This window comes from Gordonia aichiensis NBRC 108223 (assembly GCF_000332975.1).
GTDB classification, from domain to species: Bacteria; Actinomycetota; Actinomycetes; order Mycobacteriales; family Mycobacteriaceae; genus Gordonia; species Gordonia aichiensis.
In genome coordinates this window covers 114,620-172,290 of record NZ_BANR01000011.1, presented here as the reverse complement: position 1 = coordinate 172,290, position 57,671 = coordinate 114,620, and the positions used below count along the sequence as shown (strand labels likewise).

General features: G+C 63.1%; 36 protein-coding genes and 2 pseudogenes (2 of these 38 running past the window's edge). 20 read left to right on the top strand and 18 right to left on the bottom strand.

Annotation, left to right across the window (positions count from 1 at the left end; genetic code table 11):
• The 5 genes in view from GOACH_RS13285 to GOACH_RS13265 are tightly spaced (at most 4 nt apart) and all read left to right on the top strand, a layout consistent with a single transcriptional unit that may run on beyond the window.
• Positions 1–2,814, top strand: partial view of a DEAD/DEAH box helicase gene (locus GOACH_RS13285; RefSeq protein ID WP_005175412.1) — the 3' portion only. Its footprint begins 3 nt before the window's first position; 2,814 of the gene's 2,817 nt are visible here — the last part of the coding sequence; the start codon falls outside the window, past its left edge; its stop codon occupies positions 2,812–2,814.
• 4 nt (positions 2,815–2,818) lie between these two features.
• Entirely contained in the window at positions 2,819–7,543 is a 4,725-nt protein-coding gene (locus GOACH_RS13280) for an Eco57I restriction-modification methylase domain-containing protein (RefSeq protein WP_005175410.1), read from the top strand.
• Positions 7,540–13,788 carry a DEAD/DEAH box helicase gene (locus tag GOACH_RS13275; RefSeq protein ID WP_005175408.1) on the top strand — a complete coding sequence of 2,083 codons (6,249 nt, stop codon included), beginning with the start codon at positions 7,540–7,542 and terminating at the stop codon, positions 13,786–13,788. The genes GOACH_RS13280 and GOACH_RS13275 overlap by 4 nt, the downstream gene beginning before the upstream one ends.
• Positions 13,788–15,935 carry a UvrD-helicase domain-containing protein gene (locus GOACH_RS13270; protein ID WP_005175406.1) on the top strand — a complete coding sequence of 716 codons (2,148 nt, stop codon included), beginning with the start codon at positions 13,788–13,790 and terminating at the stop codon, positions 15,933–15,935. Before GOACH_RS13275 ends, GOACH_RS13270 begins: the two co-directional genes overlap by 1 nt.
• Positions 15,932–17,740: a UvrD-helicase domain-containing protein gene (locus GOACH_RS13265; protein ID WP_005175401.1), complete on the top strand. Its 1,809-nt coding sequence runs from the start codon at positions 15,932–15,934 to the stop codon at positions 17,738–17,740. Before GOACH_RS13270 ends, GOACH_RS13265 begins: the two co-directional genes overlap by 4 nt.
• A 74-nt stretch (positions 17,741–17,814) precedes the next feature.
• Here GOACH_RS13265 and GOACH_RS13260 read toward each other — a convergent pair whose 3' ends face one another.
• On the bottom strand, positions 17,815–18,870 hold the full coding sequence (locus GOACH_RS13260) for a DUF4238 domain-containing protein (protein ID WP_005175399.1): 1,056 nt from the start codon (positions 18,868–18,870) through the stop codon (positions 17,815–17,817).
• Between the two features lie 73 nt (positions 18,871–18,943).
• A complete protein-coding gene (locus GOACH_RS13255; protein ID WP_005175397.1) occupies positions 18,944–21,280 on the bottom strand; it encodes a GmrSD restriction endonuclease domain-containing protein in 2,337 nt (778 codons plus the stop codon).
• Between the two features lie 83 nt (positions 21,281–21,363).
• Between GOACH_RS13255 and GOACH_RS13250 the strand changes: the two genes are divergently transcribed.
• Positions 21,364–24,255 carry a DEAD/DEAH box helicase gene (locus tag GOACH_RS13250; protein ID WP_005175396.1) on the top strand — a complete coding sequence of 964 codons (2,892 nt, stop codon included), beginning with the start codon at positions 21,364–21,366 and terminating at the stop codon, positions 24,253–24,255.
• A gap of 49 nt (positions 24,256–24,304) precedes the next feature.
• Entirely contained in the window at positions 24,305–25,231 is a 927-nt protein-coding gene (locus tag GOACH_RS13245; RefSeq protein ID WP_169330869.1) for a hypothetical protein, read from the top strand.
• 39 nt (positions 25,232–25,270) lie between these two features.
• Here GOACH_RS13245 and GOACH_RS13240 read toward each other — a convergent pair whose 3' ends face one another.
• From GOACH_RS13240 to GOACH_RS13210, 7 genes and pseudogenes are all read right to left on the bottom strand, one after another.
• Positions 25,271–30,076, bottom strand: a complete 4,806-nt coding sequence (locus GOACH_RS13240) for a DEAD/DEAH box helicase (RefSeq protein ID WP_040518622.1) — start codon at positions 30,074–30,076, stop codon at positions 25,271–25,273.
• A gap of 74 nt (positions 30,077–30,150) precedes the next feature.
• A complete protein-coding gene (locus GOACH_RS13235) occupies positions 30,151–31,284 on the bottom strand; it encodes a DNA cytosine methyltransferase (RefSeq protein ID WP_005175390.1) in 1,134 nt (377 codons plus the stop codon).
• Positions 31,285–31,499: 215 nt separating this feature from the next.
• A complete protein-coding gene (locus GOACH_RS13230) occupies positions 31,500–32,768 on the bottom strand; it encodes a RelA/SpoT-related domain-containing protein (protein ID WP_281168902.1) in 1,269 nt (422 codons plus the stop codon).
• Between the two features lie 497 nt (positions 32,769–33,265).
• Positions 33,266–33,866 (bottom strand): annotated as a pseudogene (locus GOACH_RS13225) (ATP-binding protein); the annotation flags it as partial.
• Positions 33,844–34,451 (bottom strand): annotated as a pseudogene (locus GOACH_RS24705) (IS1634 family transposase); the annotation flags it as partial. The pseudogenes GOACH_RS13225 and GOACH_RS24705, both read right to left, overlap by 23 nt.
• Before the next feature lie 115 nt (positions 34,452–34,566).
• Positions 34,567–35,583, bottom strand: coding sequence for an ADP-ribosylglycohydrolase family protein (locus GOACH_RS13215; RefSeq protein ID WP_005175384.1), 1,017 nt, complete (start codon positions 35,581–35,583; stop codon positions 34,567–34,569).
• A 167-nt stretch (positions 35,584–35,750) separates the two neighbouring features.
• Positions 35,751–37,016 carry a vWA domain-containing protein gene (locus GOACH_RS13210; protein ID WP_005175383.1) on the bottom strand — a complete coding sequence of 422 codons (1,266 nt, stop codon included), beginning with the start codon at positions 37,014–37,016 and terminating at the stop codon, positions 35,751–35,753.
• A gap of 95 nt (positions 37,017–37,111) precedes the next feature.
• Here GOACH_RS13210 and GOACH_RS13205 point away from each other — a divergent pair, with 95 nt between their 5' ends.
• Together GOACH_RS13205 and GOACH_RS13200 are read left to right on the top strand one after the other, a co-directional pair.
• The gene (locus tag GOACH_RS13205) at positions 37,112–37,822 is read left to right on the top strand and encodes an NUDIX hydrolase (RefSeq protein WP_005175382.1); all 711 of its coding nucleotides are present in this window, start codon (positions 37,112–37,114) and stop codon (positions 37,820–37,822) included.
• A gap of 123 nt (positions 37,823–37,945) precedes the next feature.
• Positions 37,946–38,707: a hypothetical protein gene (locus tag GOACH_RS13200; RefSeq protein WP_005175381.1), complete on the top strand. Its 762-nt coding sequence runs from the start codon at positions 37,946–37,948 to the stop codon at positions 38,705–38,707.
• Between the two features lie 94 nt (positions 38,708–38,801).
• Here GOACH_RS13200 and GOACH_RS13195 read toward each other — a convergent pair whose 3' ends face one another.
• A complete protein-coding gene (locus GOACH_RS13195; protein ID WP_005175380.1) occupies positions 38,802–39,356 on the bottom strand; it encodes a hypothetical protein in 555 nt (184 codons plus the stop codon).
• A 61-nt stretch (positions 39,357–39,417) separates the two neighbouring features.
• Here GOACH_RS13195 and GOACH_RS13190 point away from each other — a divergent pair, with 61 nt between their 5' ends.
• Positions 39,418–41,376, top strand: coding sequence for a gamma-glutamyltransferase family protein (locus GOACH_RS13190; RefSeq protein WP_005175379.1), 1,959 nt, complete (start codon positions 39,418–39,420; stop codon positions 41,374–41,376).
• 99 nt (positions 41,377–41,475) lie between these two features.
• Positions 41,476–42,039: a hypothetical protein gene (locus GOACH_RS13185; RefSeq protein ID WP_005175378.1), complete on the top strand. Its 564-nt coding sequence runs from the start codon at positions 41,476–41,478 to the stop codon at positions 42,037–42,039.
• A gap of 66 nt (positions 42,040–42,105) precedes the next feature.
• Here GOACH_RS13185 and GOACH_RS13180 read toward each other — a convergent pair whose 3' ends face one another.
• A complete protein-coding gene (locus GOACH_RS13180) occupies positions 42,106–42,567 on the bottom strand; it encodes an SRPBCC family protein (protein ID WP_005175377.1) in 462 nt (153 codons plus the stop codon).
• Positions 42,568–42,705: 138 nt separating this feature from the next.
• Positions 42,706–43,488 carry a hypothetical protein gene (locus tag GOACH_RS13175; protein ID WP_040518618.1) on the bottom strand — a complete coding sequence of 261 codons (783 nt, stop codon included), beginning with the start codon at positions 43,486–43,488 and terminating at the stop codon, positions 42,706–42,708.
• Between the two features lie 374 nt (positions 43,489–43,862).
• Here GOACH_RS13175 and GOACH_RS13170 point away from each other — a divergent pair, with 374 nt between their 5' ends.
• The 3 genes from GOACH_RS13170 to GOACH_RS13160 all read left to right on the top strand — a co-directional run bounded on the left by GOACH_RS13170 (position 43,863) and on the right by GOACH_RS13160 (position 46,689).
• Positions 43,863–44,864: an amino acid ABC transporter permease gene (locus GOACH_RS13170; protein ID WP_005175375.1), complete on the top strand. Its 1,002-nt coding sequence runs from the start codon at positions 43,863–43,865 to the stop codon at positions 44,862–44,864.
• A 71-nt stretch (positions 44,865–44,935) separates the two neighbouring features.
• A complete protein-coding gene (locus GOACH_RS13165) occupies positions 44,936–45,691 on the top strand; it encodes an amino acid ABC transporter ATP-binding protein (protein ID WP_040518665.1) in 756 nt (251 codons plus the stop codon).
• 62 nt (positions 45,692–45,753) lie between these two features.
• On the top strand, positions 45,754–46,689 hold the full coding sequence (locus GOACH_RS13160; protein WP_005175371.1) for a transporter substrate-binding domain-containing protein: 936 nt from the start codon (positions 45,754–45,756) through the stop codon (positions 46,687–46,689).
• A 14-nt stretch (positions 46,690–46,703) separates the two neighbouring features.
• On the opposite strand, the gene GOACH_RS13155 is transcribed toward GOACH_RS13160, so the two are convergent.
• Positions 46,704–47,153 carry a DUF5994 family protein gene (locus GOACH_RS13155; RefSeq protein WP_005175369.1) on the bottom strand — a complete coding sequence of 150 codons (450 nt, stop codon included), beginning with the start codon at positions 47,151–47,153 and terminating at the stop codon, positions 46,704–46,706.
• 148 nt (positions 47,154–47,301) lie between these two features.
• Here GOACH_RS13155 and GOACH_RS13150 point away from each other — a divergent pair, with 148 nt between their 5' ends.
• From GOACH_RS13150 to GOACH_RS13135, 4 genes are all read left to right on the top strand, one after another.
• Positions 47,302–47,898: a sulfite oxidase-like oxidoreductase gene (locus GOACH_RS13150; protein ID WP_040518617.1), complete on the top strand. Its 597-nt coding sequence runs from the start codon at positions 47,302–47,304 to the stop codon at positions 47,896–47,898.
• A 53-nt stretch (positions 47,899–47,951) separates the two neighbouring features.
• On the top strand, positions 47,952–48,626 hold the full coding sequence (locus GOACH_RS13145) for an FAD-binding oxidoreductase (RefSeq protein WP_052004002.1): 675 nt from the start codon (positions 47,952–47,954) through the stop codon (positions 48,624–48,626).
• Positions 48,627–48,833: 207 nt separating this feature from the next.
• Entirely contained in the window at positions 48,834–49,787 is a 954-nt protein-coding gene (locus GOACH_RS13140; protein WP_005175364.1) for a sulfite exporter TauE/SafE family protein, read from the top strand.
• A 4-nt stretch (positions 49,788–49,791) separates the two neighbouring features.
• Positions 49,792–50,478: a FadR/GntR family transcriptional regulator gene (locus GOACH_RS13135; protein WP_005175362.1), complete on the top strand. Its 687-nt coding sequence runs from the start codon at positions 49,792–49,794 to the stop codon at positions 50,476–50,478.
• A 283-nt stretch (positions 50,479–50,761) separates the two neighbouring features.
• Here the strand turns inward: GOACH_RS13135 and GOACH_RS13130 are convergent, their stop codons facing one another.
• The 5 genes from GOACH_RS13130 to GOACH_RS13110 all read right to left on the bottom strand — a co-directional run bounded on the left by GOACH_RS13130 (position 50,762) and on the right by GOACH_RS13110 (position 56,279).
• Positions 50,762–52,135, bottom strand: a complete 1,374-nt coding sequence (locus tag GOACH_RS13130) for an ABC transporter permease (RefSeq protein ID WP_005175360.1) — start codon at positions 52,133–52,135, stop codon at positions 50,762–50,764.
• On the bottom strand, positions 52,132–52,884 hold the full coding sequence (locus GOACH_RS13125; protein ID WP_005175358.1) for an ABC transporter ATP-binding protein: 753 nt from the start codon (positions 52,882–52,884) through the stop codon (positions 52,132–52,134). Before GOACH_RS13125 ends, GOACH_RS13130 begins: the two co-directional genes overlap by 4 nt.
• Before the next feature lie 107 nt (positions 52,885–52,991).
• Positions 52,992–53,633, bottom strand: a complete 642-nt coding sequence (locus GOACH_RS13120; RefSeq protein WP_005175356.1) for a response regulator transcription factor — start codon at positions 53,631–53,633, stop codon at positions 52,992–52,994.
• Complete coding sequence (locus GOACH_RS13115) at positions 53,630–54,811, bottom strand: sensor histidine kinase (protein WP_005175354.1); 1,182 nt, start codon at positions 54,809–54,811, stop codon at positions 53,630–53,632. Before GOACH_RS13115 ends, GOACH_RS13120 begins: the two co-directional genes overlap by 4 nt.
• A 37-nt stretch (positions 54,812–54,848) precedes the next feature.
• On the bottom strand, positions 54,849–56,279 hold the full coding sequence (locus GOACH_RS13110) for a serine hydrolase domain-containing protein (protein ID WP_005175352.1): 1,431 nt from the start codon (positions 56,277–56,279) through the stop codon (positions 54,849–54,851).
• A gap of 441 nt (positions 56,280–56,720) precedes the next feature.
• On the opposite strand from GOACH_RS13110, the gene GOACH_RS13105 reads away from it, so the two are divergent.
• Positions 56,721–57,218 carry an HNH endonuclease gene (locus GOACH_RS13105; RefSeq protein WP_005175350.1) on the top strand — a complete coding sequence of 166 codons (498 nt, stop codon included), beginning with the start codon at positions 56,721–56,723 and terminating at the stop codon, positions 57,216–57,218.
• A 126-nt stretch (positions 57,219–57,344) separates the two neighbouring features.
• On the top strand, positions 57,345–57,671 hold the 5' end (the start) of the coding sequence (locus tag GOACH_RS13100) for a ferredoxin reductase (protein ID WP_005175348.1). 786 nt of this gene lie beyond the right edge of the window; 327 of the gene's 1,113 nt are visible here — the first part of the coding sequence; its start codon is at positions 57,345–57,347; the stop codon falls past the right edge of the window.

Genomic DNA, 57,671 nt, shown 5'->3' with positions numbered 1-57,671 from the left:
GCAGATATCGCTGCAGGTGAGCGCGTCATCGTCCGAGATGAGGAGTGGCTCGTCCGCTCGGTGCGAGCCACCGAGTTGGACGGCACCCGCGTCGAGGTCACCGGTGTCAGCGAACTGGTCCGTGACCAGGACGCGGTGTTCTTCGATCACCCGGACCTCGACACAATTGACCGGCTCGACCCGCGCCAGGGCCAACTGGTCGCCGACGTGTCGCCCGGATTCCGACGGACCCGCCTCTGGTTGGAGTCGGTGCGACGCAGCAGCCCGGTGCCCGCTGCCGACACGCGGATCGCCGTCGGGCACCAGGCGCTGCTCGACCGGATGGACTACCAGCTCCGTCCGGCAGCGCAGGCATTGGAGAATCTGCGCCCACGCATCCTCATCGGTGACGCCGTCGGACTGGGTAAGACTCTGGAGATCGGTATCCTGCTCTCCGAGCTGATCCGACGCGGACGGGGCGAGCGCATCCTTGTGGTCACTCCCCGCGCGGTGCTCGAGCAATTCCAGCAGGAGCTGTGGACGCGTTTCGCCATCCCGCTGATCCGACTGGACTCCGCCGGTATCCAGAAGGTCAAGCAAACCCTCCCCAGTTCACGCAACCCGTTCAGCTATTACAAGCGGGTCATCGTGTCCATCGACACCCTCAAGAACCCGGCCCGGTACAAGCACCACCTCAAGAGTCAACACTGGGACGCCGTCGTGATCGACGAGTGCCACAACCTGATCAATCGCGGCACTCAGAACAACGAACTCGCCAGACTGCTTGCGGCGCAATCGGATGCCCTCATCTTGGCCAGCGCCACCCCGCACAACGGCAAACAGGAGTCGTTTGCCGAGCTGATCTCGATGCTCGACCCAACAGCCATCGTCGATCCGAACGAGTACGACGCTAAGGACATCGAGCACCTCTACGTACGCCGCCATCGCAACTCGCCCGATGTGAAACTTGACGTCGCCCACAAGTGGAAGGCCCGCCGCAAACCTGACGTCCTCGGCGTCGAACCCAATCCCGCAGAGCTGCAGGTTCTTCGCGAACTGGAGGATATCTGGCTGCACCCGACCGGGCGTCCCGTCATCGAAGGCAAAGGCCGACAACTCTTTCCGTGGACCCTGTACAAGGCCTTCCTCTCGTCGCCGCGCGCCCTGCGGGCCAGCATCGGACGCCGCCTGAAGACTATCGACAACGACCGCGACCGTGAAGCGATGGCACTGCTTCGACTCGACGATTTCGCGGCCAAGGCCGAAAAGACCTCCCCGGCCAAGCTCGACGCACTCGTCTCCTACCTCGACTCGATCGGTGTGGGCAAGGATTCAGACACCCGGGTGGTCATCTTCTCCGAGCGCATCGACACGCTGGATTGGCTCCAAACTCATCTGCAGAAGAAGCTGAAGTTTTCGGCCAAGGCCGTCAATGGGCTCCTTCCCGTGGAGGTCCTGCATGCAGGCCTCTCGGACGAGAAGATCCAATCTGTGGTGGAGGGCTTCGGGCAGAAGGCGTCCGCGATCCGTATTCTCGTCGCCTCCGACATGGCATCGGAAGGCCTCAACCTCCACAAAGAGTGCCACCACCTGGTGCACTACGACCTGCCCTGGTCGTTTATCCGCATTCAGCAACGCAACGGTCGCATCGACCGGTACGGCCAAGTGCATGCACCTCAGATCACGGCGTTGGCCCTGACCACCGACGACGACGTGACCGACGACCTCAACGTCGTCACCAAACTGCTCCTGAAAGAAGACGAGGCCAACCGTGCCCTCGGTGACGCCGAGGTGCTCCTCGACCTCCATGACGCCAAGATCGAAGAAGAAACCGTTATGGAAGCCATCCGCACCCAGCAAGACCTTGACACCGTCATCCCCGAACCCACCCCTGAGAAGCTCAATCCCTTTGCCCGGCTGATGATCAAGGGCGGCGAGCACGAGAACGAGCCGGCCCCGGACACCTCCGTCAGGCTGTCGTTCTTCGACGATGACGACAACTACCTCACCGAAGAACTGGCCGACATCGCCACCGATAAGGGGGCGACGAAGCTCGACGTGTACCGCGAGGCCGACAAGGACCTCATCGCGTTCACCCCACCCGACGACCTGATCACCCGATTCCGTGACCTCCCACCGGACTACCGGGCCGAGCAGGGAATCGAAGAACGCCTCCGCCTGACCGGCAGCCCCGACGTCGCCAAGGAGCGTCTCGCCCGAGCACAGAAGGCGCAGGACACTTCCTGGCCCGACGTGCACTTCCTCACCCCGATCCACCCCGTCCTCGATTGGGCGGGTGACCGTGCCGTGGGACGATTCGGCCGCAACGAGATTCCCCTCGTCACCGGCTCCGTCGACCGCGTCTACTTCCTCACTCAAGCCGTGTGGTCTAACGACGACGGACGACCGGCCATCGCCCACTGGGGTGCGGTCACCGGGCTGCCGCAGTCACCCGAGGTCGACGACTTCGAGACCATCGTCGAGATCTCGGGACTGAGCGAAGACGCCACCAACCCCGGCATCGACCATGACCGGCTCGCGGAATTGCAGGACCTCGTGCCCACCGCAGTCGACGCTGCCCTCGCCCACATCCGCGATCGTCGCGAGGACTTCGAACAAGACCTCCTCGAACGCGTCGACCGATACCGCGCCGGCCTGACCCAGTGGCAACAGTCGGCACTGAAGATCGCTACCGAACCAGGCAAACGCAAGGACAGCAGATTCGAGATCGAGAACACCGCGGGCAACTGGTCCGCCATCATCGACTCCCTCGCCGCATCCGGGGACCCGTTTGTGCGCGTGGTCGGTGTCATCATTCCGAAGCCCAAGGGGTGACGCAATGTTCGATTCCATTCACAACGTCAACGACTTTCTCTCCGAGCACTGGCTCGCCGAGGTCTTTCCGTCATCCCTGAAAACGCTGACACGCCAATGGAAGGAATGGTCCGAGCAGGGCAAGTCCACACCGGTCAAAGGGCTCACGGCGATCGCGGCCGGCTACATCAAAGACCTCGGCGATCTCCCAGAGGCGGACGAGACGCTCGCTGGGAGGGTCACAAAGTTACATGCGGTGCTGCTCGATGCCGTAGGCCTCAAGGCAGATCCGGTCATCCTCGAGACCCGACAGGCCGAGACGCCTATCGATCTTCCGCTGCTCGCGCGATATCCGAGTGCCACCACCACCGACTCCCTCCACATCCTGCAGGCATACCCCGTCGACAACGCCGACGCACTGTTCGGTGGCGACGCCGAACTGGTGGAACCCCTGACCATCCACCAGAGCAGCGAGAAACTCCAACCCCTGCGCGGGGTCAGCGAAGCGATCACCCAGGTCTTTGTCAGCGACGACGCGCCCCGATACCTGATGGTCGTCGCGGGAAGCGTGGTGCTCCTCACCGATGTCGCCCGATGGTCGGAGGGCCGTTACCTGGCCTTCGATGTTGCCACCGCCCTGGACCGGCGTGACGACAAGGCCAATGGCGAGTTGTCCTGGCATGCCGGCCTGTGGTCGGCCAATGCTCTTCTACCCGATGAAGATGACGGCAAGGCTGAACTCGACCGCTATACCGAGAGCTCCGAAAGGCACGCCGTCGGCGTCAGCGAAGACCTCCGCGAAGGCCTCAGGATCTCGATCGAGAAGATCGCCAACGAAGTGCTCACGCGGCGCCGCGAAAAGGGCCTCGCTGTCGAAGGTATCCCGGAACTACCGCGAGATCTCACGACGCAGTCGCTGCGGTTCCTCTACCGAATCCTGTTCCTCCTCTTCGCCGAGGCACGACCCGAACTCGGAGTGCTCCCGGTCGGAACACCTGAATACGAATCCGGCTACGGACTGGATCGGCTGCGTGAACTCGTCCAGGTCCCGCTCACCGGACGCTCCGCCGACGGACACCATCTCCATGACTCCCTCGACCTGCTGTTCAGGCTCGTCAACACCGGCCACAACCGTGGTGGACGCGACACTGACGGCCTCGTCTTCGAGCCCCTACGCTCCGACCTGTTCGACCCTGCGAAGACACCGCTCGTCGACGGCGAGGGCATGCGGATCAGTAACCGTGTGCTGCAGGAGGTCTTGAACCTTCTGCTGCTCTCGAAGCCGTCGAAGCGGAAGGGTTCTCAGCGCGGCTACATCTCCTACGCGCAGCTTGGCATCAACCAGCTAGGTGCCGTGTATGAGGGCCTGATGTCCTACAGCGGACTCATCGCCTCCGACGACATGGTGGAGGTGGCCAAAGACGGCAACGCCGACAAGGGATCATGGCTGGTTCGCTCCAGCAAGTCCGGCGACTACGACGAGAAGGACATCGTCTGGCGCGAGGACCGGCTCACCGGACGCAAGGACATCGTCCGACACCCCAAGGGCAGTTTCGTTTTTCGTCTCTCGGGACGCGACCGCCAGCGAAGTGCCTCGTACTACACCCCCGAGGTGTTGACCAAGTGCGTCGTCAAACATGCTCTAGCCGAACTGATCACGGACGACACCCGAGCGCAGGATATTCTCGAGTACCGCATCTGTGAGCCCGCGCTGGGCAGTGGCGCGTTCCTCAACGAGGCCATCAACCAGTTGGCCGCCGAGTACCTGAAGCGCCGGCAGGACGAACTCGAAGAACCGATCAAGCCGGAGAAGTACACCGAGGAGCTCCAGAAGGTCAAGGCATACCTTGCGTTGCACCGTGCTTACGGTGTCGACCTCAACTCCACTGCCGTCGAGCTCGCCGAGGTCTCGTTGTGGCTCAACGTGATGCACAAGGGGCTACAGGCACCCTGGTTCGGTCTGCACCTTCGACGCGGCAATTCCCTCATCGGGGCGCGCCGCGCCACATACGATCTGACCGCCCTCGGTCGCGCCAAGAAGAGCTGGCTCAAAACACCGCCCGTCGACCGGCCGCTGTCAGAGGGCGCGATCGGCGACGGCGAGATCCACCACTTCCTACTTCCCGCTGAGGGGTGGGCCGCAGTCGCGGATGCCAAGCAGGCCAAGGAATTGGCACCGGAAGCTGCAGCGGCGCTTCGTGAATGGCGCAAGAGCGTCACCAAGAAGCCGAGCCAGAAGCAAGCAGATCGTCTCCGCGCGTTGGCGACGCGTGTGGAACGATTGTGGACGTTGGTGCTACGCCGTATGGAGATCAGCGAGGAGCAGATTTCCCGGCACATCGATGTCTGGGGAGCTGAGATTGTGACGATCAAAGACGCGGTCCCTCGCGAGAAGGTAGAGGAAGATCTACACAACCCAGACGGTCCATACGAACGGCTGCGCCTCGCCATGGATGCATGGTGTGCAATGTGGTTCTGGCCGCTTACTGGATCGGTGAACGACGACGAGCAGGGCCATCCCGGCCCGCCGGATCTCGATGAGTGGATCGTGACGCTCGAAGAGCTGGTGGGCGCCGCCGGAATCAAAAAGTTCGACAAGGACCAGGGCTCATTCCAAGATCTCGCCGAGGGGTACGAGCAACTGGCAGAGATCGACCAGCAGGATCGGGAGTTTTCCGGCATGCGGTCCATCCCCGATTTGCTATTGCGCCATCAATGGTTGGGTACGGCTCGTGGGATCGCGCAAGATCAGGGATTCTTCCACTGGGAGTTGGACTTTGCGCAGGTCTTCGATCGGGGAGGGTTCGACTTGCAGGTGGGTAATCCGCCCTGGGTACGCCCTGTATGGAAAGACGATGCCACGCTGGCAGAGTACGACCCGTACTTCCTGCTTGAGGAGAAGATCCCGGATCGCGTATTCAGCGAGCGGCGCTCGCGGGTGCTGGAGTTGCGGGACGCGGAGCATGGATACTTGTCCGACCTGACAAGTTGGGCAGGAACGTCCGCCTCTTTAGGTTCGGCCATTGAGCATCCGACGCTGGCCGGAATTCAGACCAATCTATACACAAACTTCATGGAGCGCGTGTGGCGGAGTTCGGGGCTACGGGGGATCACCGGACTGCTACATCCAGAGGGCCATTTCTCTGATCCAAAGGCGGCGGCGCTCCGCTCGGCCACGTACGTTCGCTTGAGGCGCCATTGGCAGTTCGTGAATGAGCTCATGCTGTTCGAAGATATCGGTCATCCGGTCATTTACGGGATTCATATCTACGGACCCGAATCCCGAGTGCGCTTCTTGCAGATGTCATCCTTGCTAACACCTGAAACGATTGAAGGATCGCTGGATCGGATCGGATCAGAACACGACGAAGTTCCCGGCATTCAGTTTCCTTGGGGTGGATGGGATTTACGCCCTCACCACGATCGTGTGACCAGCGTCGACGACCACGTGCTTGCGGAATGGGCTTCATTGTTTGACACTCCGGGAACTCCCGCTCTGGAAGCGCGTCTTTTGCGTCCCTACACGTTTCAACACGTGGCTGTTCTTGCGAAATTCGCGGAGCAACCGGTCCGGCTGACCGATGTGGGTTACCGGTGGACGAGTCTATGGCATGAGAAGGGCGCTAAAGCGGACGGCTACATCGAATGGCGAACCGAGTATCCGCCTTCTTGGGATGAAGTGGTATTGCAAGGGCCTCACTTCACCGTCGCCACGCCCTTTGCAAAAGAACCCAACGAGAATTGTAAGAGTAAGGGCGACTACACCACCTGGGACCTCGAATCCCTCCCAGAATCGGTGATCCCACGAACCAACTACCAGCGCGCCTGCGACCGCGACACCTACGACGCCGGCATCCCGAAGTGGGGGGATCGACCCGCGACGGACTTCTGGCGGGTGGCGTGGAGGCGGATGACCCAACCGGGGTTGGAAAGATCACTGCACGCAGCCCTTGTCAGACCGGGGGTAGCACATGTAAACACAGTCAATACATTGACTGTGTGTACATGTGCTACCACCTGTAAACAGTTGTCGAGCCCTGACGGGCTCTCCGACGTACGCAAGACGGCGCTCGTCGCGGGACTATGGGCGTCGCTCCCCTTCGACTATTTGGTCAAGGTCAGTGGCAAGTCAGACGTTCAGGCCGAACTCGTCGACCGGTTCCCTGCCCCAGTTGATCACCCGGCAGCCCAACAACTCCTCCTGCGGACATTGCGCCTGAATTGCCTGACGCGCGACTACGCAGAGCTCTGGGATGCTCTGTACGAGAAGGAATTCGCCAACGATTCATGGGCCACACCATTCGGCCCACTACTGGACCCACTCGGAGTGACCGCCCACAAGTGGACGATGCAGACCCCACTCCGCACCGACTTCGAACGTCGCGCAGCGCTCGTTGAGATCGACGCCCTGTCGGCGCTCATGCTCGGTCTGACCGCCGAACACCTCGCGCTGATGTTCCGCGCGCAGTTCCCGGTGCTCCGCAAGTACGAATACGAAATGTACTTCGACAGGAACGGGCGCAAGATCGCGAAAGACCACCACGCACAAGGAGGTCACCAACAGAAGGACGACTACAAGCTGCTCCAGGCATGGATGAACGGCGAGGACTGCGGCGACCTGCTCGAGCGATACACGCCGTTCGCGCCGGATGACGACCACGATGAACCGTGGTTCTACAAACCAGACCGTGAGGCCGAGATGCGCGCAGCGTATGCCGACTTCGAACAGCGATTGGCCATCAGCGAATGACCGCACCGAATCCGAGCCTCCCATCGCTGCTTGCGTTGGAGACCCAGGACTCGATCGTTGAATACCTATCGACGACGTTCGCGCTCTCGGATCCCGAAGCGCAACAGGCGCTTCGTACTTTTCTGGCCGATCCGCAGACCGGGATCTTCCGCGGCCCCTACCTCAAGATCCGCACGCCCTACCAGCCCGTCGGAACAGGGTGGGTCTCACCGCTGGAGTGGATACCACGAGGCTTTCGACCCTTCCGGCATCAGGCGGAAGCCTTCCGGCGGCTGTCGACGAATGGCGCTGCGGCGCAACCGACGATCGTCACCACCGGCACCGGCTCGGGAAAAACCGAGTCCTTCCTCGTCCCGCTGCTGGACCACTGCCGCCGCGCTGCGGCACGCGGCGACAAGGGTATCAAGGCCATCATCCTGTACCCGATGAACGCCCTCGTCACCGACCAAGCCCGCCGTCTGGCACAGTACATCCACGACGATGACCGCCTGGCGGACGTGACGGCGGGTGTCTACATCGGTGGTAGCGGCAAACGCAAACAGCCGAGCCGCCACGCCCTCGTCGACCACCGCGAAACCCTGCGTGAGAACCCGCCGGACATCCTGCTCACCAACTACCGCATGCTGGATCTGCTTCTGTTGCGCCGGGCAGATTCGAGTCTGTGGGCCAACGCGGCTCTCAGCCTGCAGTACCTCGTCCTCGACGAATTCCACACCTACGACGGTGCTCAGGGCACCGACGTCGCCATGCTCATCCGCCGTCTCGGGGCCAAGGTGGGCGTGGCCGGCGCAGGTGGCCCACTCGGTCGGATCACACCCGTCGCGACATCCGCGACCCTGGGAGGCGGCACCCAGAGTGTCGCTCTCCGGACCTTCGCCGAAACCGTCTTTGGCACCGCGTTCGGTCCCGACTCCCTCGTCGGCGAGACTTCCCTCGCCGCGACCGACGTCGTCCAAGAGGTCGACTTCACCCTCGACATCCCGTCCGTCGAGGACATCCTCGCGGTTCCGGCACCGGTCAGCGACGACCCAACCACCTGGGTGCCGCTTGCAGAAGCGGTCCTCGGCCCTGCCGCAGCGCAATCCACCGATCTCAGCGATCCGGTCGCCATCGGTGATGCCCTCCGCAGCCACTTCCTCACCCGCGTCGTCATCGACGTCCTCGGCGACGCCCCCATGACCGTCGCCGACGCGGTGAACGGCGTCGCGCAAGCAGGCATCCTGCCATGGGGTGTCCACAACTCCACCAATCCCGGAGAAGCCCAGACCGCACTCCTCCGGTTCCTCGGCCTCATCTCCATCGCACGCACCTCCGACACCACCGGAGCGCTCCGGCCACTGGTCAACGTCCAGGTGCAGACGTGGGTGCGTGAACTCAGCCGAATGATGCGCACAGTCGGCCCAAGGCCCGAGTTCCGTTGGTGGCACGACGGTCCCATCGAAGGACAGCGACTCCTGCCCGCCACATACTGCCGCGTGTGTGGGCGAGCCGGCTGGATGGCCGCCACCACCGAACTCGGTGACAACCTCGCGGGCGAGGCGTCTGCCATCTGGCGCAACAGCGCCCGCTCCGGCAGCCGTGCCAAGACACGCACACTGCTCGCCGCCACTGCCGACGAAGAAGGCGTCCGCCACCTCGACCCCGAAACCCTCGAACTCCACGCCGCACCCGGAACCGACACCATCGCGGTCCACAACACCGCGACAGACGAGGACGCCGCCAACGAGGTCTGCCCATCCTGTGGCGCCCGAAACGCCGTCCGCTACATGGGCTCCAGTGTCGCCACCCTCCTCAGCGTCGGTCTCACCACCGAATTCGGCTCGCAAGTCCTCCCGGACGACGAGAAGAAAACCCTCGTCTTCACCGACTCCGTACAGGATGCCGCCCACCGCGCCGCATTCATCGAGGGGCGCGCCTTCGCCTTCAACTTCCGCTCGGCATTGTTCCGTGCCGTCGGCGACGACCGGTTGTCCCTGGCCGACGCCGGAGCAGAGCTGGGCGATACCACGGCCATCGATGAACTGTATGCCCTCACCCCACCCGACTTCAGTCGGAGACTCACCAACGACGCCGACTGGCTCGACCATGACAACGGACCGCTCCGATCGTTGCTGGCAACCCGCCTCGCATTCCAGGCACACCTCGAAGCCGGCCTCGGCTCTCGAACCGGCCGCACCCTCGAACTGACCTCATCGCTCGCCGTCGACATCGACGTCGACCTGGACACCTACGCACGCCTCAGCCACGACATCCATGAAAACCTGCCGCAACTGAGCCTCGGTGGCCCCCTCGCCGAGAGTGTTTATCGCCCTTGGCTGTTCGGAGTACTCGAGCACCTGCGCATCGGCGGCGGGATCATCCACCCCTGGCTCGCGACCTACCTCAAGGACGAAGGAAAACGGTGGTCCATCTGGGGTGGAAGCACCGACGGCATGCCCAAATTCCCGCGCGGACGACCGGCCCCGTCCTTCTACACCACCGGGCCCGCCGGGGACACCGACTTCCAGTCCCTCAGCCCCAGAGGGGAATCGTGGCTCACCGACTGGACCAAACGCTGCCTCGGCGTCACCAGCGGAGAAGCGAGAGCACTCCTGCTCGGCGTCGTCGACCAGCTGGCAAGCGAAACCGGACCCCTGGCCCGCAGATCCGGTGAGAAAGGATCACATCTCTACGGTCTCACACCGCAAGCAGTGATCTTCGACCCATCCGACATCGTCCGCCTGGAATGCCCGACGTGTCATCACGTCCAACCCGCCGCGGGCAGTCGACTGGACCTCTGGCATGGAGCGCCCTGCCCCCGGATGCGATGCACCGGACGACTCGAACCCGATGCGGTGGAGGAGTCGAACTTCTACCGGAGCATGTACCGCAGTGGCCGCATTCGCCGCATCGTCAGCGCTGAACACACCGGCCTCCTCGCGCGCGCGGAACGGGAAGAGGTCGAAACCCGGTTCAAGGTCGGCGGTTCCGCATCTGATCCCAACATCCTGGCATGCACCCCGACGCTGGAACTCGGCATCGACATCGGTGACCTCACTACGGTCGCGCTGGCCTCCCTGCCCCGGTCGACGGCCAACTACCTTCAGCGTGTCGGGCGAGCCGGACGATCCACCGGCAACGCCTTTGTCCTCGCCGCGGTACCCACCTCGCCGCGCGACCTCTACTACTTCGCACAACCCGAGAACCTCATCGCCGGAGAGGTCATGCCGCCAGGGGCGTACCTGGAGGCCACCGAACTCCTGCAACGCCAGTACCTCGCCTTCTGCCTGGACAAGGTTGCCGAAGATCATCTTCCGATCACAACGCCCATGCCGACCAAGCTCACTGGATGCCTCGACCACGGCATGGACGAGGGTCATTGGTTGCGTTCGCTGGTCGACACCTGCGTTAACCACGCCGACACTCTGACCGCCGAATTCTCCGCACTGTTCGGCGACAGCATTTCCGACGATGCGCGCCTACATCTGCGGGACTTCGCCGCAGGAGGAATGCGCAACCTTGCCGCCGAGACCGCCGCCCGCTGGATCTCCGACACCGACGAGATCCGCACCCGCATGAGCGGACTATCGGAAACCATTGCGGCACTCGACAAACACGGACACCTCGATGACGCCCAGAAGGAAGACCGCAAACGCTGTGCCGGCGAATTCCGTGCTCTCAGTGAACAACTGTACGAACGTGGCAGCATCGAGACCCTCACCGGACTGTCCGGTGTCGGGCTCCTCCCGAACTACAACCTCCTCGACGACGCGACCACCCTCGACATCCACCTGTGGTGGACCACCGGCACTCCTGGCGGTCAACCCCAGACCGAAGCACTCGATCTCACCTATGAGCGGGCCAGTGCCACCGCCCTCACCGAACTCGCGCCCGGCGCCTACTTCTACGCGGGTGGCAAGCGCGTCGAGATCGACGCCATGGACATTGGACCGTCGACCAAACCCCACTGGCGCCGAACCCGTCTGTGTCCCGACTGCGGTTGGGGTACAACCGCACCCGACGTCGTGCAGATGTGTCCGCGGTGTCACTCCGGGGCGGTCGCCGACTCCGGCTCCGTGCACAACGTCCTCGAACTGCGCAAGGTGTCGGCAGTCCACCGCCTCGACGATGTCCTCATCGACGACGAAACCGAGGACCGCACCCGAACATTCTTCGGAACCGTCACCGGCGTCGACATCGAACCCCACGACATTGCGCAGGCCTGGCGACTCACCGACGCCATCTTCGGTGCCGAATACGCCAGAACGGCCACCATACGAACCATCAACACCGGATACGGCGACGCGCCCGGTGAGACCATCACCATCGCCGGCGACGAACGCAACGCGCCCGGATTCACCACCTGCCAACACTGCGGCGTCGTCGCATCACGCTCTACCCGAACCGAAGATGTCCGCCACCGCGGCTACTGCATCACCCGGCGCGGCGGCACCGAGACATGGACGCGGCTCCTGCTCTCTCACGAACTGCGTACCCAAGCGGTTCGACTCCTCCTCCCCGTGTCGTTGCTGAACTTCGAAACCACCCTGGCCTCCTTCAAGGGCGCGCTGCTCCTCGGACTGCGCAAGGACTTCGGCGGCGACCCTCAGCATCTGTCGGTGGTGGCGTCCAGCATGACCGACAACGAGGGAGTCACCCGCCGCTTCCTGGTCCTGCACGACACCGTGCCGGGCGGCACCGGATACCTTGACCGATTCGGCGAACCCGACCGCATGCGCCACATCCTCACCCTCGCTCGGGATGCGCTCGCCGAATGCCCCTGTCGTACCGAAGAACTCCGCGCCTGCCACCGATGCCTGTACGGAGTTCTGCCGGCACGAGACATGACCCACGCTTCACGTGAATCCGCCCTCAGGCTTCTCGAGGACTTTCTCGGCGAATGGCAGGTCGAGCGGATAGGGACAGTCACCGGGATCGACATCGGTGCCGTTCAACTCAGCGAGCTGGAGATCCGGTTCCGGGAGCTGTTGAAGCATCTGCTCGAGAGCCGTCCTGGCGCGTCGTATGAGATCTCGATGGGTACCAACGGCGAAGAACTCGACATCCGCATACCCGGTCCCGACCAGCAACCCCGACGATGGCGTATGCGGCCGCTCGTCCAGGTGGTCGCCGTCGGTGTCGCCACCGAGCCGGATTTCTTGCTCACCAGGGTCGACGCGCAGACCGCCGACGTCGCGATTTACCTCGACGGCCAACAGTTTCACGCGAGTGTCGAGCACAATCGCACCGCGGATGATGCCCGTAAACGCGACGCGCTCCGACGCGACGACATTCGTGTTTGGTCGATCGCATGGGACGACGTCGCCGCGCTCGAAACCGGCAACGCCAAGAATCGGTCGCAGGACATCGTCCACCAGCACGTCAAGAACGCTGCCGCCGAACAGGTTTCCGACCCGCGAATCAAGTACCTGTGGGATAACCCTATCGAGTTGCTCATCGAGTACCTCGCCGACCCCGACGCCGACGTGTGGGGCGATGGTGCCACGGCGACCGCGCTGGCACTGGTGAACCCGTCGGACAAGCACGGCTCCGGCGAGCCGATCTTTACCGGGCCGGGGCAACTCGCGAAGATCCTCGTCAACGTCGCAGCCGGTACATCCACGCATCCTGACGCTTCTGGGACCATCATGGTGGTCCCGCGACACGGCCTGAGTGGCCTGCCCATCTTGATCTGCGCCGATCCCGAGAACTTCGAATCCACGCTCGGGGTCTTCACGCTCCTCGATGACTCGGACGAGGCCGTCGGCGGGAAGATGCACGACAATCAATGGCGAGCCTGGCTCCGATGGGCGAATCTGCTTCAGTTCGTATCACTTCCACACTTCGGTGACTTGCTGCCCCAGCGGATGGCCGCCATCTGGACGACACGATCACTTCCAGATTTTCTGGCAATGTCTCTGCCGCTGGCCACTACATCGGCAGATCGAACCGATATTGTCACTCCGCTCCCGGGGCAATGGAAGATTGTTCACGAGTACGCCGACCCAGCTGTGGCCGACCTGGTAGAAAGTCTCGCGAATTCCGGGGCCGCCATCCCCGAGGTCGGGATGGAGCTCGGCCCCGACCAATCCATCTGGCAGGTGGAACTCGGCTGGGACGAACCACGGATCGCGGTCGTGACGGATAACGTCGACGACCGGGATAGGTGGCTCGAGGAAAACGGTTGGCGTGTGTTCCGCATGACGAACTGGCCCGACGGCAGCGTGGTGGACGATGTTGTCGGTGCGGTGGCAGGAGGACAGTGATGACGAGATACGTGCAGATGCACGAGATGTTCCAGGATTCCTACGACAAACTCGATGGAAGCATCAAGGGCAAAGTTCTCAACTTCATGGTGAAGCTCCAACAAGACCCGGACGCCACCGGACTTGACTTCAAGAAGCCCAAAGGGGCCGCCAACAAGTACATTCGAACAGCCCGCGTCAACGACAACTACCGAGCGGTTCTCGTGGACCCCGGCGGCGATTCGTCGCTGTACCTCATCTCGGTCCTGACCCACGACGACGCCTACGACTTCGCCGGCAAGGTCACCCTGCAGGTCAACAAGAAGACCGGAGCTGCAGAGCTGTTCGACCATGTGGCACTCGAGGAGGCGATTGGTAAGGCCCAGGCTCCCGCAACGGGCTCCGACGCTCCTTTCATGCCCTCAACGGTCAAGCCGATCGACCTCGAACGTTTCGGAGTCGAGGCGGACCTCGCCGAGAAGTTGACCAAGGTGGTGGGTGAGAAGGCGTTTCTCGCAATCGCCGAAGCATTGCCCAATACCCAGGCCAACGCGGTGCTCGATCTCGCATTCGGGAAGAGTCCCGATGAAGTATGGAGTTCCTACGCGATCGACGAACCTGGCCCCGTCGACGCCGACGACATCCAGAAGGCACTCAAGCGCCCCATCTCCCAGCTCAACTTCACCGCTGCTGCCGGCGAGAACGAGGCCGAGCTCCGGGCGGTACTCGAAGGTGACTTCGCCAAATGGCGTGTGTGGCTGCACCCGTTGCAACGCAAGCTCGCGACCCACGATGGGTGGAACGGTCCCTTCCGGGTCACCGGCGGCGCCGGCACCGGGAAGACAGTCACTGCGCTGCATCGCGCCCGTCACCTCGCTCACCGGCTGGGCGAGGAGAACAGCGGCGCCAAGGTGTTGTTGACCACCTATACGCGAAACCTGGTGCGCGCCATCGAGGCGCAGCTCATCGAACTCGCCGGCAAGGAGATCACCCAACGGGTGGAGGTCCTCAACGTCGACGCACTCGCACGCAAGGTGGTCGCGTCCACCGACACTGGTCGCGCTCTGGTCACCTCCTCGACGTTGGTTCACGACGGCGATTCACGGGTCACCCAGCTGTGGTCGGTCGCCGCGCAGCAGTCCAACGAGGGCTGGGAGCCGGCCTTCCTCTCCGATGAGTGGTCCCTGGTGGTGTTGGGGAACTCGATCGAGAATGAGACCGCATATCTCCGGGTAGCCCGGAATGGCCGCTCCCAACGACTCTCTCGTCCCCAACGTGCCGACGTGTGGAAAGTGATCGAGCATTTCCAACGCCTGATGCGCGCTGACGGGTTGATCACCTTCACCGAACTCGCCGCGCGCGCTGCATCAATGCTCACTGCCGATCCCAAGCTGCGTGACAAGTTCAGGTACCGATTTGCCATCATCGACGAGGCCCAGGATCTGCATCCCGCCCACTGGAAGATGGTGCGCGCACTGGTCAAGCCCGACACCGACGACCTCTTCATCGTCGGTGACGCTCACCAACGGATCTATGGTCGCCCGGCTCCGTTGTCGCGCTACGGAATCGAGACACGAGGACGCTCACGCCGACTGACCATCAACTACCGCACCAGTCGGGAGATTCTGCGGTGGACCCTGCAGGTGGCCGATCCCGATGTCGATGACCTCGACGTCGATTCGGAGGAGCTCCGTGGCTCCCGATCGGTCTTCGGGGGTCCTGCGCCCGAGATGGCGGCTTTCGACAGCGTCGCGTCCGAGTACTCCGGCATCGCGGGGTTCATACGGGAGTGGGAGTCGGACGGGTTACGCGCTTCCGATATTGCTGTCTTCACTTACGAGAAGCGTTATGTCGATGACATTGTGCATGCGCTGGCCGCCGACGGAATCAAGGCGGCGGCTGTTGGTTCGAACACCGCCGAGGAGAAACTGGGTGAAGTCGTCCGGGTGATGACGATGCACCGTGCGAAGGGCCTAGAGTATCGCGGAGTGGTCTTGGCGAGATTGGGGGAGAACGATTTCCCGCCCGCCTATCTCACACGCAAGAAGGGCGACGACCTCGAACGCGAACTGAAGAAGCTCCGCAGTGTGCTCTACGTGGCGGGTTCTCGGGCACGGGAGCGCATGGCCATGACACATGTGGGTGGACCCGCGAGACTTCTGACATGACCCAGTCCATCGACCCGGACGAGCGGACGGCGTTCGAGCTCGACGATTCGCAACGAGCCGTTGCCGAGGCGCGTGGCGACGCGCGTTTGCTGGTGATCGCCGGTGCAGGTCAGGGCAAAACCGAGGTCGTGGCGTCGCGCATCCAGTATCTGGTGGAGCAAGAGGAGTTATCGGCATCCACCGAGATCATGGTGCTCAGTTTCTCCCGTGCCGCGGTGCAAGCTGTTCGCACAAGGCTCGAAGGACACGACATCGCGCGTACCGACGTCCGCACCTTCGACTCGCTGGCGTCATACCTGTTGTCGCAGAACGGACGAGAACCCATCGGAGACTTCGACAATCGAGTTCGACAGGCGACCCTGCTGCTGGATGACGACTCGGACGAGGTCGAGGGGATCGAGGATCTCCAGCACCTCGTGCTCGACGAGGTCCAAGATCTTGTGGGCGATCGGGCGGAAATGATTCTGGCGCTACTCCGTCGGATCCCAGAGTCGGCCGGCTTCACCGCCCTCGGAGATCCGTTGCAGGGCATCTACGACTTCACTCTCAAGGCGTCGCGGAGCAAGACCACATCGGACGAATTCGCCGCTCAGCTCACGGACGTGTTCGGCGCTGAGTCGGTGACGTTGGCGCGGAATTACCGAGCGCAGGGGCAGTTCCCAATTGGGGTAGTGGGCCTGGGGAATCAGCTGCGAGGCCAGCGCGAGGCTGACGCGGCGGAGACGGTCGCACAGTTCGAGAAGACCTTGCCCCATTCGGGTGTGATCAAGAACTGGAAGTTCCTCGCCGAACCGGAATCCGGACGCACCGCCGTGCTATGCGCGACCAACGGTGAGGTACTGCGTGTTTCGCAGTTTCTCACCAAACAGGGAGTGGATCACGTGGTTCGTCGACAGGCCCGGGACTTCGGCGCGGCCCGGTGGATCGCGGGCATCTTCGAAGACTTCGCCGGGCCGGAAGTAGACCGGGACAGCGTCCAATCGGTGATCGAGGCGAAACTCGCGCAGCGGCTTCGTGAAGAGGCGTGGTACCTGCTGAAGGGCGCTGAGGGACGTTCCCGCACGATGTATCAGCTGAACCTGCCTCGCGTGCGCAGTCTGATTGCCACGGGCTCGATTCCTTTGACGCTGACCGAGCCCGATGAATGCCGGGTGATCGTGTCGACGATTCACCGTGCCAAAGGGCTCGAGTTCGAACGTGCCTTCTTCGTGCACCCGAACAGTCCGATGGGTGATGAGAACGAATGGCCGGCATTGCGTCAGAAGTACGTGGCATTGAGCCGGGCGCGCGATGAGGTGGCAGTCCTCGATATTCCGGCCGGGTGGATGTGGTTCGACAAGCGCAACGGACGACAACGAGAGCGTCGCAAGAGCAAGCAGGGCAAGAAGTACAGCGCAGCGATTGAGTTCGGGACCGGGGATGTGCTCGCCGGGCGACCATTGTCCGGAGACGCCGCCCGTGTGCGGGACATGCAGCGGGCCTTGACGGACGCGTCGCCGGGTGAAGTGGTCACAGGAGTTGTAGAGCCGGTGTACTCGACAGACGATGTGCCGGTCTTCGTTCTGCGGACCGAGGCCGGAGACGAGCTGGGAATGACGAATGAGTGGTTCGGACGGGCTGTCGCCGACGAGTTCGGCTATCGCTTTCGTGATGGCTGGGACGGTGCCGTGATCGAAGGACTTCGCCTGGTTGCGGTCGAGACGGCCGCCTGCGACCCCCGGTTGACCGAGGATGCGGGGCTTGGCTCGTCGGGATTGTGGTTGGTGCCGAGGGTTTTCGGATTGGTGACGCCGCGCGCGCCGTGAGCGTCAGTCGGTTGAGCCTGCGCGGCAATTCCTCAACTCCTCCGCAAGAATCGGCTGGGTTCGGCCTCAGTTGGTTAGTCTACGGACAGATCCAGTCCGTTTCGGTGAAGAGTGAGAAAGGCGTCAGCTGGGACCCTCCGCCCGATCGCCGAGACCAATTCGGCCTGTGGCTCGAGTTCGGAAATTGCCAGGAGTGGGTCCAAATAGACATGATCAAGCGAATCAAGGTTGCCATCGACGATTTCTTGCACGGCCCGCCGGAGACCGCTGAGGTTTCGTGTGTCCACCCGGAATGGCCACTGTTCGAGAATCTGGTCAATCGTTTCCCAAGTGTATTGACTTAGATCGTCGGCCTTCACCTGGTCGATTGAGGTGCGCGTGCCAACGACGAAGTCTTGCGCGGTGGTGGCAAGCGCACGATTCAGCAGTTCGCTGGGTACCTCAAGGCGAGCGTAGGAAATCGTTGGCGCCCATCCGCCATTGGACTTCTTAAGAATTAGACCACACGGGCGGGGAGTGAGTATGAGGAGATGTCGCCTCCCGATTGGGAACTGCATACTAATGATGTCCGGGTATTCGTGGACTAGTTCCAAGCAGTAGCCTATGTCAGGTATGACCAGGTCATCACGGACTTCGCACACCGTCCACTCGCATGCCAGGGCTCGCGATGCAAACCTCTCCATCTCCAAAATACGGTTGATGGCGATGTTGGTGTCATTCAGGACCAACTCGCCGAATTCTTGGCGATCAACATCGATCTCTCGGGCGAACCTGCCCACCACGCGCGCTTTGTAACCTCGGTCGCGTCCGAACGATGCGGCGACGAAAGGCACAAGTATGTTGATCCACTCGGAGGCGGTGACCGAACCGCCGATCAGCTTGTCGAGCGCACGGGACAAGTCAGGCTCGTACGAGTCCCAGACAGAGTCAACCGCGCGAGTACCGCGAGTCGGAAACATCTCACCATCAACGTCGTACAGGTTGCGACTATATCCAATCGACTCAGCACGGACCAGTGCGCGCACGCCGTTGCTTCTCAGTGACCATACCTTTGAAAGGCGGGAGGAGTCTTTCGGGTCGTCGGTGAATCGAGCAAGAAGTCCGGCGGGAATGAAATGGTCCTTTGCCACGCTTGATTCCTGTCACGAGCGGGCTTCGACTGTAAACCCAAAGATGTGTACCGGCTACTGCACGCAAATAAGGTCAACTGCTGCGTCGGTGCCGCCGAAACCGTTCCCGAACCTGCTCGAGTGTCTCACCAGTTCGTTCGAGTCGCCAATCCCGCCAACCATTTCGGCTGGATCCCACCGCATCGGATAAGGCTCCCGAAGGGCTGTCATACTCACGGTTTCCGACAAGGATTCGGCCTGCTCGACCGATACGGGCCGCGAATGAGCGGCCCTTGCGAGGCTGCTCGTGGTAGACGGTGTCGCCCTCCTTGATGAAGCCCGCGATCATCAGATCACTGATGGTTTCCTCGTAGAAAACCCTGGCCCTTGTCCCGTCGGTGGTCTCTGGCACCGTGTTCGCGAAGCTCGGTTCGACGCGCTGGCCGGCGGCCAGGGCAGTGATATCTGGTGCCGGAATCGGAGCTTCGCCGGGTACTTTCTCGATGTAGAGTGTCCCGGCGATCTCACGAAAGGCGTAGCCCGCCAGAGGGTCCTGCGTCAAGACATCCATAGATCCGCTCTCAGTGGGTGCTATCCGCGAGACGCGGTCCTCGACCCGTGACACCGATCCGACGGGTAGTCCTTCGAAGAACTCTTGGATTTCTGACCATGCTTCGTCAACCCAGGCGGGCGCTTCGGGTGCGGTTCTCACGTCAGCGTCGTCATCCGGCGTGACGGTTGTCGGTGAATCGGGGTGTGGCCATGTCTGGCAAAAGCCGCCCGCAAGGCGCGAGCCACGGACAGTGATCTCAATCCCGGAAAGCGATTCTGGGAGTTGCTGGTTCAACGCGAGATCCGAGCTCGACAGAATTGCTCGGCGAGCAGGCCAGTCGGTGGCCCTCGTCAGATCCCGAGACCGCGGGAACAGAGTTAGATTGCCCAAAGCGCCGCGGAGTGTTTCGTCGACGTCGTCGCTTGCGGTCGCGAGCAACGCATGCTCCAGAGAGTCGAGATCGGGAATCTGCTGCGCGTCCGATCGCAGGCCGCGCTCGCAGCCGCGCAGCACCATGCGCATTCGGGCGCGCGTGAGGTTCTTGAAGATGGGCGCAGATATCAGCGCGTCACGGATCTCGCCGTCGGTCGGCCATCGTCCGGATTCCGAGGTGTTTTCCAGGAAGAACGTCCGTACGGTGGGCGCGAAGGGCGTGGTACTGCGCTGCAGGATCTTCAGGAGATCGAGCAACATCCGGTTGTAGTTCTTGCTGGTCGATCGCACCACGGCTCGTCTGACAAGCCACGACTCGATATATCCGAAGGCCTCGGCGCGATCGGCCTCGTCTGCCCGGCGATCGAGATAGAGAACCACCGGAGACAGGACCGTGGTGTCCAGCGTCTCGGCAGTCTCGAGGAGTCGGTCGTGGGCATCATCACCGGAGCGATCGACGATGCCTCGGTAGAGGTCGCTGCACTCCGCGATCTCTCGAGTCAGTGCGACGAGATCGTCGCGCGACATGCCCACGGACAAGTCTTTGAACCGGTTGAACAGGCCGGTGGCCGAGACCTCGTCACCGGTACGCATGGTGAGGTAGTGGGCAAAGAACGCGTCCACACGCGTCCTGATCAAGCGGCCCTGCCTGACCTCTTCCTGCCAGAACGGCGTCTCCAATCGACGCCAGTGATCGTCGAAGATCTGCTCGACGTCGGCGCCTGCTCGCTCCAACTGCTGGAACAGCGAGTTCTTGACGAGGTCGCTGGGCAGCAGCGGCGTCCCGCGATCATTGAGGCTTTCGAAGATCACCTGCGCGTTGTCGTTGGCGGTGAGCTCGATGACGACCACTTGCAGACCGATCCGCAGCGCGTCAACAAGTGACTTGATGGCCGCGCGGTCCGCCTCGTTCTCGGTAAGCCAGGTCAGGGTCTCCTCGTAGAAGAACTGGTAGGCGTCGGCGAGACGCGAATCGGGTTCGTCCTCTGGCTGGGTGTTATCCACGATCGAGGCGAAGACCCCGCGGTCCCGGAGTGTGGGCCACACCTTGTACGGGGCGAAGGTTTCCGTCGAGAGTTGATCCTCATTGGTGACCAGTTTGTGCAGGGCCTTGATGAAGACGCGCTCGACCTGGGCAGTGGTGAAAGCGTCACGGATGGCGCAGAGAGCGATCTGGAGGGTGGTGATGCGTTGCTGTCCGTCGATGACCTGCAGGACGCTGATGTCGGCGGCGTCCTTGTCTGTGGAATCGAGGACCACCGCGCCGAGGAAGTGTGGCTCCGATGAGGTGTTGGTGGACATGGACTCGGCCATGGCGACGATGTCGGCCCACAGCGGTTCCCAGTTGCGGACCCGATTCCACACGTACGGTCGTTGGAAGACAGGTACGACCAGGCATTGCTCGCCCTCGAACAATTCGCGGACAAGCTTCCCCTCGGCCTTCATGGTGGTGAACCTCGTCAGTGTCAGTTGATCTAATACTTTGAAGTTCAAACCTAGCGGACGGCGACGACAGGGGACACGGGACAATGCAGACACTCGGTGATTCGGTTCTGGGCGAGATCACTCGAGTCGGTCCGTTGACGTCCGTTGAACTGGCCGAACGCCTTTCGCAGACCGTGACCGCAGTGCAGAAGGTTCTCCTCGACAACGATCAGGTATTCGTTCAACCGCCGGAAGGCGCCGACGAATGGCGTGTCGTCTCATCGGATGATCTTGCGCATCGGCTGGGCATGAATAGGCCGCTGCGGCCCTGGCAGGTCGAGGCCTTTCAGAAGTGGCTCGCCGCCGGGCGGTCCGGCGTCATCGAGGCGGTCACCGGTGCGGGCAAGACCGACGTGGGCATCGCGGCCATTGCCGAGGCGCGGCGACGGGGAGTCCCGGCACTGGTCCTGGCTCCTGACCGTGACCTCGTCGACCAGTGGCGCAGCACCCTGGAGGCGGCGTTCCCCGGCGTGGAGATCGGCGCACCAGACGGCTCCAAGGCGCTCGCGATTCGTGAGCAGGTCGTCGTCACCACGGTTGCCGGACTGGGCAAGCGACACCTGACGGCGTTCCGAGACGCTGGGTTGCTGGTTGTCGACGAGATCCAACGACTCGGTGTCGCCGATTACACCGACGTCGTCTTCCCGCGTCAGGAGATCACCGAGAAGCTTGGCCTGACGGCGTCTTACGAGTGGTCGAATCCGCAGGCGGAGCGAATTTTGCGACCCTACTTCGGCGCTCGTATCGAAGGCTGCGACTATCGTCGTGCAGTGAACGAGGGGATCCTCGGTGAGCCCTTGGTGTTGACGGTCGGCGTCCGATTCTCGGTCCCTGAGCGGGAGAAGTACGACGGACTCACCGCGCGCATCGACCGGGCCGAACGCAAACTCCGCGACACAGGTGTCGATCTCAGCGGTGGCGTGTACGAGACCGCGCGTGAGATCGATTCCGGCTCCCTCGTCGGTGAGATCAGCTTCTTGGCGCGTGAGTACCTGGAGGCCCTCGACGCTCGCAAGTGGGTTCTATCGGAATGCAAGTCCAAGGTTGCGGCCGTCGAGGTGATCGCCCGAGGTGTCGCAGACTCACGCCGAACCACCGTATTCACGGCGTCATACGAAACGTCGGCGGCAATTGCCACGGCCGCCCGAAATTCTGGCGTGGTCACCGACGCCGTCCCGGAGAACGGCGACGTCGCATTCATGCTCGGTCGCTATGCGAGTGGCTCGGTCGATGTGTTGGCCACCTCCCGGTTACTCGATGAGGGCGTCGCGGTCCCCACGTCGCAGGTAGGCATCGTGACGGCCTCTGCCCGTAGTCGTGCACAGATGCTGCAGCGGATGGGTCGCGTGGTTCATCCCGCGGATTGGGCCGGGCGAACCGCGATGGTCGTTGTGTACGTGAACGCGACGGTCGAGGACCCTGATGTGGGTTCGACCGCGGAAACCCATCTCGATGAGTTGTTTGCGGTTGCGGCCGAGCGCGATGACCTGGACCCGCGTGACGCTGCACGGCGTCTGAGTGAGTGGCTCGCACCGACCTCAACGCCAGAAGATGACGCGGAGGTAGATGAGCCGACCACTGTGGTCGCGCCCGCGGTGTGGAATCCCCGGGACGCAATCCTCGACATCTTCGCGGAACACGAAGGGATCGTGACCTGGCGCGAGCTGCGCGAGGTCTTACCGGATCTCGAGGTCGAACAAGCCCTCATGCAGGGCTTCGACGACATCACCTGGATGCGGATCGGTGACGAGACAGTCGGCCTCGGTGGTCGCGGATCGGACACCGTGGACGATCGGGTTGTTGCACTTGACGCGTTGGCCCAGATCTTCAACGCCAATGGAGAGAAGCCGTTGCAGCAAGCGGGTATTCAGGGTTGGCTGGGTGATCGCTCGTTGGTACTCGGTTCAGTTTCTGGTGCGCGTCTATCCGAGCTGTGGGCGGCGCTCGGCGGTCGAGTAGCCGAGTTCGAACATACCGAGTACGAAAAGGATTCGGCACCGGACGAAGCTGTCCACGTCCGTGTGGGCACGTCTGATTCAGATACCGTGGAGGCGAAAGCTCCCATCGGGCCGGCGCTACGTGCTGTGATCGAACAGGTCGAAGCCCAGGGCTGGACGGCGCGGACATCCGACGAGCATTCGCGCGGAACACTTATAGTCAGCAATTCTCAGGGGCAGAGCAGGGTGGTCCGTGTACACAGCGGAGCCGGAGGAAGCTGGCGGATCAGCACGCAGGACCAGTACTTGTGGCAGGGCAGCCGGGAACACGACGCGGTGGTCTTCCTCGATCAGAGCGAAATGCCACCCGCATTCTACATTGCGCCTGTGGGACCGTACTCGAAGCGAGTGAAGTACGTCATCGATGCGCGGGCCAAGAGCAATCCCCGGGACCGCCACGACACCCACATCAACATCGAAGCATGGGTCGTCAAAGATGGACTCGGGCGCTGGGACCTGCTGAAGCTTTCGGAGCCCGAGAACACGCCCGCCGCGTGGGCGAGGGCGTGTGTGCCGACACCTGGAGAGGTGGCTGCCCGCGCCGCCAGGGCTCGGACAGCCACGACGATTCCCGTTGAGTCGGAGGCAAAGCCGGACATCGATGTCGCGCAGTTGGATACCGCGGCTCCGCAGGAAGAGCAGGTGCCGGTAGCAACGACACCGGGCTTGGTGTGGGCCGAAGGCCGGTTGCGTGTGGTCCTCGACTACGAAGGATGTCGAGTGGTCGGCTTCTTCGATCCCGAGTCATCGGAGTTGGAGATCGTTCGCGCGCAGGGAGCGGCGTCGTTGTCCGGCAGAACATTCCGCAATCCCGCCGTTGCTGCCGGAACCGTCAAGTCAACAATCTCCAACAAGACCGTGTTCGGTGTCGGCTTCAATGACTGGGTGGTTGATGAGAACACGCGAGAGACGTTGGCGGGGTATCTGACTGAGGCGTAGACATCCGAGAATCCCGTGGCTCGAAATGCGTCCCGTCCGCGCAGGGGGAGTGGAGGTCGCGATCATTCTGGAAAAATCTACTGGTCTGTCCGCAATAGGTCCCCGAAAGAATTCCAAGTCAGGAAAGGAACCGGAGTTGACTCCGCACCCAAATGACAATAGACGCAGAGAAGACCCTGCGGCTGGTCCTCGAGGAACTACACATCACTCGACTTCCAAACTCGACGCGCAACACGTCGACGCTCTGCGGCTGGAGCTATCGAGCTCCTCCGCAACCCTGGATGAGTTGCTTGCGATGCGTCCGGACCTGTCGGCGACGATCAATCGGTTCCATGCCGCAGGTTTTGAGATGGTCGTTGTCGGCGACATCCACGATCGTGACAGAAAGCCGATGCTGATTATCGGAGAACGTGAATCGAAGCCTGATAGCGCACCCCCGACCACCCCCGCACCAGCGACGGCCGGGCAGAATGCGAGCCCACCGCCGCCACCTGCGGCCGTCAACGTTCCCACCCCGGCGAAACGTACCGTCGGAAAACTTCCCAAGGGGATCGTTGCCGTCGAAGCTCTTGCGGATCCGAGTACGTTTCCTCCTCGGAGTCCAGAAGGAAAACTACAGCGCAAGATTGACAAGAATGGTGGCGTTTGGGAGCACGCAGCGCTGTTCGACCTCGCCGGCAATCCGGTCCCAGCAATTCTGAAGCCCACTCGATTCGGCTTCGCATGGGCGGTATACGCCAACCAGAAATGCACTGGGAAAGTTGTTCAATGGGTTGGATACTCGTCTGCCCACAACCTTCAAATGCGGATCAAAACCGTCGAGAGCAAGGGCTACCGCATAGGCATTGTCAGGGCGCGATCCCAAGCTCAAGCCATTCAAGAGGGTCGCAAGAAATCCGCAAAGGTGACTCGAACCGACGGAGGATTCGATCCGGAAGCGGAGGTCGTGAAGGTATTCGCACCGGAGCTGTACTGAACTCGAAGCTCGACCATCGCGGAATACCACTTCGCGCAGTTACACAGCAGGTGCGCCGTTCCAGAGATACTCGAATTCGTTGAATGCCAGCTGATTGTCGAAGTTGATGATGTTGTCCTTGACGTCGAGAATGAGGCATTCATCCTTGCCGCCGTTGCGGGTTCCGCGGAGACCGCGTCCGACCATCTGTTGGTACATGTTGGCGCTGTAGACCGGTCGGGCGATGACCACCGCACGGGTTGCCGGAGCGTCGAAGCCTTGCGACAACACGCCGTAGTTGGTGATGACACGGATGTTCTGCTTGCGGAACTCCTCGATGCTGCGTCTGCGATCGGCTACCGGGGTGCCGGAATCGATTGCCACCGAACGAATGCCACGGTCGTTGAGTTTCGCTGCGAGGACCTTGGCATGGTCGACGGAGGTGGCGAATACCAGAACAGGCCAGTCGTCGGGCAGAGCTGTGATCCGTTTGATCAGTTCGGAATTGCGAGCCTCATCGGCAGCGAGGCGGCGTTCAGCACTCTTGGGGAGCACCCCGTTCATCTTTGCGGCTTCGGCGAGTTCGAACTCGGAGAGTTGCAGGCGCATACCTTCCAGCTCGGTGTGCTCGACGCGCGAAAGGATGTTGAGTTCCTGCAGTCGTGCGATCGGATTGTCTCCGAGTACACCGTCGTCGAGGCGATAATTGCCGAACCGGCCTGCGAGCCGGCGGGTGAGTTCGGCATCGTTCCGGAAAGGAGTGGCTGTCAGACCCACGAGGTTTCTTAGCGTCTTGCTTCTGGTGAGACCCAACAACTCGAGGATTCGTGTGTACCGGGGGGATGTGGCGCCGTGCGCCTCGTCGACGATTACCAGTGACGCGCTGCGAAGCCATTCGTAGTCGTCGGTGTCGAGGCGTTCATCGAGTTTCGCGTCGGTGGCGACGACCAGATGCGGGCGTCCGGTGACCGGTGTGGCCGAATTGCCTCCCCAGAACCGATCGAGCACCAGATTTGTGACCGGTCCTACATGCTCCCACACGAACTTCCACGACTGGATGGCCTGCTCGCAGAGCTCGGCAGTCGGGGCAATCCACAGGATGGGCCCTCCGGGAACCCCGGCCTGCCCGATCCAGCGGATCACAGCCTCGGCGGCGACACGTGTCTTACCCGCTCCGGTGGGAAGGCTGAGCATCGCGCGGCTCGGTGTGGGTTCGATGAGGAAGCCGACGAAGCGCCGCGCGATCTCGTCCTGATAGGGGTGGAGGGCCGGAAAGTCCACCGGCCCATGGGCATCCTCACGCTGCGGCGGTGCGGGGATACGTGCCCCCGCGAAGGAGTCGGGGAAGCCCAGGTCAGAGACGAACTTTCGGGCAGACGGACCACCGTCGAAGTGCGCCGGTGCTGTTTCGAAGGTTGACCGGATGTCGCTTGCGTACTCTCGGAGTACGGCGTCATCGAAGGCGTTGTAGGCGAGTTCGGCGAGGCGCTCGGGGCCCGGTTCACGGCCCGATTCATGCTTCTCGCTAGCGATCAGACCATCGGGGAGTCCCGCGCGCAGTTGGTCACTCGGAAGCAGCAGTGACAGCTTCTCCGGAATGGTTGGCGCATTTCGAACACGGGCAACCTGCTCTCTGAACTTCTGGGACTCAACCAGTTTCGCGTGATGCTCGAGGAGTCGCTCACAAGTGTTCCGGCCGAGCCCGAATCCGAGGGCGCGGTCCACCGCCGCCATCTGGTCGAGAAGGGGCAGATCGGCGCGCACCCAAACGGTGTCGGCGTCACGCGCACTCTCGAGAGCTTTCGGTGTCGCCCCGGACGGGGTTCGTGTGATCTCGTCGAGTTCCGAGCACAGCTGTAGTGAGACGCCGCGGATCACGCGCTCACCCGGGTTGGTCTTGAACGCGGGCAATGCGTCGGCGAGGGGAGACGCAGGTCCGACCAGAACGGGGCGGATCTCCTTCTCGATCACATCGCTGTATCGGTGCATTCCCCATTCGGTGATCATGAATTCGGCTTGATCGGCATCGCCGGGGTCTGCCACGAATAGTGCGGGTTGCTGTTGGCGGACAAGCTCGTCGAACTCTGCACGTTTCGTGGCGACGGCGACTTCGTGATCGGGCCGGAAATCCCAGTGCGACCCGACACGACAGCGCACGCCGGTCTCCTCGTTGAGAAGATCGAGCGCCACCCGGATTAGCAGGGCATAGGACTTTCCGATGGCAGCGTCGTCGGTGCTTTGTTTGACCCGATCCAGCAATGCTTGCCACTCAGTGGGTCGAAGCTGCTTCACCGTCGAACGGAGTCGCAGTCGTTGGGCGAGGGCCGGTGACAATTGCGATACAGGGAGATAGTCTCTGAACTCGGCAAGTTCAGGTCCGACTGCGTCGCTGACGAGTTGCAGCCCGACGCTGGTCTCGGTGTATCCGTACTTGCTGTAGAGCCACCGGATGGGCGATGGAATCTCAGTACGCGTATTCGACTGTCGTCCAACCTGTCTCGTCCAGTTGATGACGAGACCCTCAGGTGGAGTGGACGCGATGAACTTGGCGCGTCCCTCGTCGGACAGTCGGCGGAAGACGCGAAGTGGTCCGGCGATGGCGCCGCCCTCGATCCGAAGCGTATCCGGCATGACACGCCTGCTGATCCCGGGAAGTGCTGCGCAGTAATCTTCGTACATCGCTTGGCGATAGTCGGCGAACCACTGCTCCGATTCACATTCGTGCCCGGCGATCTCGGGTCGGTCCTTCATCCCGAGAGCGCGAAGCGTGGACCGGTCGTCGCCGTGGAACGTCATGTCAACAGCGACGTCTCGGTCCCTTGAGCCGTCGGCGGGAACGACGGGACCCGGTAGCAGGCAACTGCCTGCGGCGACGAAGTCACCTGCGATGTTGCGTACTCTCAGAACGGTTGCGGCGTCGGGGTATTTGTCGAGGATGGCGCGGGTCTGACTGGCACCCCCCGCTGTGCGCAGTAACTGCCAGAACCTGATCCAGTGGTCGTCGGTGTAGCCGGTGAAGCCCTGGTCGAGTATGCTGCGGAATCGCCCGTCCGGGTCTGCTTCGCGGATGCCCAGCTGATCGAGGATCCTGCCCATGTCCGGGTCGTCGGCGATGGAATCTGCGACGTAGACGAGGTCGTCACGCAGGACGTCGTCGGATGTTCGGCGAAACACGCCACCCGGCAACGGTGCCACCAGGTTCCCGGACGACGTCAGCACGACCTTCGCAGATTTGGCCTCTGCCAGTAGTTTTCCGTTCCCGGCGATGTCGTGGGAAATGAGCCGGCTGAGCACGCGCAGGGCGGCTATCGACCCCTTCTCCGACCCGTCGGCGACCAGTGCCTCGAGCCACTCGGTGATGGACGCGGGCTCGAGACCGCGGCACGCGTCGAGGATGTGCCTCATCTTGCCGCGCCGTAATCCGACGGCGTCAACAGAGTGGTGTACCCAGTTCTTCGGACGGCCGGGGTACTCGGACCACAGTTTCAACGTCACGTGTCCGACGTCCTCAGGTCTGAATCTCAGAGCGCCGGGTTCGCGGAGGCACCCATCCTGGTCGGGCAGTGAGGGGTAGGTGGATGCAAGCTCCCATACCTTGCCGGCGAGGTACTTGCACGCCCAGTTCGGTGACTCCCGCGTCCGTCCGGGCAGCAGCGCGAGATAGGCGGCCGGGTCCTGGTCAACGACGAGTTCCGGTAGAGAATCGATGACCAACCGTGCTGCGACATCGAGCAATTCGCGGTTGAGATCTGCGCTGTCGAGCAGATTCTGACGGTCCTCGTTGGTCTTCCACGCCGCATTCAGCGCTCCGCTGAGAGTCATCGAGTACTTCGTGGGGAAGTATGACCAGAACGTGCCGCGTTCGGCTGGCACCGTCCACAGCGGCTCTTCACCGGAGTTGTCGATCCGATAGTCGGGAACAGCCCACGCGATGTCGAGCGTCGCACGATCGTGCAATTCGCCTGACGTGGCGCGCACCTCATCGGTGACGACGTGCTCGACAGTGAAGACTCGGTAGCGTTCGTCCGCCGAGTGGAGTCCGGTCCGTGACTGATGAATGACCGACACATCACCGTCGTGACCGATGGTCAACTCCCGGCGTACGACGGGAAGAACACTGCGGTCGTCAAGGACGACCGTCCCGACATGGGGCGAGAAGAGCTGGAACAGTGTAGGAAACTCTTGGCCCGTTGTTCCGAGCGCAGCAGGTGCATGCATGCTCCGGTTCAACTGAGCGGCGGTACCTGGAATCAATGGCAGGCGGACGACAGTCGTCGCCCACGCGAGGAGTGCGTCGAGAATGGGGTCTGCTGCGCGTTCTGAGGCAGGATCGAGTTGGCGTGCGAGTCGCAGCACCGGGGTGTCGGTGAGGTCCAGCACGGGGAGTACTTGCTTGGACTGGGCTTCGTTGACTGCGGTCCTTATCTTGTGGGCCGACCAATCTGCGTCGAAACCGAAGGCTCCCGAGGTACTGAAGAACTGTGGAGACTTCGTCACGGATAGTACCGATTTCACACCGACCCCGAAGCGCCCGATCTGTCCGCCGCGTTTGCGTGAGACGCCCATGCGAAGGATGGTTTCGGCTCCGGCCGGCGTGATGGGGGAGCCCTCGTTGGCGCAGTAGAGGTGGGTGTCGGTGAGAACAGCCTCGATGCGTCCGCCGTAGAACGCGGGCTGTCGCAGTTCGTCGGCCGCGTTCTGGATGAGTTCGAAAAGCTGGCGATCACCGTATCCGCCCTGGTGAATACGTCGCTCACCATTGGCGTGCTCCTCGACCAACCCAGGGTTGATCTCATAGGTTCTCAGGGCCAGCGTCGTGAGCTGCTGTACGGTCTCGATGACATCTGCTGTGGTGTTCGTGCTCATCACTGCTACTCACTTCTCGCTTGTATCCTCCGCATCCCCGTGATGCGGGCCCCAGGTGAGATCCTATTGAGCCCTCAATCACTACAGGAGGGGTCTGACAGAACGCTCAGCGAACGGGCCGGCCGGAGGGAGTTGCGCGACCTCGCCCAGGGGAGCGCGACCACTTTGTCGAGGTCGTGAGCCGCGACCTCCAGGCCCAATGCAGCGCAGAGAACGTGCGCACCGAGACGCGGAGGGATCGCGTTCCCGATCTGCTGGCCGATACCCACACCCGACCATGGGTAGTCGTGAGGAAACGTCTGGAGCAGGCCGGCTTCGGCGTGGCTGAAGCGATTGCGCCACTTGCCATTGGAGTCGAGAATGCGATTGCGCGTGACCTTGCCGGTCACGGTGAACGATGGTTCGGAGGAATGCCGCCGACCACGAGCCCTCGGGTCACCGCCGGACCCGTAGTTGGAGACGACTTCGAAGGGGTAGTTCCTTGCAGATCCGGGGAGAAGGGATAACGCTTCGGACATGGGCTTCCACGTGGGTACGGAGCCGGGCCTCGGATCTTGATCGCGCGCGAATCGCTGGTGGGTGCGGGCCGGGAGTTGAGGCTTGAAGGTCAGATTCGCCACGAGGACGGCGCGTCGTCGTGTCTGCGGCACCCCGTATTCCTCGGTCCGAAGGACGCCAGAAACGGTCTGGTATCCGATTCCTTGTAGGACCTCCTCCATGGCCTCCCATACTGGCAGAACCGCTGGTACCTGCTCGAGAACGATCGCCTCGTAAGGGTGCTCTTGTGCCGTGGCATCCAGTGCCCACCGCAGTGGCTCCAGGACGAGGCCGGTCCGCTCGTCGGACAGACCCTTCAGATCCTCGGTGATGTTGTCGCCGACCGACATCCGCTTGATGAACGCGAGGACGGTGTCGAGCGCGAGCCGGCCGGCGCCCTTACCCGCCACGGTGAACGTCTGGCAGGGAGGGCCGGCGGCCAGAATGCTCGCGTTGGGGAAATCTGCGGCGTGGAAATCCCGGACGTCGCCCTTGTGCGAGTGGATCTTCGCCGTCTCTCGTGTAGCGAAGGCACCTTCATCCCACTCGATACCGGTTGTCTCGATTCCAAGCCAGGCGGCTGCTACGTCTAGACCTCCCGGGCCTGCGAAGAGATCGACAATGTTGTGGCCGGCGGCACCGCTGGGTGGGCCGAGAATAGCGGGCGGCATGACGGGATTGTAGCTCTAGACCAAGCCTTCGGCCGCGCCGGAACAAGAATGTTGGTTGGCTGGCAACGCGTGCCCAACCGAGCTTCTGCTGAAGTTGTGGTCGACAGTCATACGCTGAATATGCGTAGGTCCGGTGATCTTCAATGAGCCAGAACGGGCGACGGTCAAGGTCGGTCCCGCAGCTATCGGCGGATCTGTTGAGGATTCGATCATCGTCAATCCCACCTTGAGCCACTGGCGACCAGATTCCCGTCCTTCCAGACTGCGAGGTCAAGGCCGTTTGATCTCGCCAGTATCTCGTCAATCAGGTACTCCGCATATTCTCGACCTAAGTTCGTCGCGATCCACAGTGAATCTCCGTTGTCGAGATCTACCCTCTTCGGGCGGGTGGGGCGGGGGAGGTCGTCCGCGTAACTGAGCACCTCAGGAATCTGGAGATCTCGATTGCTCCCATTGGTTGCGACGATTCGCGCTACCTCTCGCACGGCTCGTGCTGCGGGAAGCAATACGGACTGCAAGTCAGCCGGGAATGCATCGCCTTCGAGTGAATACATGCTGTAACCGGTCTTGCCGCGGAGCCTATCGAATCGCCATGCAAGTTGCTTCGCACGCGTGCTGACCACTCCGATGTCGCCAGTCATTTCAATGTAGTTCTCGCCGAATCGGGCCAGCAGTTCATCGTCAAGGCGTCTCACCCGTGTGACTTTCGTGTCCGCGTTCATAAGTGCGCGGATCTCCGTGCTGTCCTGATCCTCGAGCGCGACCTCGAGAGATTCGATGGTGTGCAAGCCGCACGCTCGTACCAGTTCACATGCGAATGCAACCCCGGCTGTGGACCCTTCTTCGTCCTCAGGGAACCGATTTCCGAGAAAATCTGCGAGGTTGGTCTCGACAACAGGGGCGCCACCTGTACCAACGCCGACTTTTTCGTCGTCTTTTGCGCTTGGCTCTGGCAACTGGGTTGGCACCTGTGTTGTCGCAGGGTTGGCCAGTATCCTGTCGATTGCAACGAATGTCTCGTCGAGTGCGCGTCTGCAGTCTGAAGCTGCGCCGAAGAGCTGATCGATCGTCTCTTTGTCGTTCTCGCCGATCTTTGTGTACTGCGCTCCCTTGTATCTCCGAGAGTGCTCGAACTCGGCCCACGCATGCCCTGCGACAGTTCGGATCTGTTTCTCAAGTCCGCCAAACCGATCAAAGTACTGGGAGAGCTTCCCGCCGGCGATGAGCCATCCCGGTTCGGCATCCTCGCGGTGACCCGTGACCACCAGATGGTGGCAATCGTATTCCCGAAGACGTGGCGGGTACGTATCGCCTGGATTTCGATCCTCTCCATCCTTGATGGCCAAGCGGCCGCGGATTAGTTCGACTGACCGATCCAAGTCGGTTCTCGAGTAGGTAATTATTCTCACCGCGACAGAGTCGGTAACCTCCTGAATAGGGTTCGCATAGCCCTTGGCTTCGCACTTGTTTATGAATGATCGAATTGACTTGGACCTTGCTGTTACAGCATGGGGAACGACACCCGCCTCTGCCAGTAGTCGATTCAGATACGTCTGTATTTCGTCGGCCGCTTTGGGTAATCAGTCCCAGTTCGTGTAGTCAACGCTCACTTCGGTGTCCCATCATCATCCCCGAGTGCGATTTGGTGCTGCCGCTCATCAGCAACAGATACATGTTTATCAGACAGACAGAGCCGACACGGCCAGCGAGCGCGCTTCTTCGGGAGCTGTGATGGTTCATGGATCTCGGGTAGGCGCAGAGCAATCCGACCTGGATTTGCCTGACTTGGCTTAATTCTCGGCTGGCGGTGATCGCGACTTGGAGGTCGCCAGGTAGTGGATAGGCGGCAGTGATGCGGTATCGGCGTGTGGTGGTGACGAGCTTCTCGATCGACCAGCCGGTGCGGCTTCTGATGAACCGGCTGATGGTCAGGCGGCGAACACTATGGCCAGGTGAAAGTCCTCGCCCAGTGCGGTTTGGTTTAGTGGTGGGGCGCCTCCGTTCGGTGGGTCACGCGGCAGGAATCGCTGCGGGTGCAAATGATGGCGTGATGTAGGAGCCGGTCGAGGATGCTGACGGCGGTAGTGTGTTCGGGCAGGAGTCGGCCCCCCTTTTGCGAAGGACCAGGGGGAGGCGATCGCGAGGTAGCGGCGATCGTAGGCGCCGGCGACGAGCCGGAATAACAATTGGGTGCCGGTATTGTCCAGGGGTGCGAATCCCATTTCATCGACGATGATGAGGTTCTGGCGTAGCGTGGTGTCGATGATCTTGCCGACGGTGTCGTCGGCCATGCCGCGATACAGCGTTTCGACGAGGTCGATGGCGGTGAGGTGACGCACTTCGTGCCCGGCGTGTACTGCGGCGATCTTGAGCCCGATTAGAGTGTGGCTCTTGCGCGTTCCGGTGGGCCCGATGATCGCCAGACTATATTGTGCGCGCATCTATTCCAACGAAATCAGGTAAGCGAAGGTGTCCGCTGGGATCGATGAGGCGGCCACATCGAAGGTCTCCAATGTTTTGGTGACAGGGAATCCGGCTGCTTTGAGGCGGTTGCGGATGTTGGAGACGTCTCGAGCCGAGATCATTGGAGAAGCCGGGTTTACGGAACCCATCGGCGTTGACGGTCTCGAAGTACAGGGTCGTCACATCGTAGAGACACAGCATTGCCGGCCCGATATTGGCATGCGTGGAACACGATTTCGCCAATTTCTGCCGCCATACGGGGTCGGCGTAGACCGGTATCCGTCGTTTGAGCGTCACGTACGACACCGGGCTGAGTCCAGCTTCGGCGACCACACGCAGGGAGTCGAGTTGGCTGTCGGTTCGATGATCAGGCCGATCACGAGATCATCGCACACGCTGTCGGAGTTAGGGATCGAAGCGAACTCGAGCTCGGCGTACACGGCGGTGAACGCATCCAGCAGAACCGCTATCCGCAAGCTGGTGATCGGGAGTGGGGCTGGCCCGTCCGCAGTCACCAACCCCAAGTCGAGTTACTGCTGGCCGCCGGCCAGCCGATCGGTGGCTGCGGCCTTCAACGCCGCCACTTCAGCAGCGGTATGCGCCGAGCCGAGGTCCTCAATCTCGCGGGATCCGCGACGGTTAGACCCCACGATCTGGACAGCCGTCGCTCCCGACTTGGTCTTCACCGTCCGCACAAACGCCACTCGAGCGGCCTAAAACGCCGCCCGTTAGGTGTCTGCCCCGACACCTAACACACCAGGTCACAGCCCCGCGAACCGTGAAAATTGAGCCAAGCCAGGCGCCCGACCCGTAGTTCGGCTACTTTCCAGAGCCGCCGTTTTTAGGCCGACGCCGCGAAGGAAGGTGAGCAAGATCGATCGCGGCTGTTGCATGCCCGTCCAGCATCGGCCAGCCATGGACTGTATTGGTCCATCGGTCGTCAAATGCTTCACGCCCCCACCGCGCGCCCAGGAGCCCGCCAGCGATTGCGGCAACGGTATCGGTGTCATCCCCGATCCGGATCGCGGTGTAGAGACTCTCCCTGACATGCGTCGGGCCGTCGTCGGCTGGCGTGTGCAGGATGGATGAGGCGGCTGCCTGCAACGCTGTGACCGTGAAGCCGTTGGGAGTGAAGCGCGACGGACTCTGGGTCGTGGCGTCAGCGAGCCAGGAGCGCCACTGCGATCGACGCTCGTCGGATATCAGGTCAAAGCCAGCCTGAATGTCGATGCGTCCCTCGATGATCGCTACCCGGATTGCTTCGCTCCACAGAACGCACGAGTCTCCTGCGAGTTCGTCAGCATGGGTGAGCGAGGCAACGGCACGGGCGGCCTCGGCGAGCGTCTCGCGGTCGTCGAGGTGAGCCAGCGCTACCGGTCCAGTCCGCATCAGCGCCCCGTTGCCGGCTGAGTGCGGATTGGCAGTGGCGAAGACCTGGGACTCCGCGAACATTGCAGAGCAAGCTGTCGCGGTCGGATCTGACTTCAGACGACGATAAGTTGCGCTGAGGACAGCCCGCGTCTGGTTGCCGATGTCGGGCGGGTTGCCGTCGAAGTCGGTGTACCAGCGCATGAATCCGCGGGCAACGGCGTCGAGGCCCTCTTCGGACGTGAGGTCGTGACCGCCGGCAACAGCCTCGGCGATCGCCATCGCCATCGAGGTGTCGTCGCTCCACTCGCCGGGTTCGTAGTTGCCGAGGCCGCCGCCTTTCATGACTGGGACTTCTTCTGGGCCGAGTCGGGGTTGGAATTCGTAGGGAACTCCGAGCGCGTCGCCGATGCCGGTGCCGAGGAGGACCGCGGAGGCGCGGTCCGCTTGCGCGGGTATGAGTTGCATTGGTGGGTAGGCCTTTCGGGTATGGGTGGGTGGTTTCGACTCGACGGCTCGACTGGCGCCTCGCGGTCGGCTCAACCACCGGGGGAGGGGTGGTTTCGACTCGACAGCTCGGCTGGCGCCTCGCGGTCGGCTCAACCACCGGCGAACACGCTCGACCATCGATCCGGCTATCCCCGCCGACCGCGCTTCCGGTTGCCGAGATGGTACGAGTCCCGCGTCATCTTCGAGACGTAGCCCGCGTCACCGGCAGCGCCAACAGTCCCGAGCTCCTCGATCAGCGACAGCTCGTCGTCAATCGCGCTTCGCTCGGCAGGTGCGGCGAGCAGTGCCGACGAGATCAGACTGTCCCGCGAGGCCTGCAGGTACGAGCTGCCGGCATCCAGATCGCCACGCTCGTACGCTTCCGACGCGTGCAGCTTGGCGGCCTGGCCCTCCTGGTACAGCTTCTCCGACTGCACGCGCGGATCGGCGATCCGGCCATCCGCCTCATCACCGGGCACCACGTTCACCGTGACCGGCAGCGTCACCGTGTGCTCAGTAAGCGTCGCCGACTCGACGTACCGTAGCTCGAGCTCGGCGATCTGCGAGACACCCAACCCCGACATCCCGTCAACGGCCAACTTCAGCAGCAGCTTTCGCGCTTCGGAGCCGTACAGGTCGCCCAGCTCTATGGAAACCTCGCCGTCGGCCACCTGGTGTGCGGGAAGATCGTTGTACAGACTCACCTGCACCTGCGGGATGAACCGCACGGTCAGTGTCACCGCCTGCACGGCCTTCGACAGCAACCCGTCAACCTCACCGCCGATCGCCGCACCAGCTGCATCCGGGTCCTCGGCAAACACGTGGTTCCCGTTGCCGGACCGAGCAATTGCTGCGAGCAGTGTCTCGTCGTAGCCACGTCCATAGCCGAGCGTCGAGGTCACGATGCCGTCGGCGGCAGCCTTGGCGGTCAGGGACGCGAACTCGTCGACGTCGCTGATGCCGCTGTTGACGTGTCCGTCGCTGATGACAAGCACTGTGCCGCCGCTGATTCCGACCTGCTTGGCGGCGCGGCGTAGTTCCTGCAGGCCACGAAGGTAACCCGACGACAGGTCGGTGGAGCCGCCCGAGACAATCGATTCGACGAGATCGGCGGCACGCTCCTTGTCAGCGAGTAGGCCGGCGGGCACGGCAACCTGGGCCTCGTTGTCGAAGGTGACGACGCCAAAGACGTCGTGCGGGTCGAGTCGGCTGATGACCCCGGCCAGTGCCTTCTTGGCACCCTCGAGCGGGGGACCGCTCATCGAGCCGCTGCGGTCCAGGACGATCTGCAGAGCGGAGGGCGCCCGTTCCGTGGTTGGCGCCTCGGGTGCTTCCAGTTCGATCAACACCGAGACTTCATCGGCGGATTCGTGGGCAACGACGTCGACGTCGAGGGCGGTGGAGAACTTCATGACCTGCTCCTGTTCCCGCCCGGGTAACGAACCGAGGCGACTTTGCGCGGAAGTGCGATTAGTAGTTTGAGTGAAAATGCGAATAGTGTCAAGGGGTGGCTACGACCTCACGACCTCGCCTCGCGAGCTATCCACGCCCGAACGTCGCCGTCGACATCGCGGTGCTGACCGTCGCCGACGGTCAGTTGAACGTTGTCGTGCAACGTGATTCGGACTCTGGAAAAGCGGCTCTTCCTGGACGTTTCATTCGAGAACGGCGCACCGTCGACGAGACAGTCCGTGAGGTTCTGGAACTCAAGCTGGGACTTTCACCCGATCGCGTCCGGCCGCATCTGCTCGCGGTGTTCAGCGATCCTGATCGAGATCCCCGCGGGTGGACGATCTCGATCGCGCATGCCGTCGCACAACCCGCTTCGGCGCTGACGGACGTCGTCGGAGAGCTTGCTCCACTCGACGTCGACGGGCGTCTCGCGTCGGGGGAGCGGTTGCTCTACGACCATGACGAGATCATTGCATCCGCCACTGACAATCTTCGCGAACGCTACGAGGACCGTCCCGATCCCGACGGTCTGCTGCCCGAGCCGTACACACTGTCGGACCTGCGTGAGCTGCATGAAGCGATCCTCGGTCGACGCCTGATGCGGGACTCGTTCAACCGGCGCGTGCAGCCGCTTCTGGAACCAAAGGTCGACGAGATGGGTGTGCCGGAGACAAGGGTCGGCGGCGGGCGGCCGGCGCGGTTGTTCATGAAGAGCGCACCCCCGACCGCAACGTTCGGCTGGAAGCTGCCGAGTAAGGATGGGTGATCGCGCTGGCGGCAATCGGACGGTAGGTGAAATGTCCGAGTTGCTACATTAGCCTCTCGAACGTTCAATGAGGAAACCGATGCTGGGCGATATGTTCGACCGTCGAAAGGCTGGGGATGCCGCGTGTCGGTGACGCGCTTTCCGGTACCCGGCTCGTGGACCGATCGGCGTGGCCAGTTCCTCTTCTCGATCGGGCTCTTTGTGGTCTTCACGATGCTGTGTGCGATGTGGACCATTCGCGTACTGGTGGTTGGGGCGTTACCGGCGGTTCTCGTGTCGATCGCCTTGGGAATCGGGGCGGGCGCGCTTGCAGTCAACGCGTACCGCGTCAGAATTGCGGAACGCGTCGTGCCGCGATGTGCGTGGTCAGCCACGGGACTGATTGTCCTGCCGGACGCGAAAAGTCAAACACTCGCGAACACGGGAATAGGTGCGTTGGGTATCGCTGAAACCGCGTTTGCAGTACTGGCGCCTCTGCATCTGATTGATCTCGAACTCTCCGGCGAGCAAAGGCTCATCTTCTCTATCGCTGCGGCGGTTGCCGCGGCGACGGCGTTGGCTCATTTACTCATGCTCGCGCGTCACGGGTCGCCCCGCGTGCAGCTTGGCGCAAGCACGATCACGATCTTTGACGGGATGCGGCGACTCGACGTGCCGTGGGACAACATCGCGACCATCAAAGACCACCCCGAAGCAGGACGATCCCACAGCGGCCACACTATCTGCGTCGTACCGGAGAGCGGACGCGCTTACAACTTCGAGCAGAGTGGCTCGTACACGCCGGGAGGTATCGGGCTCTTCTGGATGCTTCGCTTCTATTGGTTGACTCCCGAGGCGCGAGCAGAACTCGGTGATGGACGAGCGGCGGAACGCTATCTGGCGTAGGTGTTCGAGGCTGAATGCGGGAGGATTCCCACCGGTTTATTGGCTCGCCGCGCCCGCCGAGACAGTCCTGCCAGCCCGTCGTGCACGCCGACGATCACAAATGCACGTAGAGCTTCCGCGGCCGCGGACCGATCCGCGCGAGCAACTCCTCGTCGAACTCATCTAATAATGGAAACGCGTTGACGAACGAAATCGAACCGTAGTTGCAGTACCCGCCCAAGATGTGTTGCCAGTTACCGAGCAGGTCGCTGTGACCGCATTCGACGCACGTGGTCACGGGCTCCGTCCGCGAATCATTCCACTGCGTCATCAGTTCGCCCATCCGGGAGTCCGCGATGGGTACGGAACACTGGGGGCAGGGCGGCGGCTCAAAGCTATTCATGTTCGTCGACATGGTCCATTCTTTCTCGGCGCGCACGCCGAACAGGATGTAGGTGCCACCGGCGATTGCGCTAAGTGGAACCTGGGCGGGGTCGAAAGCCTCAGCGAAGCGCGAACCCTCCCGGTACTGCCCGTAGAAGCGGTCCAGCCGCGACATCGGAGCAATTACCTCGCGCTCGAGGAGCCACGAAACAATGTCGTCTACGGCTGTGCTTGCCTGCTTTTCGTCCGCGTCGAGGCTCAGATAGGTGACCCACTTGTCCGACATCTACTGCTAGCCCTCCGTTTTGCGACACATACCCGCTCAGTCTTCCCTACCCTTAACCCGTATGCGCCGTACACCGCACGCAAGCACGCTCCTCCGCGCCGCAGCACTCGCCGTCGCGCCGGCCCTGATCCTGACCGCCTGCTCGTCGTCGACCGACGGCGCGCAGGTCCGCATGACGTGCGGGGAACTGCACACCGGGACCCAGATCGACTCCAGTGCCGCCGCGCAGTCGTCTGCCGACATCTCGACCCGCCCTGAGGCGGCGACCGGCTACCGCACCGGGATGCAGCCCGTCCAGACGCACACCTATGCCGCTGCGACGGCGAATCCGCTGGCCACCAAAGCGGCGTGCGAGGTCCTCCGCGACGGCGGTACAGCGGCCGACGCACTGGTGACCGCGCAGACGGTGCTCGGACTCGTCGAGCCGCAGTCGTCGGGAGTCGGCGGCGGCGCATTCGCCCTCTACTACGACGCCAACACCCACAAGGCGACTGCGTTCGACGGCCGCGAGACGGCCCCAGCGGCCGCCACCGAGGACTACCTGCGCTACATCAGCCCGACCGACCAACGTGCACCGATCCCAAGCGCACGCGCCTCGGGCCGCTCCATCGGAGTACCCGGCGCAGTGCGGATGCTCGAGGAGATCCACAACGAGCATGGGCGCACCGACTGGAGGAAGCTCTTCGATCCCGCAGTCAGCCTCTCCGACAACGGCTTCGACATCTCGCCGCGTCTCGCGACTGCGATTGCCGAATCCGCCAAAGACCTCAAGGCTGACGACGACGCGCGCTCGTACTTCCTCAACCCCGACGGCACACCGAAGGCGGCCGGAACACGACTGACCAACCCCGCCTACGCAAAGACACTGGGCGCGTTGGCAACCGACGGCGCACAAGCCCTCTACTCCGGACCCATCGCCGACGCGATTGTCGCGAAGGCGAGCTCGACGTCGAACGGAATGACGCCGAGTCTCATGACCACCGACGACCTGAAGAACTACCGGGCGATGCGTCGCGAACCGGTATCGACCGAGTACCGCGGCCACCGGATTGTCGCGATGCCCGGGCCGTCGTCGGGCGGCATCACTGTCGCCGCGACAATGGGCATCCTCTCCAACTTCGACATCCCTTCCATGGGTCCGACCGACATCGACCGCGACGGCGGGCACCCCAATCCCGAAGCGGTGCACCTGATCAACGAATCAGAGCGCCTCGCCTACGCCGACCGCGACAAGTACATCGCCGACCCCGACTTCATTCCACTACCCGGCAAAGGTGTTGCGACGATGCTCGATCCGACGTACTTGAAACAGCGTGCGGCACTGATCAAGCCGAACGTCTCGCTCGGCAAGGCTCAGCCCGGCGACCTCGGCGAGGTGCCGCTTGGCTCCTACGTCGGGACTGAGCACGGCACCAGCCACATCACTGTCGCCGACAAGTACGGCAACGTGGCGTCGATGACGACAACCGTCGAATCGGCGTTTGGCAGCTTCCACATGGTCGATGGCTTCATCCTCAACAACCAGCTCACCGACTTCTCTGCTGAGCCACGCGATGAGTCCGGACAGCTCCTCGCCAACCGCGTCTCGCCCGGTAAGCGGCCGCGCTCGTCGATGGCGCCGACCCTGGTCATGCAGCCCGGCACCAATGGCGGCCCGGATACCTTGACCGCAGCCCTCGGATCGCCCGGCGGATCAGTGATCATTCAGTTCGTCGTCAAAACCCTTGTCGGCATGCTGGATTGGAAGCTCAACCCGCAACAGGCGGTGTCGATGATCGACTTCGGCACGGCAAACACCCCGACGTCGAACGTCGGTGGCGAGCACCCTTTGGTCAATACCGCGCACGACGGCGCCGACGACCCGCTCGCCAGGGGGCTGCGCGAACGCGGAGAGCAGGTGTCGGTCGACGACCAGTCCAGCGGACTCAGCGCCCTGCAGCGATCCGACGACGGCTGGCTCGGCGGGGCAGATCCGCGTCGGGAGGGTGCCGTGATGGGCGACGGCGCGTCGTTGAAGTGACGAATGGTGCCGCGATTGAATGACCCCGCTAACACCTCGCCACCGTCGGACGACAGTCCAGATGTCCGGGCAGTACCGACGCCACTGGAGGAGAACCGAATGGCGCAGCAAATGTTCACAGGACGTACACGGACCCGCCGGGCCATCAGGTTCCGAACCACAGCGGCATTCGTCATCGCCGCGAGCGCCATGGTCGGCGTCGGAGTGACGGCCGGGCAAGCGTCCGCCGCGCCGTACTACCCGGCTCCGCCCGCCACGGTGTGCTCGACGAACATCCAAAATCCCTACTTCCCGCCATTGCCCGTAGCCGGCAAGCTTCGGATCGAGCAGTCGGGCCGCGTTGTCGAGACCCCGACCAGGCGGGTGGTCGACCACGGGATGGTCACCCTCGAATTCGTCAACGCGACTCAACTTTTCACACCGCCCTTCGATCAAACCGTCCGTTTCTCGTGGCGCAACCTCGACTCCCGACAGACCGGGGTCGCCATCGGCCACACGTCGGTCCGCGGCGAGGCGTCGATCGCGTATGCGGAACGGCTACGCACCGGCCCCGGCCGGATCGTCGTCCGAGCCGACGTGACCAACCGCGGTGCGGCCAACACCGGATCGTCTGGCGCGGTCACCCGCGCGACGTGCGTCGGCAGGTCCTTCAGCGTCGTTTGAGAGGCATGTTGCGTGGGATCCCGGGTACCGAAAATGTCCCCGTGGATCCCACGCAACGGCGAGCTCTCAGTGCTGCTCGACCGTCCGCGCCAGGATTCCCAGCGTCGCGCGCAGCCCGGCCTCGGGGATGATCGGGAACCGTCCCTTGACGTCCTCGTTGGTGACGCGGCTCCAGTCGTAGTACGTGGTGACGAGTGTCCCGTCGTCGGCGGGCTCGAGGCGATAGCCGTAGCGATGATCGAGTGGCGGCTTCACCGTGCCGATGATGGTCCATTCGATCCACCGGTCCTGCTCGAAGCCGGTGATGATCACGCGCACCTCGTACTTGCCCATCGGAAGGTCGTTGAGCGACTCGCGATCCATGTGGACCACGAACTCATCGCCGACCGCACTCACCGACGACCCCTCGGCGCTCTGCAGCATGCCAGAACTGTCGATGACGACATGGCCGTTGGGAGAGGTCAGTAGCGCGAAGATCGCGGCAGGGTCGGCGTGAATCAGGCGGGTGATCTCGAATGATTCGGGCATCAGGCTCCTCGGTGTCGGTGGTCGCACACCACGGTAGGCGCTCGTGGGCGCGCCAGGTCGGAACGATCAATGGCCGTCCTTTCACTGCCTCACAATCCGGCCTCGGCACGTACAAACCGAAGCCTGGGGCCCGTCCGACTAGCGACGGCGGCCACTGCCTGGATGACCCATCAAGCGCGCGCCGCGCCGATGCCATGGGCTGATGTCGTACTCGGCGCCTGGCCGACGCTGCGCCTCGGAAATGGTTGCCGCGGCGTCATCGCTTGCTTGATTGATCCGAAGTGCGTTGGCTGTCGGGCGACCCTCATCTCGGTCGACGGGGTGGCCGGGTGGTTCGAAGATCTCCTTCAACTCGTAGTACTCCTCGAGCTCCGTTGATGTCAGCGGGGCCACCGCTTGCTCCAGCACGAAGCGTTCGTAGCGCATGAGCATGCGGCGAGAACTCGCGCGTGAGTGTCGACGGCGTATCAGCGACGCGATGGCGGCCGGAACGATATCGGTGTGGCTCAGCAGTTGTGCACCAAAGTCGTTCGCCAGGTTGAAGATGTAGGCGGTCGGAAGCCCAACGCCCTCGGCCAATCCTCCGACTGTAATCGAGGTGCCGCTCGTGGAATCGGCTCGACGCTGTGGCTTGCCGCGCTTCCTCCGCGAGCCGGATCGGGGAGTAGCAGGGTAGAAGACGCTCTCGAGAGCACGGAGCTCTACGGCTTCGGTCAGAGCGAGTTTGCGTCGCGCCTGCGCTGCGGTCAGCGCTTCGTACCGACCGCGCAGTTGTGACGTGCGCTGGCGTGAGAACGCGCCCTTGAACTGGCGAACCGTAGTCTCAGCGAGGACGTCGGCGGCAGAGCGAACCCCGTAGTCCCGCAACGTATGCGCAAGGGTAACCACGTCGTCGACCGCGAGCCCATATTCGCTCGCCATTTTCAATGCGGTGTACCTCTGCAATTCAGGTGCTTCCTTCGTGTTGGTCGCGCGGTGTCCTGGATCCCTCCCGTGATACATATCACGCGAGGCCGACAAAACACCTAGAACCCGCAACTCAGACACTTGTACGTGCAGTGCCGCGCCAGGACCGAACAACCACCCGCCCCGCTTCGCGGCCCTAAGAATCGTGCCGATTCATACCCTCGGCGGGCTGACCCAGCCGCATTAGCCTTGCGTCGGTGATGAGCGTCAGCGCCGAGCCCTGGCCTGCTGAACAGCGGCTCCCTCGTGACGGGGTGCCGAAGAGCTCGTCGTGACCGCCCGACGTGAGCAGGCACCCGCCGCTGCCGCAACGACGACATTGAGGACCCGTGACCGCAGAACTGTCCACAGCACCGCCGCGTGCGCCGCTCACCAGCGAGCCGTGCGACGCCGAGCTGCTCTCGGCCACCCTGGTCAAGGCGCGAAAGCCCGGCCAGTGGGTGAGCAGCGTCGTGGTGTTGGTGCTCGCGGCGATGCTGGTTCACACACTCATCACCAATCCGCGATTCCAGTGGGATGTGGTGGGCGACTACTTCTTCCACGACTCGATCCTCCGGGGACTCGGGCTCACCCTGTGGTTGACCGCCGCCGTCATGGTGTGCGGTTTCGCATTGGGCATCGTGCTCGCGGTGATGCGGTTGTCGTCGAATCCGATTCTGTCGACGCTGAGTGCAGGCTACGTCTGGCTGATTCGCTCGATCCCGCCCCTGGTGCAACTACTCTTCTGGTACGAGCTGGCCTCGCTGTATCCGCAACTGTCACTCGGGATTCCGTTCGGACCCGAGTTCGTCAAGGCAGACACAGCGCACCTCTTCTCCGGAGTGCTCGCTGCCTTCGTCGCGTTGACCATCGATGTCGCGGCGTTCGCGGCCGAGATCGTGCGCGGCGGTATCCTCTCAGTCGACCGGGGCCAGGCCGAGGCTGCGGAAGCGTTGGGGCTGAGCAGGTATCGCATCTTCCGACGAATCATCCTGCCGCAAGCTATGCCCGCGATCGTCCCGGCGTCGGGCAACCTGTTGATCGGACTATTGAAGGCCACCTCGATCGTCAGTGTGATCGCCGTGCAGGACCTGCTCTACTCGACGCAGCTCATCTACCAGCAGAACTACCTGATCCTGCCGCTGCTGCTGGTGGCAACCATCTGGTACATCATCGTCACCAGCGTGCTGTCGATCGGACAGCACTTCGCCGAACGTCACTACTCCCGCGGTAATCGCTCACCGCAACACAGCTTGTGGACGACGTTCCGCGAGAACCTGCCCCTCTTCGGCCGGGTTCGCACCGATTTGCTCCGATTCGACCGACGTACCCGCAAGGCGGTGGACGCGTGAGCTTCTCGACGACGCACCGCACACATGAACGCCACACCCGCGAGCGTGACGCACTCGAACACGACGACACGCTGCCCCTTGTCCGAATCCGCGGACTGCGCAAGAGCTTCGGACTGCACAGGGTCCTCGATGGCATCGACGTCGACGTTCCGACAGGCACCGTGACAGTGCTGCTCGGACCGTCGGGTTCAGGCAAGTCGACGCTGCTGCGGTGCATCAACCATCTCGAGAAGCCCGACAGCGGGTTCGTCGAGGTCGGCGGTGAGATCATCGGATACCGTCCCTCTGCGGGCAAGCTACATGAACTGTCCCACGGTGAGATTGCCAGGCAGCGCTCGACGATCGGCATGGTCTTCCAGCAGTTCAACCTGTTCGGGCATATGACGGTGCTGCAGAACGTGATCGAAGGTCCGCTCGCGGCGGGAATCCCACGCAGCGAGGCGGTCGCACGTGCAGGTGATCTACTCGAACGAGTTGGTATGGCCGGCCGCGAGGATGCCTATCCGCGCCAACTCTCCGGTGGCCAGCAGCAGCGCGTCGCCATCGCTCGTGCGCTCGCATTGAAGCCACGCCTGATGCTATTCGACGAACCGACGAGCGCACTCGACGCCGAACTCGTCGGCGAAGTGCTCGCTGTGATCCGCGACCTCGCCCGCAGCGGCATGACGATGGTGATCGTGACGCACGAGATCGGCTTCGCCCGCGAGGTGGCCGACCAGGCGATCTTCCTCGACGGCGGTCGCATCGTCGAATCCGGTTTTCCCTCAGAGATTCTCGACGACCCGCAGCACGAACGCACCAGGGCGTTCCTGTCCGCCGTGCTCTGACACGAGGATCAACAGCCTTCCGCCTCCGTGTCACAACCCCAACTGTGCAAAGGATTTCGACGATGACGCACCGCGTACGCATTCTCCCCCTACTCGCTGCCACCGCTGTCGTGTGCAGCGTCGCGCTGAGTGGCTGCGGATCGTCGGATGACACCGTGGGCTCCGCTGAGGCGTCGGCGGTTCCGACGCAGGACATCACGAGCCGAATTGCCAAGGACGAGAAGATCAGTGCCGAGCTACCGGCGAACGTGCGCTCGGCGGGAACACTGACAGTGGGGACCACGCAGACGCCCGGCACGTCCAATTTGCCGCACGGCGGAGTGGTCGACAACAAGAACGTCGGACTCGATCTCGATCTGCGCAACGCGATCGGCAAGGTGCTCGGCCTCAACTGGAACGTACAGTACGGAACGTTCGCCTCGATCATTCCGGGCGTGCAGAACGGTAAGTACCAGGTGGGGCAAGCGAACTTTGGGGTCACCGCCGAGCGGGAGAAGGTCCTCGACTTCTCGACCTACCTCAGCGACGGACAGGGCTTCCTCGGCTCGTCACGCGTGGACCTGCAGAAGGTCTCGACCATCACCGACGTCTGCGGGTACACGATCGCCACCACCCCGGGCTCGACCTTCCAGACGTTGCTCAGCTCACACGTCGCCGACTGCGCCAAGGTCGGCAAGAAGCCCTGGACCGTACAGTATTTCAACGACACCGCCCCGATCTTCCTGGGACTGGCCAACGGCAAGGTCGATCTGTTCTTCGGCCCGGTCCTCAGCCTCAAGTACGACGAGAAGCACGTCGAGGGCACCAAGTTCCTCGGCCAGATCAGCTCGACGTCGGTCGGCTTTGTCACCGCGAAGGACTCGGGGCTGGCAAAACCGCTGTCCGACGCAGTCAACAAGCTGATCGAGACCGGCGACTACGCCAAGATCTTCGCCAAGTGGGGCGTCCCCGACACGGGCGTCGACAGGTCGACTGTCAATCCCCCGAGCACGTTCTGAGCCCGAGCACGTTCTCAATTGGCCTGGGCGGCGTCGGCGAGTCCGGTCAGGTACTGCTCCGCGATCGAGAGGATTCGTTGACCCCGCCTGCACTCCAGCGAGTGCATGTGTCCGTCGGGAAGGTCGTCGTCGCTGGCGAGGTGCATCAGGATCGCGGCCAGAGACGAGGCCGTCCGGCACGGGATCACGAGCAGCGTGGCGCTACGTCGGGTTGCATTGAGCGTCATGAGCGGCGGAACCGTCGGGGAGTCGGCGGAGTCGAGTCCCGGATAGCGGCGATAGGACTGCCAGTGCACCGAGATCGACGTGACATCCCCGAGAAGCGGCGCAACCGCGAGGGACAGGCTGCTCAGCTCGTGCGCGAGATTCGCCGTGTACGGGTACCAGGCTCCCGCAACCGGAGCATCGGGGTCACTCGTGAAGCGAACCCGCGTGGGCCCCAAAGTCGGTGCGATACTCGTCACTGGGCACTCTCCTGACCGGCCGTCGGGCCGTACTCGTCGGTGACCAACACACGACGACGCGGCCACGTCGGCTATGAGTGCAAATCAGCTGGACCTGACTCTACGCCTATGACCTGCGGAAAGTCGGCGTACCCCTACACTTGGTCGCATGGCGATAGTCAATCGAGGGTTTGTCGGGCGCCGCGACCGTATGGCGCAGCGGCTGCCGCCCGGTCAGTATTCAACTCTCGACTTTCCGGTTCTCTCCGCCGAACCGACGCCCGCGCTACCACATCAGAGCTGGCGCTTGACGATTCAGTCGTCGGATCATCGCGCCTACAGCCTCGACTGGTCTGCATTCCGCGATCTCCCGCATCAGGACGTCATCACCGACATCCACTGTGTCACGCGCTGGTCGAAGTTCGACACCCGTTGGCGCGGAGTGCCATTCGACGACCTGCTCGCAGTGTTGCCATGGCCACCGGACGCCTACGTGATGGCCCACTGCTATGGCGGATACACCACCAACGTTCCGCTCGCCGACCTCACCGACGGAAAAGCCTGGCTCGCAGACACCTTCGACGGTGAGCCACTCGCACCCGAACATGGTGGCCCGGTACGACTACTCGTGCCGCACCTCTACTTCTGGAAGAGCGCGAAATGGGTTCGGCGCCTACGGTTCATGCCGGCTGACACGCCAGGCTTCTGGGAGGAGCGCGGCTACCACATCTACGGTGATCCCTGGCGCGAGCAGCGCTACTCGTGATGTCGGGAGCGTGAGTCGTGCACTGGCAGATCACGACTGTTGTCGGCGCGGAGATGCAGAGTCCCACTGCGCGGTCGCTACGACTCGCGCTGAGCGAACCAATGAGCGCCGACTCCGGCGCGCACGTTGACATCCGACTGACAGCCGAGGACGGGTACTCCACCGCGCGGCCATACTCGCTCTCCGATGTTCGCGAGACCCGCACCATCGAAGTGACCATCGAGAAACTCAATGACGGAGAGGTGTCGCCGTACCTGGTCGACGTCATCGAGGTGGGCGAGCCGCTCGAGATCAGCGGCCCCAATGGTCGTTGGTTCACCTGGGAGCCGTCGACGACCCGGCCGGTTCAACTGATCGGCGGCGGATCAGGAATCGTGCCGCTGATGTCGATGATCCGACTGCGCGAGGTGGCCGCACCGTCGACGCCGTTCAACCTCGTGTACTCGCTGCGTTCGCCGCAACGACGCTACTTCGCCAGGGAACTCGATCAGCTCGACGAGCATAAACGGCTGCCCATCAACCTCTTTCACACGCGGGGCGGCGACGCGGGGGAGGCCCGGCCTCCGGGACGCGTCACCGCAGACGAACTGGCTGCCGTGACGATCCCACCCACACGCGAGCCGGTCATCTACATCTGTGGACCCAGTGGCTTTGTTGACCATTGCGCTCGGGCCATGGTCGACGTCGGCCACGACGCCGCGCAGATCAGGACAGAACGGTTCGGGTAGACAGGAGACGAGAAGAGCACGAGCGGAGTCGTCGACGTTCTGGAAGCTCAGGCCGGTGCGGGTGGGTTGCAGTTCTTGGACTATCGCGGTCAGACCGTGCCCTGGTGATTGGCGACGGTCACGGTGGCAGATCTACGCATACATGTACTTGTCAGACAAGTACATGTATGCGTAGTGTCTTGCTGCGACGACAGAAGGAGTTCAGCGATGCGCGCACCCAGAGCCACCCGACCAGTCGCGGCGAGGCCGACCATCACCGACGGTCTGGTGGTCGTACCCTCAGTGCCCACCCAACTCGGGATCGGTGCGATTGGCGGCGTGATCGGCGGACTGCTCGGCGGCGGTAGCGGGGTGTTCTACGTGCCCGCTCTGGAGAAGGTCACCAACCTCTCCCGGCATACTCTCCACGGCACTGCCGGCGCGGCGAACATCGCCGTTACCGGTGTGGGAGCAGCCACATTCGGACTGGTCGGCGGATCCATCGATTTTCGGGCGGGTACGGGAATGGTTGTCGGCGCCACGCTGGGCGCGGTCCTGGGCGCCAAGCTGATCTTGCGCATCCCGGCGCTGATCCTGCGTTGGCTATTTGTCGCAATCCTCCTGTTGACGTGCCTCAAACTGTTCCTCGACGTCTCAGGGCACGACCCGATGCAGGGATCGGCCCTCGTACCCGACAGCTGGCTTGCGAACCGGTGGTATGTCCTCCCGGTTTCGCTGATCCTCGGATTCGTGATCGGCGCGTGGGCTGCGGGGATGGGGCTCGGCGGCGGTCTGCTCGCAGTTCCGGCGCTGATGTTGCTCTTCGGTACAGACCTCCCGACCGCGGAAGGAACGTCATTGCTGATGTTCTTCCCCAACGCCATCGTCGGAACCATCACGCACGCACGCCAGGGCACCGCCGACATGCGACTCGGCCTCAACCTGAATATCGGTGCGCTGCCCGGTGCAGTCGTCGGCGTGCTGATCGCACTCGCGCTGAACGTCAAGATTCTGAGCATCGTGTTTGCGGCCTTCGCGCTCACGATCGGTGTGCGCGAGATGTACCGGATGTGGCTTGAGAGCGTCCCTCGGCGCCGATCGACCGCCGAGGCCGCGGGCCTATCATCAGAACGAACGGTGATCGACCATTCGAAACCAACCGACAAAGACACAACGGACTAGGACCTTGGAAGCACTTTCGCGCGTTCCGCTGTCGGAGCAGGCTGCACGTGCCCTGCTCGACGATGTTCGGCGTGGCCGCTGGGAAGTAGGTGAGCAGCTTCCCGGCGAGGTGTCTTTGGCGCGGGAACTATCCGTGGGCCGCTCCACGGTCCGCGAAGCAATTCGCCGCCTTGCAGCGCGTGGAGTGCTCACCACACGGCAGGGCGTCGGCGTCTTCCTCGCCGCGACCGAACCCACGCAGCCGTGGGATCAGCTCGCCGAGATCGCGGAGATCACCGACGTCCTGCAGGTCCGCATCGCCATCGAATCGCGGGCTGCCGCTCTCGCCGCAGCCAACCACACCGACGACGACGCGCGCATCATCCGAACGGCGTTGGAGAATCGCAATGCTCTGCTCGACGGAGCGCCGCAAGCGCTTGCGGCAGAAGATATTCGATTGCATCAGGTAATCGTCGTAGCGTCGCACAACGACCTGCTGGTCACACTCTTCGACGGTCTGCGGGCGCGGCTGGTGGGGTCGATGACCGACATGCTCACCATGATGCCGGTGGGTCGAGCCGACGCCGACGAACACAGCGCCGTCGTCGACGCCATACTCGCGCGCGACTCCGACCGCGCCGAAAGGCTGACGCGCGCACATCTTCTGGGGCTGGCAGACTCGCTCGGATCTGACGCGCGAACCGAAGTGTAACCGCATCGGCCTGACGGCTGCGGACCTCGGAGTGGTGCATGCATCGACCGAATGCAGCGCGAGGACCCCGACTACCACGACCAACTATGAACCAGGCTTCCCGTTTCCAGTCATTCTTGGCGCTGCCTCGGGAAGCGACCTGGGCTTTTGCGGCGGGGTGCGCACCGAACTGACTGAAAACGGGAGCTGTCTCGACATGTGGAGCGGAACGAGGCGGCCGGCTGGTCTCGAGAAGTTCGACCAGCGCAGGTTCGACCTGCTTGGCGCGCCCAGACCCACCGCGTCACGCCACGGCGAGTGCGTCCACGGGTGCCACGGCCACGGCCCGGCGACTCGGCGGCAGGGAGGCGGCGAGCACGACCACGGCGGTACCGCCGATGATCGCCACGAGCGCGCCCCAGGGCAGACTGACGGGGATGCCCGACGTCATGCTGCCGATCAATGACTGGCTGCCCACCGTACCGAAGACGATGCCCAACACCAGCCCCGCGATCACCGCGGTTCCGCTGAGTGCCAGCGACTCTCGCACGACCATTGAGCGCACCTGCTGTGCGGTGAATCCCATGGCGCGCAGCATGCCGATCTCGCGGGTACGGCCGATCACCGTCAGCGACATCGTCGATACGAATCCGACAGCAGCGATCACTGCCGAGATTGCGATCATGGCGAGGAGAATGGCGGTGATGATCGAGAACGATCGTTCGAGTTCAGCCATGTCGGCTGGTGGCAGGTCCCAACTGTGGATCGAGCGGGTCAGCGAACTCATGCCCGACGCGATGGTCGTCACCAACGTCACGCCGACGAGCAGTCCGATGGTCGAGCGTGTCGTGCGCCGCGGGTCGGAGACCGCGTTCTTGCGTGCGACGATCGACGGTGCGCTCCCGCCGAAAGCTGTTCCCGCCCAGCGGACGAGCTGCGGCACTATCCGTCGCGCGCCGAGGAGCACACCGACCGAGACCGTGACCGCACCGAGGAATGCCACGAAGAACCCCGCCAGGCTCCCGTACTCACCCAGCAAGGCGGCAAGTGCCAGCAGCAGCGCCCCGGCGACGATCACCGTGCAGGCAAGGAGCGTACGTACCACCCCGACCTTGGACCGCGTATTCTGCGCAACGGCCGCACGCGTCAGCGTTGTTCGCGTACCGATACGTGCAGCGATGGCTGCGATCGTTACCACTGCGACCCCGGCGACGACCACACCGAAGGGCAGGACCGGATAGTCGGCCGAGGGGAGTGTCCCTCTGTGCAACAACACCTCTCGAATGATCGCCATGACGACCGTTGCGACCACGATACCGATCAGTGCACCGATGCCCGCCACGGTCACGACCGCGCGGGCCAGTCCGGCCCGCAGCTGACTCGCACTCGCACCGATGAGTCGAAGTAGCCGCAATTGTTCTCGGCGACCGGCGATCACGGTGTCGACGCCTGTACTGATGACGATCCCGGAGACGAACAGTGCGATACCGATGAACACTGTGGCAACCACCGCCAGCGCCGCGCCTATCGAACCGCCCGCCTCTCCGCCCAACACGGACAGGACGCTCGCGGCGTCGACCAGCACAGTCCCGTACGCACTCGCGAGGCAGGCGACGACACCGACCGTTGACAACTCGCGCAGCGATCCCACTGTGAGTCGCGCCGACGTCGCCCTCATGCCGGCACCCCCTGGAGTCCGATGAGCAGTTCGGAGATCTCGCGTGCGCCGAGCCCCTGGTACTCGCCGGTGATCTGGCCGTCGGCGAGCATCACCACGCGGTCGGCGTACGACGCCGCGACCGGATCGTGGGTCACCATGGCGATGCCCTGACCGTACTCGTGCACGGCAGTGGTCAACAGCGACAGCACTTCTCGACTGGTTCGGGTATCGAGTGCACCGGTCGGCTCGTCGGCGAGAATGACGGTCGGATGCATCGCGAGTGCGCGGACGATCGCGACCCGCTGCTGTTGTCCGCCGGACAGCTCTGATGGCAGGTGGTCGAGCCGTTCGTCGAGTCCCAGCGATCGCACGAGGTGCGCGATCCAGTAGCGCGCTTCGGAGTTGAGCTTGACCCCGGCGAGCACGAACGGAAGGTGGATGTTCTCCTGCGCGGTGAGCGTTGGGATCAGATTGAACGACTGGAAGATGAAGCCTATGTGGTTGCGGCGCAGTCGGGTTCGCGCCTCGTCGTCGAGTACGGAGAGTGCGTTGCCGTCGACCCAGATCTCGCCCGACGTGATGTCGTCGAGCCCGGCGATGACATTCATAAGCGTCGACTTGCCCGATCCCGACGGTCCCATGATGGCCGTGAACTCGCGGCGGCGAAGCTCGAGCGAGACGTTGCGCAGTGCATGGATCGGTTGACTCGGATCCCCATAGCTCCGGAATACGTTGCGGAGCACCACAGATGCAGGTTGATTGTTCATACCTGCAACGCTAGGCAGCCGCTGCCCCGATATCGTCGGCCTCGACGATGAACTTTCGTCGTCCGCCAGAGCTAGTCGGCATACATCGGGAGATGTACGAGGAGTACTCAGACCAATCCGTGGTCGTAGGCGTACACGACGAGCTGTACGCGGTCACGGAGCCCCAACTTGGTGAGGATTCGCGACACGTGCGTTTTGACGGTGGCTTCCGAGAGGACCTCGGCGTCGGCGATCTCGGCGTTGGACAATCCGTGTGCGGCCCGTACCAGGATCTCGCGCTCTCGCGGGGTGAGGCGTTCGTATTCTGGCCCGGGATCGCCTGCGCGCGTGCGTGTCTGCTCGAACAGTCGTCGCGTCGCCGATGCCGCCACCACCTGACTTCCGCTGGCGACCGCGCGGATCGAGGCGAGAAGGAAGTCGGGTTGCGCATCTTTGAGGAGAAACCCGCTGGCGCCTGCCGCAATGGCCGACGCCGCGGCTTCGTCGGCGTCGAATGTGGTGAGCACGAGGACACGCGGGGCGCCGTCGCCGAGTGCGTTGATGAGATCGGCGGTTGCGGTGATGCCGTCGATGCCGGGCATCCGGACATCCATGAGGACGACGTCGGGTCGGGTGGCGCGCACGAAATCGAGCAGCGAGAGCGCCGACGACTCGTGACCGACAACCTCCATATCGGGTTGGCTGTCGACGATCATCGCGATGCCCTGTCGGAACATGGGTTGATCGTCGATGAGGGCGATCCGGATCACCGTGAGATTCCTTTCGACTCGACCTCGCAGGGGGCGGGCACGTTCAGCTCGACAAGCCAACTGCGCTCTACCGCCCTGCTGCGCACTGTTCCGCCCACGAGCGCCGCGCGTTCGGCCATGCCGATGATGCCGCGGCCCGCGCCACCGGGCGAGAGTGGGGTATCGGTGAGTGCGTTGCGCACGGTGAGGTGGCAGCCGTTGGTCCAGTCGATGTCGACGGTGACCGGTGTGGTCAGATCCCCGTACTTGAGCGCATTGGTGAGCGCCTCGGTCAGGACCCGCTGGGCCATTCTGCCGATGGCCGGTTCGCTGATCTCCTCGTCACCGACCTCGTGCGTCTCGATGGTCATGCCGGCGGTCCGCATCCGTTGATACAGCGTCTCGCGGTCGGCGCGGGATGCCGCGGCGGCGTCGTCGTTGTTCAGCTGGGCGAGCAGGCCGCGCACTTCACCGAGTGATTCGCGGGCGGTGTCGGCGATGACGGTCAACGCCTGTCGGGCGACCTCGGGCGCGGCGTCGATGCTGTAGCGCGCGCCCTCGGCCTGCGCGACGACGATCGTCAGTGAGTGTGCGACGACGTCATGCATGTCGCGGGCGAGTCGGGTGCGTTCGCGCTGCTCGTCGTAGAGATCGAGGAGTCGTCGCCGTTCGAGCTGCGCGATGGTTTCGGCGACCTGCGCCTGCGCAACGGTGCGGCGCTGGTACCGGATGAAGCCGAACGCCCACCCGCCGATCACCACAACGGCTGCCGCGCAGAAGCCGACGAACATCGTGAACACGTGGCTGAGCAGTGAGGGCTCGACATCGTAGGCGTGCGGGAACTCCCAGCCCGCAACCAGTGACCCGACCACGGCAACGATGAGCGAGGAGCGTCGAACCCGCTGATCGGGATGCCCGCCGAGGGTGGCGAAGATCGGGAAGTAGGCCAGCGACGCGAGGACAGCGATCTGGTCGGTGGCCACCTGGATCACCGCGGACGCCAGCGCCAACACCGACATCAGCGTCGGGGCGAGGCGTCGAACCGCGAGTGCGACGGTCACCAAAGCGGCGGCGATGCCCGCGGGGATCGACTGTGCAAAGTGCAACGACATGGCCAGCAGCCCGAAGAGCACGGCCACCGCGACGTCGAACATGAGGCTTCGACGGGTCAGGCCGCCAGTGTAGAGCGGGTCGCGCATGCGTCCAGAGTGTCAGATGACGGCACCCTTCTGGCAGCTACCGCCTTCCCGGTGACTGCGGTGTCACCGGGAGGCACGTGATCGCGAAGCAGCCGGGGTTGCCCTGTAGCGGCGCGCGCAGTGGTGTCGATCCGCATCGCAGCACGGTGCAGTCCGACGGGGCGTACGGTCCGAAACCCAACGCGCCCAACGTGATGGTGGGATCAGCGAACTGGACGGGGTCGAAGTTGAGGTTCATGGTCGGTCGATAGGGGCCGGGATCGGGTATCCGTGGTGTGCGGAATGCGGCGACGAGCTTGCGGAAGAACTCGCGATACAGCTCACTGTTGAGGCTTGCGCTGAGCAACGTGCCCGGATCGGGAGAGACATCGCCGAGAATGCCGGTCCAGCTCACCAACAGTCCGAGGCTGGGCACGATGAAGTTGTTCTGCTGCAGGAACCCGACCATGGCGTAGGCGTCGGATGGCAGCCCCGCCAGCGGCGCCTGCGAGATGGTTTGACGCGAGGGGAACGACGGGCCGATGCACGGAGAGTCGTTGACCCAGAACAGGTATCCGTAACAACGATTCGACGACGACGGCGTGTGCGCCTGTCGGATGTAGTCGGACGAGATGATTCGCTGATCGCCCCACACGCCGTCGTTGAGCATGAGCAGCCCCAAGCGTGAATAGTCCTTCGGCGGCATGAACAGGAAGGCGTACCCATAGGTGTGACCGGACCGGTCGCGCGCCCAGTAATAGTCGTGCTGGTTGATACCCAACGGCCCGAACAGAGTTCGCTGCGCGTACTGCTGCAGATCTTCTCCGACGGCGCGTTGCACGACGAATGCCAACAGGTCAGGCCCGTGCTGCGTGTACTCGAAGAACGTGCCGGGCTTGTGCTGAACCGGGAGCGCGAGAGCTTCTTTCGCGATGTCAGGGTCGACGTCGAGTCCCGCCGTCAGTGCCTCGCTGATGATGGACTGTCGCAGCCCCGACGATTGTGTGAGGAGGTCACGTACGGTGATCGCGGCGTGGGCGCGGTCGACGCTGCCCGCGGGAAGATAGGTCGCGATCGACGCCGCGAGATCGAGCTTTCCCTGGGTATAGGCGATCCCCGCGAGCATGGAGACGACGCTCTTGGTGGAGCTGAACAGATTCCAGGGGACATCGCCGGTGGCGTTGTTCAGAGGTCCGCGACCGATCAGACAGTTGTTGCGGTAGACCTCGATGTGCGTGCGCATTCGCGACGCCGCGAAAGCGATTGCATCGTCGAGCTTCGCTTTGTCGATACCTACATTCGACGGTGTGGCCGAGGTGGGCGATGAGGAACCGGTGGGCAGGGCGCACTGCACCTGCGCAGGAGCGGCGTTGACGACGGGAGTCACTGCGGCGTGTGCGAGCAGGACGCCGAGCACCGCGCCGACGACAAGGAGTAGGTGCGAGCTGCGTGCGGCTGCGTGTGAATGAAACGCCGAACCTACCGACACCGCGATGACCTCCTGATTGTCGAGAACTGCTCTGCAGCGTGACACGCACGGGGCGCGGTGGCGTCGAGTTCGGGGAATCGACGGTCGGCGCCGGGAGATCGTGTGCACTTCGCCCGCTGAGTGGCCAGAATGCACACGCCGCAGCGGGCTATTCCGAAGCCATTCCCGGCGCGGCCGAATATGTCGTGGAAGTGAACGTCGGACGGTATTTCGCCGCCACCGATGAAATGACCTCGCGAGATCGGTGTATTGGCATTAGCGTGGAGCGCGCCACGTCCGAGCAGGTCATGGCGTCAACACAGAGCCGAGCAGAAAGGTCCGATAGGCGACGAGGAGGTGCCCCATGCGGACCCCATTGCGGAACTCAACGCGAATTCCAGCACCGATCCAACGGCATACAGATGATCTCGACGACCCGCACGTGGCATCGGGAGGACTGTCATGACCATCTTCGTCACCAATGCCGGACTGCAGATACTCGCTCGCGTCACGTGGCGGCGTGCGGCAGTGTTGCTGACCACCGAGGTCGCTCGCAACGTCGAGGGCACACCGATCGTGCGTGTGGTTCATTCACCCACGGTGACCTTGCCGATCCACAAGGTGGTTGCCATCAAGCGCAACGCCTACCGGCCGTACGCGGGTAAGTCGATGGACTCGTACGCGTCGACGGCGACCATCCTGCGTCGTGACCAGTGGATCTGTGCGTACTGCGACGGCCCCGCCGACACCGTCGACCACATCGTGCCGGTCTCCAAGGGCGGCAAGAGCACCTTCGGTAACCAGGTGGCTGCATGCAAGTCGTGCAACGGTTTCAAGGCCAACCGGACGCCGCGCCAGGCCGGGATGGCGATGCGGCATGCGCCGTTCGTCTACGACCCGTGGGCACAGGACCAGAAAGAGGTCTGGGAACTGTTCACGTTGCGTCCGAAGACGGGGTAGGCGTCGTGGAAGCCGGTCCGCACTGCTTCCATCTGCCGGGGTGTCGCCTCCGCCGCTGAGAATGCTGTGACCAGCGTCACCAGTCGTGTGTACACTCGTACACTACGAGCTACCGGAGGGAGGCTGGTGAATCTTCTCAAGTGGAGTAAGCGGCCCGCGGCCGACGTCGACGCGACTCGGCCCGAGGTCAACATCCTGCGAGGATTGATCGCGCGAGCGACAACCCCCTTGCTGCCCGACGACTATCTCCACCTGATCAACCCCCTGTGGAGTGCACGGGAACTGCGTGGTCGCGTCGAAGACGTGGTCAAGGAGACCGCCGACAGCGCGACCGTCGTGATCCGCACGGGGTGGGGGTTCCCCGACAGCTACCGGCCAGGCCAGTACGTCGGCATCGGACTCGATGTCAATGGCCGTTGGCATTGGCGCTCGTACTCGCTGACATCGTTCGCG

What these genes read in the sequence shown, in the direction of transcription:
- GOACH_RS13280 (WP_005175410.1), top strand. Translation starts at nt 2,819, where the DNA reads ATGTTCGATTCCATTCACAACGTCAACGACTTTCTCTCCGAGCACTGG.
- GOACH_RS13275 (WP_005175408.1), top strand. Translation starts at nt 7,540, where the DNA reads ATGACCGCACCGAATCCGAGCCTCCCATCGCTGCTTGCGTTGGAGACC.
- GOACH_RS13270 (WP_005175406.1), top strand. Translation starts at nt 13,788, where the DNA reads ATGACGAGATACGTGCAGATGCACGAGATGTTCCAGGATTCCTACGAC.
- GOACH_RS13265 (WP_005175401.1), top strand. Translation starts at nt 15,932, where the DNA reads ATGACCCAGTCCATCGACCCGGACGAGCGGACGGCGTTCGAGCTCGAC.
- GOACH_RS13255 (WP_005175397.1), bottom strand. Translation starts at nt 21,280, where the DNA reads ATGAAGGCCGAGGGGAAGCTTGTCCGCGAATTGTTCGAGGGCGAGCAA.
- GOACH_RS13250 (WP_005175396.1), top strand. Translation starts at nt 21,364, where the DNA reads ATGCAGACACTCGGTGATTCGGTTCTGGGCGAGATCACTCGAGTCGGT.
- GOACH_RS13240 (WP_040518622.1), bottom strand. Translation starts at nt 30,076, where the DNA reads ATGAGCACGAACACCACAGCAGATGTCATCGAGACCGTACAGCAGCTC.
- GOACH_RS13235 (WP_005175390.1), bottom strand. Translation starts at nt 31,284, where the DNA reads ATGCCGCCCGCTATTCTCGGCCCACCCAGCGGTGCCGCCGGCCACAAC.
- GOACH_RS13215 (WP_005175384.1), bottom strand. Translation starts at nt 35,583, where the DNA reads ATGCAACTCATACCCGCGCAAGCGGACCGCGCCTCCGCGGTCCTCCTC.
- GOACH_RS13210 (WP_005175383.1), bottom strand. Translation starts at nt 37,016, where the DNA reads ATGAAGTTCTCCACCGCCCTCGACGTCGACGTCGTTGCCCACGAATCC.
- GOACH_RS13195 (WP_005175380.1), bottom strand. Translation starts at nt 39,356, where the DNA reads ATGTCGGACAAGTGGGTCACCTATCTGAGCCTCGACGCGGACGAAAAG.
- GOACH_RS13190 (WP_005175379.1), top strand. Translation starts at nt 39,418, where the DNA reads ATGCGCCGTACACCGCACGCAAGCACGCTCCTCCGCGCCGCAGCACTC.
- GOACH_RS13185 (WP_005175378.1), top strand. Translation starts at nt 41,476, where the DNA reads ATGGCGCAGCAAATGTTCACAGGACGTACACGGACCCGCCGGGCCATC.
- GOACH_RS13180 (WP_005175377.1), bottom strand. Translation starts at nt 42,567, where the DNA reads ATGCCCGAATCATTCGAGATCACCCGCCTGATTCACGCCGACCCTGCC.
- GOACH_RS13175 (WP_040518618.1), bottom strand. Translation starts at nt 43,488, where the DNA reads ATGGCGAGCGAATATGGGCTCGCGGTCGACGACGTGGTTACCCTTGCG.
- GOACH_RS13160 (WP_005175371.1), top strand. Translation starts at nt 45,754, where the DNA reads ATGACGCACCGCGTACGCATTCTCCCCCTACTCGCTGCCACCGCTGTC.
- GOACH_RS13150 (WP_040518617.1), top strand. Translation starts at nt 47,302, where the DNA reads ATGGCGATAGTCAATCGAGGGTTTGTCGGGCGCCGCGACCGTATGGCG.
- GOACH_RS13145 (WP_052004002.1), top strand. Translation starts at nt 47,952, where the DNA reads ATGCAGAGTCCCACTGCGCGGTCGCTACGACTCGCGCTGAGCGAACCA.
- GOACH_RS13140 (WP_005175364.1), top strand. Translation starts at nt 48,834, where the DNA reads ATGCGCGCACCCAGAGCCACCCGACCAGTCGCGGCGAGGCCGACCATC.
- GOACH_RS13130 (WP_005175360.1), bottom strand. Translation starts at nt 52,135, where the DNA reads ATGAGGGCGACGTCGGCGCGACTCACAGTGGGATCGCTGCGCGAGTTG.
- GOACH_RS13125 (WP_005175358.1), bottom strand. Translation starts at nt 52,884, where the DNA reads ATGAACAATCAACCTGCATCTGTGGTGCTCCGCAACGTATTCCGGAGC.
- GOACH_RS13115 (WP_005175354.1), bottom strand. Translation starts at nt 54,811, where the DNA reads ATGCGCGACCCGCTCTACACTGGCGGCCTGACCCGTCGAAGCCTCATG.
- GOACH_RS13105 (WP_005175350.1), top strand. Translation starts at nt 56,721, where the DNA reads ATGACCATCTTCGTCACCAATGCCGGACTGCAGATACTCGCTCGCGTC.